Genomic DNA, 57,671 nt, shown 5'->3' with positions numbered 1-57,671 from the left:
CGTCGTCCACGAACTCGACCAGCTTGTTCAGCAGGTGATCGATGTTGTTGTGGAACAGCTTGCCGGGGAGGCGATGGACCCAGTGCGAGCCGTCGCCGAGGAGCGCCGCCCCGAACGGGCCAGAGAGGTTGTAGCCGAAGCAGCTCTCCACGTGGACGGGGGCGCCGAGCACGCCCTCGGCGATGAGCCGCCGCATCTCGATGGCCGGCGGATCGAACAGGTACTCCCAGCCGACGGTCATCTTCTTCCCGGCGGCGGTGCACAGATCGATGAGGCGCCGCACGTCCGCGAGGTTCAGCGCAATCGGCTTCTCCACGTACACGTGGGCGCCGGCCTCGATCGCGCGCCGCGCGAGGAAGAGGTGCGACTGCGGAGGCGTGGTGATGTGGACGACGTCGGGCTTCTCGGCGTCGAGCATCCGGTCGAAGGCGTCGTAGTGGCTCGGGACGCCGTAGCGGACCGCGATCTGCTCGGCCATCAGGAGCTCCTGGTCGCACACGGAGACGACCCGGGCCCGCTCCGGCATCTTCTGGATCTCTTCGATGTGGCCGTCGGCGATCTTGCCGCAGCCGACGATCGCGATTTTGAGGGTCATGGGGCGGCGGAGCGTAACCCAACGGGGCAGCCGAGAGCTAGGCTCTCCGGTCGGGCCGGGGCCTGAGCGCCGCCGCGCGGGGAGAGACGAGCGTGGTGACGGTGGTGACCGCCTCGGGTAGGCTGCTCCGCGCGTCGTCAGCAAAGGAAGGGTGGTGGGCCGTGCGCGTGCTTCATGTTCTCCATACGTCGCTGCCGGTGATTGCGGGGTACACGATCCGCAGCGACTACATCGTCAGGCACCAGGCCGAGCACGGGATGCGTCCGGCGGTGGTGACCTCGGCGCAGCAGGGCTCCGGCGATGCGCTGCGCGACGAGATCGGCGGCATCCCCGTCTGGCGGACGCGCGAGCCTTCGGGGAAGAGGCTGCCGGTCGTCCGGGAGCTCTCGCTCATGCGGGCGCTCGAGGCGCGCGTCGAGGACGCGATCCGGGAGTTTCAACCCGATCTCGTGCACGCCCACTCGCCGATGCTGGTCGGGCTGCCGGCGCTCGCGGCGGCGCGCCGCTTCGGGCTGCCGCTCGTCTACGAGGTGCGCGACCTCTGGGAGAACGCCTCCGTCGATCGCGGCAAGTTCGCCGAGGACTCGGTGCCCTACAAGATCGCGGCCGGCCTCGAGACCGTGGTGTACCGGTACGCCGACGCGACGGTGACGATCTGCGAGAGCCTGAAGAACGCGGTCGCGCCGCGGGTGCGCAGCGCGGACGCGCTCTACGTCGTGGGCAACGGCGTCGACTCGGACAAGTTCGCGCCGCGCGAGGCCCCGCCCGGCGCCTGGGAGCGCTTCGGCCTCGCCGGAAAGCGGGTCATCGGGTACGTCGGCACGTTCCAGCCGTACGAGGGGCTCCAGACGCTCATCGCGGCGATCGGCGACATCGCCCGGGAGATCCCGGACGCGCACGTGGTGATCACCGGGGCCGGCGGCCAGGAGATGGAGCTCAAGGCGTTCGCCCGGGAGAGAGGGGTGGAGTCGAAGGTGACGTTCACCGGGCGGGTGCCGCACGACGAGGTGTTCAACATCTACGCGATGGCGAGCCTGCTCGTCTATCCGCGCATCCGGACCCGGACGACCGCGCTCACGACGCCGCTCAAGCCGCTCGAGGCGATGGCCATGGCCCGGCCCGTGATGGTGAGCGACGTGCCGGCGATGGGGGAGCTCGTGCGGTACGGCGAGACGGGGTTCGTCTTCAAGGCCGGTGACAGCGCCGACCTCACGAGGCGGTGCGTGGAGGCCCTGAAGGACCCGGAGCGCCTCGAGCAGGTGGGCAAGAACGCGCGGGCGTGGATCCTGGAGGAGCGGCAATGGCCCACGCTGCTCTCGCGGTACGCGACCATCTACGAGAGGGCGATCGCCGCGCGGCGCGGACAGGGCAAGTCGCTCGACGAGGTCCGGGCGGCGTGAGCGGCCGCGACGGACGCGAGGCCCGCGCCCGAGGGGCGCGCGGCGCGGAGCGCTCCCGGGCCGCGTGAGCCGCGGGGGAGCGGGCGTCGCGGTCGTCGCATTTCCAGGAAATACGCCGTGCGCGCCGCGCCCGAGCGCGCGCCGCCACCTTCGGACGCCGGCATCGCCGCGGCCCGGGCGGCGCGATGCCGACGGTCGCCTCGCGCGATCCGGAGTATGATGAGGCCGTCCCATCCAGCCCCTTCGGGAACTGGCAGGAGGTCTCTCAACGTGTTCGAGATCAAGGTCGACCGGATCCACGCCATGGTGGATTTCGTTCTCGATGGGCGGGTTCGCCTCGAAGAGATGGAGCACTTCGTCAGCGAGCTGCGGAAGGCGTGCGAGAGCCTCCAGGGCCGGGAGATCAAGATCAAGGCCGACGTGCGGGGCTTCCGCCCGATGGCGCCCGAGGTGGCGGAGAAGATCCGCTCGGTCCAGGAGTTCGGCCTGGAGCTCGGCGTGATGCGCGTCGCCGAGATCATCGAGAGCGACATCGTGGCGCTCCAGCTCAACCGCGTGGCGCGCGAGAGCGGCACGGACAAGGTCCTCCGGCGCTTCTGGGACGAGGACGCGGCGCACGAGTGGCTCCTCCACGGCGACCCCGAGTGAGCGAGCGGCGGGCGCCCGCTTCGGATACGGGCCCACCTCGGCGTTTTCGGTGCTCAGCGCACTGGAGTACGCTTCCGCGCCGAAAACGCCGATCTGGGCCCGTCTCCTGTGCGGGCGACCGCCGCTCGGCGGCGCATGTGGGCGGGGCGGGGCGGGAGGAGCGCGCGGCGCTAGAGGGACGGGGGGGGGTCGGCGGGGTGGGGGGGGCGGTAGCGGCGGAGGAACTCGGCCACGGCGTCGAGGGGGAGCGCGGGGGCGTGATGGCCGCTGTGGCCCGTCATGTCGACGCCCGCGACGATCGCGTTGAGGATCGCCTCCTCCACCACGTCGACGGTGGCCTCGTAGAGCTCGTCGAGCTCCGTGTCCAGGACGAGCTCGGCCATGTGCCGGCCCGGCGCGAGAGGGTGCGCGCTGAGCGAGCGGCTGGACGAGGGGGCGGTCCGCTCGCCCGCGCCGAGGCGAGGAACCCGGTTCGCGGTGCTCCACGAGAGGATGATCTCGCCCGAGTTGTTCGCCGCATACCCGCCCGCCCGGCCGATCGCGAGCGCGGCGCGCCGCGACAGGCGCGCGAGCTGGCGATGGATGAGCGGGGCGTCGGTGGCGACGAGCACGATGATGGAGCCCGCAGGGCCCCGCCGCGGGACGTGGTTGAAGCGATCGCTGATGAGCCGGCCCACCGGGACCCCATCCACCCGGAGCAGCTCGCGGTCGCCGAAGTTCGAGAGCACGAGCGCCCCGACCATCGCGTCCACCCCGCCGACCGGGACGCGCCGGCTCGACGTGCCGATCCCGCCCGCGAAATGGAAGGTCTGCATGCCGGTGCCGGCGCCGACACACCCCTCCTCCACGGGGCCACCCCGGACGTTATCGATCGCCTCCTCGACGTCCGCCTGCGTCACGTGGCGCCCCACGGCGTCGTTGAGGAAGCTGTCGTCGCACTCGGCGACGACCGGGATGACGACGTCGTACTCCTTGCCGATCTTCGGGTGAAGCCGCGAGAGCCACGCGACGGTCGCGTCGAGGACGCGACCCACGCAGAGCGTGCTGCAGAGCAGGATCGGGGTCTCGCAGAGGCCCCACTCGTCGATCTGCGCGAGGCCGGTCACCTCGCCGGCGCCGTTCAGCACGTAACTCGCGGTGAACACCCGGTCGAGGAAGATGTCGCCCTCGGCGGGCATGACCGCGGTCACGCCCGTGCGCACCGGGCCGATGCCGGGGACGAGCTCGCCCTCGCCCTCGATCTTGGTCACGTGATGGACCCGCACCCCGGCGACGTCCGTGATCGCGTTCTCGCGACCCGTCGCGAAGCGGCCGATCGCGACGCCAAGGTCGCGCAGCCGAGGGCGCTCGATCCGGGAGGCGGACGCGCTCACGGGCCGTTCACCTCCTCGCCGACGATGGAGCGGGGAGCGCGCTCCGCCGCGGACCCGGCCGCCGCAACCTGGGTCGGGCCGGTGGCAACCTGGGTCGGGCTGGCGGCAACCTGGGTCGGGCTGGCGGCAACCTGGGTCGGGCCGGTGGCAACCTGGGTCGGGCTGGCGGCAACCTGGGTCGGGCTGGCGGCAACCTGGGTCGGGCTGGCGGCAACCTGGGTCGGGCTGGCGGCAACCTGGCTGGCGGCAACCTGGGTCGGGCTGGCGGCGGCAACCTGGGTCGGGCTGGCGGCAACCTGGGTCGGGCTGGCGGCAACCTGGGTCGGGCTGGCGGCAACCTGGGTCGGGCTGGCGGCAACCTGGGTCGGGCCGGCGGCAACCTGGGTCGGGCCGGCGGCAACCTGGGTCGGGCCGGCGGCAACCTGGGTCGGGGCGGCGCCGGCCCCGCGCGCCGCGGCGAGGGCGCCCTGGGGCGCCGTCGCGCGGGCCTCGCGGTGGCGCTTGAGGCACCCGGCCAGGATCTCGCCGATCAGCGACCGGTAATCCATCCCCGCCACCTTGGCGATCTGGCAGAGATCGCTGAAGTCGGGCGTCAGGCCCGGCAGCGGGTTGATCTCGATCACGTACACCCGCCCGTCCTTCGCCATGCGCAGGTCGACCCGGGCCACGTCGCGGCAGGCGAGGGCCGCGAACGTGTCGCGCGCGACCTTCTCGATGCGGCGGAGCTCGGACGTCGCGAGCTGCGCCGGGCACTCGAACCGCACCCGCGGCGTGTCCGACTGCTTCTCCTCGTACCCGTAGACCGGGTACGCCGGCGGATCGACGAAGACCACCTCCATCGGCGGCAGCACCTTCGGCCGCCGCTCGCCGAGCAGCCCCACGGTGAACTCGCGCCCGGCGATGTACTCCTCGATGAGCGCCGGCTGGTGGTAGCGCTCGACCAGGAGCTTCGCCGCCGCGCGCGCCCCCGCCTCGTCCTTGACCACCGACGCGGACGTGATCCCCTTCGAGGTCCCCTCGGCGTTCGGCTTCACGATCACCGGGTAGCGGAACGCCTTCAGCTTCTCGCGCCCCGTCGTCACCACCTGCCACTCGGCCGTGTCGATGCCCGCGGCCCGCAGGATCTGCTTCGTCAGGCCCTTGTCGAGCGCCAGGGAGAGCGTGGTCGCGTCCGAGCCGCTGTACGGGATGCCGAGCAGCTCGCACAGCGCCGGCACCTGCGCCTCCCGCCCGCGGCCGCGGAGCCCCTCGGCGATGTTGAAGACCACGTCGACCCCGGCCGCGGTCAGCGCGCGCGGCAGGTCCGGCGTCGCCTCGAGCGGGACCACGGTGTGGCCGTAGCTCTCGATGGCGCTCGCGATCGCCTGGATGGTGCGCGGCGAGTCGAACTCGGCCTCCGAGTCGTGCGCCCCGGCCGCGCCCGCCTTGCCGGGCGAGCCCCCCTCGGCCGCGGCCGGCTCGCCCCGCTTCATGTTGAACGTGAAGCCGACCCGGAGCGAGCCCCGCTTCGCCCGGCGCGGCTGGCTGCCCTCCAGCAGCGGCAACAGCCCCCGCCGCTTGCAGGCGCTCCGCACGATGGCCCGGATCACGCCGTCGAAATCGACGCCCCGCTGCGCCGCCGCCACGAAGACGCTGGCGCCCGGCTTGAGCGTCGGCAACCCGTCGACCTCGAGGAAGTGCACGTCGTGGCCCTGGTTGCGCGTCGACGGCGTGACCCGGAACTCGCAGCGGGCGTGATCCCGCAGGCCCAGGGCGCGCACGACGCGCGCGGTGAGCGAGCGGATGCGCTCGAGCGTGGGCGCGGGGAGCTGCGCGGGCCGGAGCGTCACGTACTCGGGCCTCGCGTGCTTCAGGTTGAAGTCGTAGACGTTGTAGCTGCCCGGCACCCGCGGATCGATGACGAACTCGACGGGATCGAGGACCCCCTCGGGGACGCCCCCGCCGCCCTCGCGCCCGCCGCCCCCGACCCGGAGCCCGTCGACGAAGGCGCACGCGACGTCGACGCCGGCGATGTAGTGCTCGACGAGCAGCCCCGCCTCGAACCGCGCGAGCTGCCGCTCGACCACCGCGGCGAGCTCGTACGCGTCCTCGCAGACGCTCCACTCGCGCGAGATCCCCTTCGACGAGCCCTCGAAGTTCGGCTTGACGATGACCGGGAAGCTCACGTCGTCGAGCGCGCCGCTCTCCAGGGTCGTCCGGTTGACGAAGCGGGCGCGCGGCGTGGCGACGCCGTAGCTCGCGAGCAGGCGCTTCGTGAGCGACTTGTCGAGCGCGACGTTCAGCGCGTACGCGTCGGAGCCGGTGTACGGGATCCCGAGCTCGTCGAAGAGCGACGGATAGAACGCCTCGCGCGTCTTGCCCTTGTGGCCCTCGGCCGTGTTGAAGATGAGATCCGGCTGGAGCGCCTCGAGCCGCGCGAGCACCCGCGACGCGGGCCCGCTGACCTCGATCCGCTCCACCTCGTGCCCGGCCCGCTCGAGCGCGCCGGCGAGGGCGTCGATCGTCTCGGGGCTATCGAACTCTGCTTCCTCGGCCGACCCCGTGATCTTCAGGTTATGCGTGAGCGCGATGCGCATGATCTCTCCATGTGCGGCTCGTCCGGACCGCATCTCCAAGATGCGCTGTCGGAGGCGCACACGGAGCGGAGATTACGGCCAGCCCACCGCGTTTGCCGGGAAAAAAGCTGGGAGTTCCGCCGCCGTCCCGGGCAAGCCGGGCTCCCGCTCGCGCGGAGGTCGTGCTAGCGACCCCCGTGTGGATCCCCTCGCCGCACCCGACCCCTACGCCTTTCCGCCGCCCGAGCCCGACCTCCCCTACGAGGAGCTGAACGAGCCGCAGGCGCGCGCCGCCCGCCACGCCGACGGGCCGCTCCTCATCTTCGCGGGCGCGGGGAGCGGCAAGACGCGCGTCATCGTTTACCGGATCGCGAACCTCATCGTCACGCACCGTGTCCCGCCCTACCGGATCCTGGCGGTGACGTTCACGAACAAGGCGGCGTCCGAGATGAAGCGCCGGCTGGAGGGGCTCATCGGGCCCGACATCGTGAAGGACCTCTGGGTCGGCACATTCCATGCGGTGTGCGCGCGCCTCCTGCGCCGGCACCACGAAGCGGCCGGACTCGAGAAGAACTTCGTCATTTACGACGACGACGATCAGCGCGCGCTCATGAACCGCATCCTCCGGGAGCTCAACCTCGACGATCGGCGCTATCCGCCCCGCCAGGTGCTCTCGCGCATCCACGCCGAGAAGCAGGAGGGGCGCGGGCCTGGCGAGTTCGAGCGGAAAGGCTACTTCGACGACGCCATCGCGCGGTGCTTCGAGGCGTACGAGCGGCACCTCAAGTCGGCGAACGCGGTGGATTTCGACGATCTCCTGCTCTCCGTGCTCCGCCTCGCGGAGGACCCGCAGAGCCTCGCCGGCGAGGACCTCCGGGGGCGCTTCCGCCACGTGCTCGTCGACGAGTTCCAGGACGTGAACCAGGTCCAGTACCGCCTGGTCCGGGCGTTCTGCAAGGCCCACGACAACCTCTGCGTGGTCGGCGACGACGACCAGAGCATCTACCGCTGGCGCGGCGCGGACGTCCGGATCGTCCGCGGGTTCCGGCGCGACTTCCCGCACGCGACGGTGGTGAAGCTGGAGCAGAACTACCGCTCGGCCGGGCACATCGTGCGCGGCGCGCTCGGCGTGATCCGCCACGCGGCGGACCGCGAGCCGAAGGAGCTCTGGACGGCGAACCAGGACGGCGACCCGATCGACGTGGTCGGCGCCGACAGCGAGCACGACGAGGCCGCGTGGGTGGTCGAGTGCATCCGCGAGCTCATCGGCCGCGGCGTCTCGCCGAACGAGATCGCGGTGTTCTACCGGATCCACGCCCAGTCGCGCGTGCTCGAGGAGCAGCTCCGCGAGGCGCGCATCCCGTACCAGATCATCGGCGGCACGCGCTTCTTCGAGCGGGCGGAGGTGAAGAACCTGCTCTCGTACCTGCGCGTCGTGGCCAACCCGCGCAGCGACGTGGATCTGAACCGCATCATCAACGTGCCGGCCCGCAAGATCGGCCAGAGCACGGTCGACAAGCTCATCCAGGCGGCGGACGCGCTCGGCGTCTCGCTCTACGAGGCGATCGAGCCGCTCGTCGGGGGCGCGGTGCCGCCGTCGGCGATGCCGGGGGCCCGGCTCGAGCCGCTCGCTTCTGCGGCGAAGCGCAGCCTGCTCGGCTTCCGCGATCTCATGGACGGGCTCATGAAGGAGGCGCGGACCGCGTCGCCGAGCGCGCTGGCGGAGGAGGTGCTGGCGCGATCGGGCTACGCGAGGATGCTCGAGCAGGACGACAGCGTCGAGTCGGAGGCGCGGCTCCAGAACCTGCGGGAGCTCGTGCAGTCGATCGTGGACTACGAGCAGGAGGCGTTCGCCGCCGGCGACGAGGCGACGCTCGGCGGCTACCTCGAGCGGGTGAGCCTCGTGTCGGACGTCGACGCGCTCGTGGACATGCCCAAGGTGGCGATGATGACCATCCACGCCGCGAAGGGGCTGGAGTTTCACGCCGTGTTCCTGACCGGCATGGAAGAGGACCTGTTCCCGTTCCGGAGCCAGGATCCGAACCGCAGGGGCGATATCGAGGAGGAGCGCCGCCTGGCGTACGTCGCGATCACGCGGGCGCGGGCGCGGCTCTGGATCACGCACGCGGCGCGGCGGGCGATCTTCGGCCAGACGCGGTACGGCCTGCCGAGCCGCTTCCTCGCCGATCTGCCGCCCGCGTCGGTGCGCGCGCTGGCGACGCCCGCCAGCATGATGGCGCAGCGGCGGGTGGACGGCGGCGGGTTCTCGTCGTTCGGATCGAGGCCGGGCGGCGCGGGAGAGGGGCGGGGCTTCTGGGAGGGCCGGGAGCGGCGGCCCGCGGCGCAGGCCGAGGAGCGGCTCGCGTGGTCGCGGTTCGCGCGCGAGGGCGAGCCGGGGAGGGCGCAGGCGGCGCGCGACGTCGAGCGGGCGCCAGGGGAGCGGTACGTGGAGCGGGACGCGGCCGACGCCGGGGGCGACGCGGGCGCCGAGGGCTTCGCGCTGCGGCGCGGGATGCGGGTGTTCCACGAGCGGTTCGGGCCGGGCGTGGTGGAGAGCGTGGATCCGGGGGCGGATCCGATCGTGACGGTGAAGTTCTCGGGGTGGGGGAAGAAGCGGATCAAGGCGGCGTTCCTGCGCGCCGGCTCGTGACGGGGGCGCGGGACGGCGGGGGCCAGGCCGTGGGACGATGAGTTCCGGGCCGGATGACGATGGCGGCGTGCCGGATGACGACGGGTTCCCGCCGGATGACGATGGGTTCCCTGTCGGATGACGATGGGTTCCCTGCCGGATGACGATGGGTTCCCTGCCGGATGACGATGGGTTCCCTGGTGGATGACGATGGGTTCCCTGCCGGATGACGATGGCGGCCTGCCGCGGGATGACGGCCTCAGCCCGCAGGACGACGGGCTCCGGCCTGGATGACGATGACGTTCGCCGCGATGCCGTCGCGACCACGGCCCGCGCGGGGTCGCGAGGAATTGATTGAATCGAATGCCCGGGGCCTGGCGCCCACCGAAATGGCGTCGATCCGGAGGGCCTACGGGCCGCCTCGCGAAGGCTGCTCAGGAAACTCGAATTGAGGCATGTCTTCGGGGCCAGGCCAATCGTCCCAGCCTTCGGGTGGCTCGGGGATCTCGTCGGCCGCGAGCCAGGCGCGCGCGACCTGCACGATCGGTTCGGGGACGTCGAGGTTGAACTCCCACGTCTCCAGCAGGGCGCGCATCTGGCGCGTCGGCTCGATGGTGCGCAGGATCGGCGCATCGGCTGCTATATTGACTGTAGTCATCGCCACAAGATACCTGTCGAGGAGATCCAGGAGCTTGTCTCGCGTCGGTGCTTTCTGCACATATTTCGCTCGGAAGCGTCGCGCGGCCAGGACGCCCATGGTGAGCTGGACGGTCGCCACGAGCGTCGCGAATTTGATGGCTTCGTCGATCCCGGCTTTGGCGCGCGGAGTCGCGTAGGCGGGATCCTGGGCCTTGAAGCTCTCGTAGATCGCATCCGCCAACTCCTGGATGCACTCCTCGTCACGCTTGCACATGGCAGGCCTCACGGAGGGAGACAGATGACTCAGGAGAACTTCTCGCCGAAGTAGGTGATGAAGCCGATGCCAATGGCGACCACCGGGGGTGGGGAGATCCCGGTTTGTACGCAGACGTATGAACACCAGGACTTGAAGACGAGGCGCGATGCGATCCCGCTGAACACCTCAGGGCACGGGCGGCACTTCGCATCATCGCAGTCGGTCACGAAGCAGGCATGGCTCACGGGCGGCGGGTTGACACCGCCGTCAAAGCGCCCCCGGTCGGTGTGCAGGTCAAGGCTGGCGGGGGTCGGACCCCCTCGCGAGCACCACCCACGCCTGGGGGATCGAACCCTCCTTCGATCGGGTGCAAGGCCACCTCTCGCGGGGGGCGACCGCCGCTCCACCCCTGCAGGACCGGTTCCGGTGGGGGTCGAACCCCGTCCGTGCGCCGCCTGAGCTTTCACGGCCGCCATCCTTCTGGTACGTGTCCCTCCGCGTGCCCTGGCTGGCGGCCGCCCCGCGGCGCCCGCGCGAGCCCGCGCCAGGGGCGAGGAGGGCCATTCCCATGCACAGGAACATCCGTCGTGCCGTCGCGTCGGCGCTGGCCGCCGCGCTCCTTTCGACCTCGGCCGGCGCCGTGGCCGAGCGCCCGTCGGACGCCCGGGACCGGCTCGTATCGCAGGCGCACGCGGCGGTCGACGAGGGGCGGCTCGCCGAGGCGCGCGAGCTGTGGATGGCGGTGTGGCGGTTCGAGGGCTCCCAGGTGGCGGCCTGCAACGTCGGGGCGCTGTCGTTCCGGATCGGCGAGATGCCGGCCGCCGTGCGCTGGCTGTCGCTCTGCAAGGAGATCATGCGCCCGCCCGCGACCCCGGACGAGCGCGCGCTCCACGCGTCGCGGCTCGTCGATCTCGCCCGCGCGCGCCAGCTTGTCGGCGAGCTCCGCGTCACCGCGCCCCCGGGCGCGCGGGTCACCCTCGACGGCGCGCCGGTCGAGACCGCGCGCGGCGAGCCCGTCCCCGTCGAGCCCGGGCGTCGCACCGTGCGCGCCGCGCTGGACGGCAGGACGGCGATCGTCGAGGTCGATGTCCCGCGCGGCGAGACGCGGGACGTGCACCTCACCTTCCCCCCGCCGCCGAGCCCCGCGCCGCCTCCGCCCGCGCCCTCGAGGCCGAACCGCACCCTCATCACCGGCGGCCTCGGGCTGTCCGCCACCTTCGCGGCGCTCGGCGGCGTGCTGCTCCTCGGCGCGGAGCGCCGCGAGGAGGCGATCTACGCCGCCGCCCGCGCCGCAGGGCCGAACGGCTGCTTCCGGCTGCGCTGGCCGATGTGCCAGCAAGCCGCCTCGGCCCGCGACGACATGCGCGCCTTCCGCGACGTGGGCGTCGCCGGCCTGATCGCGGGGGGGGCGGTGCTGGCCGCCACGCTGGGGTACACGTTCTACCCGCGCGGCCAGGCCGAGGTCCGGGTGACGGCGGATGGCATTACGGTGAGGGGCGTCTTCTGACCAAAAAAAGCGCCATCTGACCACGAAATCGACATCGCCCCTGGCCTGACCGCACCCCGGCGCCCGCGCGCCGCTTGCTGGCGAAAACTTGCGTGACGGCGGCGGGCGGAGCGCGGCATAGTGCGCCGAGTCAGGAAACAGGCCAACGGCACGCGGGCGGATTGGGGCCGCCTGCGCGCCGGCGACCCAGCCTTGTGCCGGAGGACTGGACGCACCATGCGCGCTCTCTCAACCTGCGTTGTCGTTCTCGTGTTGCTCACGGGGGCAGCGCTCCCTTTCGCCTGCGGTGGCGAGCCTTACGTCGGCGGCGACTGCGCGACGACGGACGACTGTCTGTCCGGCACCCAGGTGGTGCCGGGCACGATCTGCGTGGACGAGCACTGCGAGTGCGCGGAGCCGGGGAAGGAGATCTGCTGCGCGCGCGGTGAGCGGGAGCCAGATTGCTACCAGATGTGCCGGTACTGCGACGAGTGCGCGGAGGGGACGCCGGAGTGCTCGGGCGTGATCGACCCGTCGGAGCGCTGCGAGCGCGACGCGGAGTGCCCCGGCCCGCCGGATCCGCGGTGCGGGGCGGGGCGGTGCGTGGAGGGGAGATGCGAGGTCGAGATCAGGCCCGGTCGCCTGGGCTCGCAGATCCGCGGCGACTGCAAGCAGGACGAGTGCACGGAGGAGGGCGTCGTGGTCAGCGTGCCGGCCTACGACGTCTACAACGACGGCAACGAGTGCACGAACGATCTCTGCGACTACGACCGGCCGCTCAACGCGTTGTTCGACGGCGTGCTCTGCCCCATCTCGGGAGGCGGCCGGTGCCACAAGGGGCGCTGCGTCGAGTGTCTCGACGACGATCCCACCCTGCGCTGCGGAGCGGGGTTCGTCTGTGACGGGGTGTTCTGCGTTCCTCCCCACTGCGTCAACATGATGTTCGATCCCGGCCGCGGGGAGACCGCCCAGGACTGCGGCGGCGACTGCGCGCCGTGCCGGGACGGGGATCCGTGCGAGTCCGGAGAGGACTGCCAGTCGGGCGTGTGCGCGATGGGGCATTGCAAGGCGCACACGTGCGACGACGGCGTGAGGAACGGCGACGAGGCCGGCGTGGACTGCAGCGGGTCGTGCCCTCGCCGCTGCCCGGACGGCGGCGGCTGCGCGTCCGGCGAGGACTGCGAGAGCGCGGTCTGCTGGGCGGGCAGGTGCGAGGCGCCCACGTGCAAGGACGGCGTGGAGAACGGCGACGAGCGCGGCGTCGACTGTGGCGGCGAGGGCTGCGAGGCGGCGTGTCCGGATTGAGCGAGCGCGAGCTCCGGGGCGCCAGGTTCGACCTGGCCGAAGGACGCGCGGCTGGGAGAGGGCGCGCGACGCTGTCACGACATCAGGCCGAGCGCGGAGAGCGCGTCGACCCAGAGCGGCCAGCGCGAGCGGGCTCGTCCTGAGCTCGGTGTCCGTGCCCGCGTGCTCTTCACCCGCATTCATGCGGACCCTAGGCTCTGCTCCGCCGCCACTCCACGCACTGCCGGGCGCCGCCGCCGGGTGACGCGCGGCGGCGTGAGGTGCCGCTCAACGGAGGCTTCCATGCGGTTCTCGCCACAGGAGTTCGCCGACCTCGATCTCGAGGCGCACCAGGTCCTTCGCGGCGTTCCGCTGAACGACGTGTCCGTGGTCGACCTGCCGTGCGGCGACGCGGCGCGGACGATCGAGGACGTCCGCGCGCTCATGCCGTCCCCGGGGAGCGGCTCCTCGAGCGCGCTCGTGCGCGCGCTGTTCTGGCTCCGCCATGCGCTCGGCAGGCTCTTTGGCTGGGATCCCGTCGAGGAGGGCCTGCCCGCCGAGTCCTACGTGCACCGGCTTCCGCCCGAGCTGGCGAGCCGGTCGTCCGTGCAGCCCGGCACGCGCGAGGGGCCGTTCCGCGTGCTGTACGTGCTCCCGGGCGAGTCCGTGAGCGAGATCCGCAATGCGACCGTCCACGCGTTCTCCTGCATGGCGATCAGGCCAACGGCCGAGGGGCAGCGCCTCTACTGGGCTGTTTACGTCAAGCCGGTGTCGCGGTGGACTTCTGCGTACATGGCGCTGATCGAGCCGTTCCGCCGCTTCATCGTGTATCCGAGGATCCTCCGGCAGCTCCGCGATGCGTGGCGGACCGCGTACGCCGAGCCGGGCGCGGCCACGGAGCACGGCTGAACCACCACTAGATCCAGACCTCGCCGAGCAGCGGCAGGACACCGAGCTTCACGTCGCGTGACGCCCGGGCCAGGCGCTCGGCCAGGCGGGCCCCCTGCATGGCGGGGAGCGCGACGGCCGGGCGCTCCAGGGGCAGAAAGAAGTTGTCCCAGTGCGAGAAGAGCACCGCCCGCGGCGACAGCGCGCGCGCGACGCGCTCGGGGAAATCGCGCGAGGCGGTCCAGCCGGCCACGCAGAGCAGCAGCAGGTCGGGCTCCGCCCGGGCGAGGTTCGCCTCGACGAGCTCCGCGCTGCCCAGGTGGACGAGGAGGCGGCCCGCGACCCGGATCTCCACCGCGAAGACCGCGCCGCAGCGGTAGCGCCCGGCCCGGAGCGGGATCTGGTCGCAATCGGAGATGTCGCCGGGGAAGGGGACCCGGCCGAGCAGCAGGCGGGAGTGGGCGCTCGGGACGAAGCGCAGGTGAAACGGGCCGACCTCGGCGACGACGGGCTCTCCGCCCGGCGCGGGCTCGACGTCGCGCACCCGCGCCAGAGGGACGCCGGAGGCGCGGCAGAGCGCCGCCGCGGAGCGGGAGCCGAGCACGGTGGCCCCGGTGCGGAGCGCGATCGCGGGGATGTCGAGCGCGTGGTCGAAATGGGTGTGGCCGGCGATGATCGCGTCCGCGCGCGGCGCGTGGCGCGCAATGGCCACGGCGTCGGGGGCGAGCCGATCGAGGAGGCAACGGCGGAGCGAGGCGCGCGTGAGGTAAGGATCGATGAGCACGACCGTGCCGGCGTGCTCGATCGCGAAGCCCGCGGTGCCCAGCCATTGCACCCGGACGACGCCGCCCGGCGCGAGCGACCGTGGAGAGAAGGGCTCGGCGATCATCGACCCCCGGCGTGCGCCCGTGCGACCCGCGGAAGAGTGAGCCCGTGAGGCCTGTTCGTCGGCATCGAGGCGTCAGTCTCCGCGAGCCGGGCGACCGGAGTCCATCGGCACGGTCACGATCCTCGCACGGCGTCGCCCGAGGACGAGCTCGAGGCGGCGGACCGTCGCGATCCGTCGGTTCCCCGGCGCCCTTCGACGCGGGCGGAGAGCGCCCGTGGGCGCGCGCCAGGGCCGCGGGCGGAGAGCGCCCGTCGGCGCGCGCCAGGGCCGCGGGTGGATCACCCGTAGACCGCGCGCCTGTAGCGCTCGAACTGCAGGCGAGCCGCGGGCTCGTCCGAGAACGGATAGGGCGCCCCGAGGCGATCGGCCGCCGCGAGGCCCGACACGATCGCGTTCTCGTGGTTGTTGAACATGAGGTAGGCCCCGGCAAAGGAGGTGCGGCGGCGCCCCTGGATGCGCCGCAGGAGCGGGAGCACGCGCAGGAAATACCCCGCGGTGGTCCTGTTGTGCCGCGTCCTTCGCGTGAAGAGGACCCTGTCGGCGCGGATCGTGTCGAGCGGATCGAAGGTCTGAAACACGGAGAGCCCTGCGCCTTCCGGCAGCCACGGCTGGCAGCTGCCGAGGTTGATCGAGATCTCGAGCCGCGTCATGTCGCGGGGAGCGTTGCGCACGTAGTATTGCGTGCCGTTGCCCGGATCGTCGCCGTAATGGTGACGGATGTAGTCGGCGTCGGTGTGCGTCACGAGCGTCACGTCCTGGTACGTGACGCCGCGGAGCGCGAGGCGCTCGAGCGGCGACGCGTCGGCGAGGAGAGGGAGGGCCCGCTCGGCGCTGCACGCGATGAGGATGGCGTCGAGCTCCTCGTGGGCGCCGCCCCGGCGCTCGATCCGCACCCCCCGGGCGCTCCGGACGACCGAGAGGACCTCCGCGTCCGTGTGGACGCGCGCGTTCAGCGCGGCGGCGACGCGCGCGTACACCTCGGCGAGGTCGGGGAAGAACGTGATCGGCGTGGACGGCGCGAGGAAGGTCTCGGCGTCGAGGTCGAAGAGCCTGCTGTCCTCGTCCAGGAAGAGCCCGGCGACGACCGCGGCAGGGACGCGCGCGGAGTCCACGCCCGAGGCGAAGAAGAGCGACATGAGCGGGTACAGGACGCGGTGGCGGAAATCCGCGGAGAAGCGACCGGCGCGCAGCACGGCGTCGATCGGTATCGCGAGGAAGAGCGGCATCGGCGCGCGCCGGACGAGCTCCAGCGCCCGCCGGAAGCGCCGGATCTCCGGCCGCATCCGCGCGATGATCGGAGTCGCCCGCGCGGTGCTCCAGCGCGCGTCGCCCGTCCCCATCGCCACCTGGAGCCGGGTCGGAGACAGGGAGAACCCGAACTCCTCGAAGAAGCGCGCCGTGTTCCTGTACGACGGCGTGCCGAGCAGCACCTGGTCGTTCACCCGCACGGCGCCTCCTCCGGGCAGCGAGACGCCGCGCGTGGTCGCCACGCCGCCCACGTGCGCGGCGGCCTCGTAGACCGAGACGTCGAAGCTGCCCGAGCGGCCCAGGCTCCACGCGGCGGCCAGGCCGGCGGCGCCGGCGCCCACGATGCCTATCCGCTGTTTCTCGGAATTTCCCATGGTGATATCGTGGTTTGTGCTTCTTCGATCGCGCGCCGGCAAGGTCGCTGCCCTCTCCGTGCTGTACCTCGCGCAGGGCTTGCCGTTCGGCTTTCAAGCGACGGCGCTCCCCGTCTTCTTGCGGGCGAGCGGCGTCTCGCTGACCGCGGTGGGGTTCGCGGGGGCGCTCGCGCTGCCGTGGGCGGCGAAGGCGCTCTGGGCGCCGCTCGTCGACCGCTTCGGCTGGGAACGGTTCGGCCGGCGCCGCTCGTGGATCGTGCCGCTCGGCGCGTTGCTCGCGCTCACGTGCATGGCGGCGGCGTTCGTCCCGCCATCACGCCATCTCGGCGGGTTGCTCGCGCTGGTCTTCCTGATGAACTTGCTGGCTGCCACGCAGGACATCGCGGTGGATGGTCTTGCGATCGACGTGCTCGGGCGGGACGAGCTCGGCCTGGCGAACGCCGGGCAGGTGGTCGGCTACAAGGTCGGCATGCTCACGGCCGGCGGGCTGCTCGTCTGGGCGAGCGCCTGGATTGGCTGGCACGGACAGCTCAGCGTGATGGCGGCGCTCGTCCTGCTCTCGGTCCTGGCGGTGTTCGCGCTGCGCGAGCCGCCGGCGAGCGAGGACGAGGCGCGCGAGCGCCGCTCGGTCCGCGAGGTGCTCGCGACGGCCCTCGCCGCGCTGCGGGCGCCGGGGGCGCGGTGGCTCATGGCGTTCCTTGGCACCTACAAGCTCGGCGAGGCGATGGTGGACGCCATGTTCAAGCCGTTCCTCGTCGACGCGGGGTTTCCTCCGCACCGGATCGGCCTCTGGGTGGGAACGTACGGCATGGTCGCGTCGATCGCCGGGTCGCTCGCGGGGGGCTGGTTCGCGCAGAGGCTCTCGTTGCTCGCGGCGGTGGGGGTGACCTCGGTGCTGCGGTCGTTCGCGATGGCGGGCGAGTGGGTCCTCGCCGTGGGGGGCTCACCTGAGGAGGGAGCGGTCATCGCCGTGACGCTGGCGGAGCACCTGTTTGGAGGAGCGCTGACGACGGCGGTGTTTGCCTTCATGATGTCGCGCGCCCGGCGGTCGATCGGCGCGACGCACTACACGGTGCTGGCGAGCGTCGAGGTGCTCGGGAAATCGCCGGCGGTGTGGCTCTCGGGGACGCTCGCCGAGAGATGGGGATATTCCGGCCTGTTTGCGGCGGGGACGGGGCTCTCGGTGGCGTTTCTCGCGCTGCTCATCCCCGTGCGCAGGGAGCGAGAGGGGAGACGGAAGACGTAAGGACGCATGCCGCCCTCCGGCACCCCCGCGAAGCGGGAAGGAGAGACTCCTCCCCCCTCCCTTTGCCAAGAACATGACTCCTCCCCCTCCTCTCTGCTAGCACCCCTCTCCGAGGTGCTCTCTCGCCGTAAGCTCATCCTCGCCCTCACCGCCGCCGCCGGCGTCGCCGCCCTGTCGCGGGAGCTCCTCTCCCGCCCCCCTCGCCACGCCCCCGCGCGACGGGCCCTCAAGCTCCCTCTCGCGCCGAGCGGCTGGCCATTCCCGTACGCCCGCGTCGTGGCCCCGGTCGCGGTGTTCCCTCCCGGCTTCGGGGTTCGCAGGATCTACCTCGACGCGGGCCATGGCGCCCCCGGCAATACCGGCAATCTCTCCTGCTTCTGCGTCGAGGAACAGGCCTTCACGCTCGCCGCGGCGCACGCGCTCGCCGCCCGGCTCAACGCGACGGGCCGCTTCGAGGCGCGCGTGGGCAGGTCCGGCGACCGGCCGCTGCCGTACCCGGAGCGCGTCGAGGACGCCGCCCGCTGGGGCGCCGAGGCCTTCATCAGCCTGCACTCGGACGTGCGCGGCAAGATCGAGACGTGGGCGCCCGCGCCCGAGCTCACGTGCCCCCTCAGCCTCGCTTCCCCGGGGTTCGCCGTGCTCTGGTCCGACGAGGGAGCCCCCTCCCTCAGCGACCGGCGGCTCGCCCTCGCGCGCGCCTTCGCCCGGCGCATGGAGGAAGCTGGCCTCCTCCCCTACCGCGGCGCCGCCTACACCGGCCTCTACGAGGCCGACGCCGCACAGGAGGGCGTCTTCGTCGACCGGCGCCCCCCGGGGCAGCGCATCTACGTGCTGCGCCGCCCGACCATGCCCTCGATCCTCATCGAGACGCACCATGCGCTCGACGCCCGCGAGGCCGCGCGCTGGACCGAGCCCGCCACGCTCGACGCCTTCGCCGCCGCCGCCGCCGCCGCGCTCGCCGACACGCTCGGCAGCGCCGACGCGCTCGTCGACGCGCCCTCCTCGCCGCCGCCCACGTGACGCGCCGCGCCCCGGGCCCCCCGCCGCGCGGCCCCGCCTCAGGACGCCCGCGCGTGCGGTATCGCCGCCTCCGGCTCGTCGCGCCGGGTCGCGCGGAGCCGGAGGCACAGCGCGAGCGCCTCGTCGAGCGTGTCCACCAGGTAGAACTCCAGCGAGCGCCTCACCTCCGCCGGCAAATCGTCCAGATCCGCCTCATTGTCCGCCGGGATCAGGATCTCGAAGATCCCCGCCCGGTGAGCCCCCAGCACCTTCTCCTTGAGCCCCCCGATCGGCAGCACCGTGCCGCGCAGCGTGATCTCCCCGGTCATCGCGATGTCGCTCCGCACCGGCCGGCCCGACAGGGCGCTCACCAGCGCCACCGCCATCGTCACGCCCGCGCTCGGCCCGTCCTTGGGCACCGCGCCCGCCGGAACGTGGATGTGAACGTCCCGCCGCTGCAGCCGGTCGATCGGAACGCCGAGCTCCGCCGCGTGCGCGCGCGCGTAGCTCAGCGCCGCCCGGCCGCTCTCCTTCATGATGTCGCCGAGCTGCCCCGTCAGGACGAAATCGCCCTTGCCAGGCATCACGCTCACCTCGACGTGCATGATGTCGCCGCCCGTCTCCGTGTAATACATGCCGGTCGCGACGCCCGGCTGGTCGTGCTGGAGCCTTCGCTCGGGGCGCATCCTCGGGCGACCGAGCAATTCCTTCACGTGCTCTCCCGTGCTCACCACGGCCCGCTCGATCTCGCCGCTGGCGATCTTGCGCGCAGCCTTTCTCGCCAGGGCGCCCACGGTCCGTTCGAGCTGCCGTACGCCCGCCTCGCGCGTGTAGCCGGTGATCATCTGCACGAGCGCGGCGCTCGAGATCCGCAGCTGATCCTCGCGGAGCCCGCACTCCTCGCGCTGCCGCGGCAAGAGGTACCTCCGGGCGATCTCGTGCTTCTCCTGCTCGGTGTACCCGGCGAACACCGCGGTTTCCATCCGATCGAAGAGCGGCGAGGGGATCGTCTCCCGGAAGTTCGCCGTGCAGATGAACAGCACCTCGGACAGGTCGAACGGCAGCCCGAGGTAGTGATCGACGAAGCCGTCGTTCTGCGCAGGGTCGAGCACCTCGAGCAGCGCCGCGCCCGGATCGCCCTGGAAGGAGACGCCGAGCTTGTCCACCTCGTCGAGGACGATCACCGGGTTCTTCGAGCCCACCCGCTTGATGCCCTGGAGGATGCGGCCCGGCATCGCGCCCACGTACGTGCGACGGTGACCGCGGATGTCCGCCTCGTCGCGCGCCCCGCCCAGCGAGACCCGGACGTACTTGCGCCCGAGCGCCCGCGCGATCGACTCCGCGATGGACGTCTTGCCGGTCCCGGGCGGGCCGAGGAAGAGCAGGATCGGCCCGCGCGAGATCGCGCGGCTCCGCTCGCCGCCGTCCGTCGCCTGCTCCACGCGCAGCTTGCGGACGGCCAGGAACTCGAGCATCCGGTCCTTCACGTCGCCGAGGCCGTGGTGATCCTCGTCGAGGATCGCCCGCGCCCGATCCAGATCGACGTGATCCTCGGTGCGCTGGTTCCACGGCAGCTCCGCCACCCACTCGAGCCAGCTCAAGAGCACCTGCGCCTCGGGCGATGTCTCCCGTCCCATGCGCCGGAGGCGCGCGAGATCCCGCCGGGCCTCCTGCAGGACCTCCGCCGGGAGGCAGGCCCGCTGCAGCTTGTGCTCCAGGCGCGCCGCCGTGTTCTCGTCGTCCTCCTCGCCGAGCTCCTTCTGGATCGCGCGCAGCTGCTCGCGCAGGTAGAGCTCCCGCTGCCGCTCCCCGAGCTCCTCCTCGACGGTCGTCCGGATCTTCTCCTGGGTCTCCACGATGCCGATCTGCCGGTAGAGGTGCAGGGCGAGGGCGCGCATCCGCTCCTCGGTCGAGAGGGTCTCGAGCAACGCCTGCTTCTCGGGGGTCGGGAGATCGAGATAGAAGGCGATGTGGTTCACGAGCTCGCCGGGGCCGTAGATGCTCCCGACGAACTGCTTGAGCACCTCCTCCGGCGCGCCGCGGTGGCGGCCGTACTCGACGGCCCGCTCGCGGACCTCGCGGGCCAGCGCCTCCAGCGCGCTGTCCTCGCCCGGACGGAGGGGGAGATCCGCGAGCTCGATCACCGCGGCGCGGATCACGCCATCGACCTCGGTGTACCGGGGCGCGGCCGCCCGCCGCTCGCAGTAGAGCACGAGCTGGAGGCCCGCCCCGAACCGCTGCACCTGGGTGATGCGGGCGATCACGCCGATCGAGAACAGCCCGCTCGTGGTCGGCTCCTCGGCGGCGTCGCGCTGGGCGACCGCGAAGATGCGCTTGTCCTCTCCCTCCACCCGGAGGGCGGCCTCCACCGCGCGCAACGTCTTCAGCCGCCCGACCGTGATGGGCGTCGCGATGCCAGGGAAGAGCACGGTGTCGCGCAACGACAGCACGGGCAACGATCGGCGCTCGGGCATGGCCGCACCGTCGTGCGAAGCCCATGCCACGGAGGACCGTACCGAAAAGTCCTTTCGGCACGGAAGCTTCGAGAATCATGGTCAGTCGCGCGCGGAGCGATGGTAGGGTCCGCTCCCGATGCCGGCGGACACGTTCACGTTTCAGGCGGATGACGGTCGGGAGCTCTTCGTCTACCGCTGGCTCCCGGGTGAGGCGGCGTGCGGCATCTTCCACATCGCACACGGCATGTCCGAGCACGCGGGCCGCTATGCGCGCCTCGCGGAGGAGCTCAACGCGGCGGGGTGGGCCGTCTATGCGAATGACCACCGCGGCCACGGGAGGACGGCGCGCGACGACGGCGAGCTCGGCTTCTTCGCGAGCCAGGGCGGCTTTCAGCGGGTCGCGCGCGATCTCGCGCAGCTCCTCGATCACGAGAAGCAGGAGCACCCGGGCCTGCCGGTCGTGCTCTTCGGCCACAGCATGGGCTCCACGCTGGCGCAGGAGGTCCTGGTCGAGCATGGCGCCTCGCTCCAGGGCGCGGTGCTCTCGGGCCCCACGGGCACGCCGTACCCGCTCGTGAACGCGGGCCGGCTCCTCGCCCGGGCGGAGCGGCGGCGGCTCGGCGCGCGCGGCCGGAGCCAGCTGCTCCACGCCATGAGCTTCGACGGCTTCAACAAGGCGTTCGCGCCGACGCGCACCGCGTGCGACTGGCTCTCTCGGGACATCTCCGAGGTCGACCGGTACCTCGCCGATCCCCGCTGCGGCTTCCCGGTGACGACCTCGCTCTGGGTCGACCTGCTCGACGGGATGGTGGAGATCGCGAGGCCCGAGCGGCACGCGCGGATCCCGAAGGATCTCCCCATCTACCTCTTTGCCGGCTCCCGCGATCCGGCGGGCGGGCCGCTCCGGGGCGTCACCCGCCTGGTCGAGGCCTATCGCGCGGCCGGCCTCCGCCGCGTGACGCACCGGCTCTACCCCGGCGGGCGCCACGAGATGCTGAACGAGATCAACCGCGAGGAGGTCACGCGCGATCTGCTCGCGTGGCTCGCCGCCGAGGTGAAGGCCGGGGCGGGCGCGCCGGCGAGGCCCGCGGCGGCGGGCGCCGGCGCGGCGTCCGGCTGACGGCGGAGGGGGCCGGCATGGGCAGCAAGGGGCGACCGTACCGCACGCTCGATCTGGGCGGCTTCGAGGTGCTCGTCGGGCGAGGCGACGAGGACAACGACACGCTCACCTTCGACGTCGCCGAGCCGCACGATCTCTGGCTGCACGTGGCCGGCGGCACGCCGGGCAGCCACGTGATCGTGCGCAACCCCGGCCGGGGGGAGGTCCCGCGCGAGGTGGTGGAGCGCGCCGCCGCGGCCGCGGCGTGGTACTCGAAGGCGAGGGGCGCCGCCCGGGTGGAAGTCCACGTGTGCCGGGCCGCGGACGTGAGCAAGCCGCGCGGCGCGCCGCCCGGGCTCGTGCAGCTCGCGCGGTGGAAGAGCGTGCGTGTCCGGCCGGAGATCCCGGGGAAGGGCGCGGGCCTCAAGCTCGATTGACAATGGCCCGGCGGCTCCCGCATCCTGGCCCTCCTCTGACGCGAAGGGCCCGAGGGGCCGCAGGGAGATGCCATGAGCACCGTTCTTCACCGTCTGGACCGGTGGGCCAGCGAGACCCCCGACGCGCCGGCGCAGCGCTACAAGCTCCACGGCGAATGGAAGACCCTGACGGCGCGCGAATACCGCGACCGGGTCTACCACCTCGCGCTGTTCCTCGAGTCGAGGGGGTTCGACTCGAGCCAGATCGGGGCCATTCTCTCGTACAACTGCCCGCAGTGGGTGCACGTGGATCTCGCGGCGCTGCTCCTCGGGGGCAAGTCGGCGGGCCTCTACCCGAACTCCACCGCGAAGGACATCCAGTACATCCTGAGCCACACCGAGGCGACGTTGCTGTCGGTGCAGAACAGGGAGTATTTCCAGAAGATCACGGGGGAGAAGGGCGAGCACGCCATCCCCGAGAGCGTGCGGTGGATCCTCGTCTTCGACGGCGACACGTCGATCCACCCGAAGGCGATCGCGTACGAGCAGGCGCTGGCCGAGGGGCGCGCGCTCTCGAAGCAGGCGGGCGCGAGGACGTTCGCCGAGCGCCTGGCGAAGATCGACCCGAAGGCCGGCGCATTCCTGATTTACACCTCGGGCACGACGGGCAACCCCAAGGGGGCGATGCTCTCGCACGACAACCTGGCCTTCACGTCCGACGTGGTCGTGAAGTACTGGGGCCTGCCGTTCGCGCGGGGCTCGATGTTCTCGTTCCTCCCGCTCTGCCATATCGCCGAGAAGCTGCAGAACGTGGGTGTCGGCATCACGCAGCGCGCGACCGTCAGCTTCTGCTCGAAGTTCGAGAACGTCGCGACCGAGCTGCCCGAGGTGGAGCCCACGCTGCTGCTCTGCGTGCCGCGCCTCTGGGAGAAGATGATGGATGGCGTGCTGGCGAAGGTGCGCGGCGGCAAGGGCGCCAAGAAGAAGCTCGCCGAGTGGGCGCTCTCCGTCGGCGCCCGCGTCGCCGAGGCGAAGTACGCGGGGCGGGCGCCGAGCCCGCTCGACGTGGTGCAGCTCAAGGTGGCCGACCGGCTCGTGCTGGGGAAGGTGCGGGCGGCGCTCGGCCTCGGCAAGGCCGAGCTGCTCGCCTCGGGCGCGGCGGCGCTCGCGCCGCACATCTCGAGGTGGTTCCGCGCGCTCGGCCTCGAGATCCTGGAGGACTTCGGCCAGACCGAGTCGACCGGCGTCATCTGCATGACGGAGCCCGGCGTCGAGAGCGCGGGGACCGTGGGCAAGCCCGTCCCGGGCCTCGAGTTCAAGCTGGCCGAGGACGGCGAGATCCTGACGCGCGGCCGGCACGTGTTCGTGGGCTACTACAAGGACCAGGCGGCGACGGAGGCCGCGCTCGACGAGGGCGGGTGGCTGCGCACGGGCGACCTCGGCGAGTGGAACGAGCGCGGGCAGCTCAAGATCCGGGGCCGCAAGAAGGAGGTCCTCAAGACCTCGGGCGGCAAGATGATCGCGCCGCTCCCGATCGAGGAGAGGCTCAAGGCGGCGGAGATCATCAGCCAGGTGTGCATGGTGGGCGACGGCCGCAAGTACCTCTCCGCGCTCATCACCCTGACCGAGATCAAGCTCGCGGAGCTCCAGGATCGGGGCGCCCTGCGCGGCGACACGGTGATCACGAGCGTCGAGGTGGTGGGCCAGGTGAAGGCGCACGTCGACGCGCTCAACGCGGAGCTCGCCAGCTTCGAGCAGATCAAGAAGTTCACGGTCCTGGGCCGCGAGTTCTCGATCCAGGACGGCGAGATGACGCCGACCCTGAAGATGAAGCGCAGCGTGATCGAGCAGCGCTTCCGCGACGTGATCGATCAGATGTACGCGAGCGCCGGCGAGTGAGGGCGGGGGAGGGCCCCGCCCGCTCTAGTCGCCGGGTCAGGTCCTCGCGAGGTACGCCTCGAGATCGTCGGCGCCGCCGATGTGCTGCCCGTCGATGAAGACCTGCGGCGTCGATGATTTCCCGCTCACGGCCCTGAGCCGGCGCGGCGAGGCGGCGACCTCTTCATAGGGCAGCTTCCGCTCCTCCAGGAGGCGCTTCGCCTTCGCGCAGTAGCTGCACCCCGGCTTCGTGAACATCAGCACGTCCTGCGGCGGCTTCGACTCCGGATCGAGGTGCTTCAGCATCGTGTCCGCGTCCGACGTCTCGTAGGGATCTCCCTCCACCTCGGGCTCGATGAACATCTTCTTGATCACGCCGTCCTCGACCAGCATCGAGTAGCGCCACGAGCGCTTGCCGAACCCGAGCTCCGTCTTGTCGACGAGCATGCCCATCTTGTCCGTGAACTCCCCGTTTCCGTCGGGCAAAAACAGGATGTTGTCGGCGTGCTGGGCCTTGCACCACTCGTCCATCACGAACGCGTCGTTGACGGACACGCACGCGATCGTGTCCACCCCGCGCCGCTGGAACTCGTGGGCGAGCTCGTTGTAGCGCGGCACGTGGCTGCTCGAGCAGGTCGGCGTGAACGCGCCCGGCAGCGCGAACACCACCACCTTCTTGCCCGAGAACACCTCCTTGGAGGTCACGTCCTTCCACTGACCATCGACGCGCGTGCGAAAGGTGACATCCGGGACGCGCTGCCCTTCGAGGTTCTTCAGCATGACTGTCCTGCTCCTCCAGTGGTCTTGTCGTTGCGGTCAGGGACGAGAGCCGTTGTCCCACGTCGCGCGGCGCCCGGCGCGGGCCAGCCGCGGCTCGTCGGAACTTACCCCCGCGCCCCCGGACGGGCCAGCCGTCCCGCGTCGTTCTTGGCCGCGACGAGCGCGCCCGGCGCGGCCGGCTCATCAGGCCGCTGTGGCATTCATGTCACTCCCCGGCGCGTCGTTGGCCGGGCGCGAGGCAGGCTCGACAGGCGCTCTGCGACGCGCAAGGGCCGTATCCCGAGCGCGCCGCCGAGCGCGTCCGGAGGGCCGGAGACCGTGCAGGACCATGCCGGGAGGCTTCAGAGCGGGCGGATCTCGATGCGGTAATTGCCCGGTCCGCCATGGACCAGGATGTCCACGGGGCGATCGCCTGGCCGCAGGCACCGGAAGCGTCGGATCTCGCGCTCGCCGGGCTGCGCGGCGGCGTGCACGGGGAGGCCGATGCTGAGCGGCGCCTGGGCCATGACGGGGGCCACCACCTCGAGAGCCCGCACGAGCTGGTCCGTGGACAGGAGATCGGCCCTGGTGTGCGCACGGTAGCCAGGCACGTTGACCTCCTCGATGTGTGCCGTGCGATCATGCCAGATGCGCGCGAACCGATCCCATGCGGGACTGAACGCCGGCACCTCGAGCGCCTGCGCGAGCGCGTCGCCAAGCGACCGGCCATGGATCGTCAACGAGCAGCGATATCCATCGTCGAGGCCGGCGGACATGCCCCACCACGGCTCGCGCTGAAAGGCGAACCTCTCGAACATGGTGGTATATGATGCATAGATGGGAGCGCAGAAGCCGGAGTCCTCTGGATCCCAGGGCGGGCTCTCGGGCCAGCCGCGATAGATGGTGCCCTCGCGGTCCATCCAGAACTCCAGCATCCCGGAGCCGTCGATGGGCAGGAGCAGCTCTTCCCCGCACACGAGCGCCTCCGAGCGACCGAAGTCGGGGTGGGCCGACAGGGCGCGGTATGTGGCGAGCGGCGTCTTGCCGCCGAGGGTGACACCTCCCGCGCGCGCCTCGAGCTCCAGCACGGGCTCGTGGACCGGCAATCCGCGCTCGGTCAGCATGCGGGCGAGCTCGCGCGGAGGACAGGTCCCGGCCGGGTCGCGCCGGACGTCGAGTCGATCGAGCGCGGTGATGGCGTGCTCGCTCAGCACATCGTGCAGAGACAGGCTCGCCCTCGGCTGCTCGGAGGGAGTTGCGCTGCGTTCGGTCATTCAGTGCCTCACGGGTAGCCTGTACCGTACCCGGAGTGCGGGGGATATGCAGGCCCTGTGGGCGCCGGCACGGCGCTCGGCACGCGGCTGCCGTCCGGGGCGCGCGTGTGCGGGACCGGCGGCTGGGGGCCGCTCCGCCCGCGTCCGGCTGCGATGGCGGCCTGCTGGGCGCGGACCCAGTCCATGCTGGGCGGGCTGAAGTTGGTGCAGTCCGTTCCGTCCCGCGACGTCGCCCCAGGCTGGATGACGGAGGGGTTGGGCCGGCCGTATTGCTGGTGCAGGTTCGCCAGGAGCTGGCTACAGTTGGGGCATGGCGCCCGGGTGCCGACCGTGCCGTCGCTCCGAGGTTGGGTCGAGCTGATGCCGGTGATGGATTGCAGGCAGCGCTGGATGTCTGCGTGGTCGCTCGGGTCCGACGGATCGAGCGGCCGTACCTGTCCGGTCGTGGGATCCCTGCGGTGCTGACCCTCCCATGCCTCGATATATCTGCTCAGCGCGCGTGGCTCGCCGCACGCCGTGGGCGATTGCCCGGGGGGGAGACCGCCGCGGTGTCCCGGATAGATGCCGTCGTTGTCCGGCGCGCGTGGAGGGAACGCCGCCTCCACGACCGGGTGTATCCTGCCCGGCGCGCCGCCGCTCTGCTGGCTGAAGCTGCCGGCGCTGCCGCTCACCTCGGTCGTGACGGGCGGCGCGAGGCCCAGCGGGTCGTGGAACCGGAAAGGTTGCTGGTAGCAGTAAGCGAACGGATCGAGCCCGCCGAGCAGGCCGACCGGATCGGGGCTTATGTACCGGCCGATCCGTGGATCGTAGAAGCGATAGCGGTTGTAGCAGAGCCCGGTCTCCTCATCGAAGTACTGCCCAGGGTACCGGAGCGGCGTATCGGCACGAGCGTTCATCGATGGGTCGATGTACCCCCAGACCGTTGGGCGGAGGTCTGCCAGGATCTCTCCGCTGCCCGAGATGAGCAGCGCCGGGTGCTCACCGGGCCCCTGGACATAGTGGACCCATGCAGCTTCCCGCCGATGGCCCCCGACGATCGTGGTGTCCCGGTGAGCGAGCGGGTGAGGCCCTTCCGTCCGATGGATGTATGTTCGATACCAGAGCACCGGATCCGGGCCATCCGACTCCTTCACCTCGTGGACGAGGACGTCTCGGTCCCATACAAACCGGATCACCGTGACCCTGCCGTCTCGCGTCCGGACCCGCTTTGCGATCCTCCGGGCAAAGGCGTCGTAGACGTTCTCCATCCGCGTCCCATCCGCCAGAACGACCGCGGCGAGCAGGCCGCGAGCGTTCCATTCGTATCGCATGATCGTACCTGCGGACGCCTCTCGTTTCTCGATGCACCGCGTGTTCCTGTCGTACAGGTACTCCGTGGTCCCATGGCGCGCGAGCACGCCGCCCGCTGCGTACGAGCGGGCCGGTGCGCCGGTCGAGGTCTCGTACACTGCGCCAGCGTGGTCATAGACATAGGTTTCCGCACGTCCGTTCGCCGTGAGGCTCGCCAGAATGCGCCCCATCGGATCGTACGTGAGCTCGCGCCGGCCGATGTCGGCCCGGTGCTCCGCGATCAGGTCCCCGCCCAGAGAGTAGGCATAGCTGGCGGAGAACGTGGTGCGTGGCGGTAGGCGACCGACCCATTGTGGCTCGCCCGGGGCGACCGGTCGCGCGCCGGGGGCAATCACATGACGCTCGGCCAAGAAGCCCATCGCATCGAAGCGGCTCCGCAGTATCCCACCCTCGGGGAGGGTGCGGGCCGTCTCGGAGTCGAGCGCATCCCATTCGAACGCCACCTCGACATCTCCCCCGAGGAGCACCCGCGCCGGGAGCCCCATGGCGTTTGGCTCGAACCTCGCTGCGAGGCAGAGAGAGGTGCGCAGCGCCGTGCGTCGTCCAGCCAGCGAATACTCTCCCTCGACCGCGTACGCCCTGCCGCCGAACGTTTGCGTCTCCTTCAGGAGTCGGCCGCGCGCGTCGTAGGTAAACTCGCAACAAACCTCTTCCGTCTCGGCGAGGACGAGGCGGCCCAGCGGGTCGTATTCGAACCTGTCGGCGGTCTCGTCCGCGTACTTGCGCTCAATGACGCGTCCACATGGATCCCGCGTGAGCTCGACGGTCATGCCGTCATCGCTTCGAATGCCCACGATATTCCCCGCGTTATCAAGGCGATAGTCGTGTCTTCTGCCGTCGAACGTACACTCCCCGACGACCCTTCCGGCCACGTCGCGCATGATCCGGTGCACCTCGCCGCGCTCGTTGATGACCTGCACGAGATTGCACTCGCGATCATAACGAAAGCGGACGGATTCGCCCGTGGGCTTGCGGACCTCATGCACGACGCCGTAGCCTCCCCACGAGAGTTGGTACACACCGCCGTCCGCGCCAGCGATCCGGACAGGGCGACCGTCCGCATCGTGCTCGACGCGCTGGATGCCGCCGTTGGGCATCCGGACCGCGGTGAGCAGCCCCCGACCGTCGTAGAAGAACTCGGTGGCGTGTCCCTCCTCGTTCACGAAGGACACGACGCGACCCACCTCATCGTAACGCAGGCTGCGCGGCTTGCCGTGCGGCTCGATGAGCTCGACAAGGTTGCCGTGCGTGTCGTACCGGAACACCGTCTCGGCGCCATCCGGCGTCGTGGCACGGATGCGCTGGCCTCGGTTGTCGTACTGGAAGCGGATGACGCTGCCGTACTCGTCGAGCGTCTCGATGAGCCGTGAATACGTATCATAGCAATAGCGAGCCGATTGACCGAGGGCGTCGATGACCTCCTCGAGGTTGCCACGCTGATTGTATGTGAAGCTGGTCGTCGCTCCCGCTGGATCTGTCATGCCGGTGAGGCGGCCCCCCGCGTCCCGGCGGTAGATGGTGGACGCCGCGTTCTCGTCGGCGTACTCCGTCAGGTGTCCGTGCTCGTCGTACGCGACCGTCGCCACGCCTCGCCCGTTCGTCGCCTTGGTCGCCTTTCCGAGCGTGTTGAACTCGTACCGGCGCACCTGAAGAGAATTGACGACCTCGGTATAACCATCTGCGTACTCGAATCTGCAATGCAGCACGCCCTTGGCCGGGGTCCTTCCGTCGGCGAGGTACTTCGGCACATTGTCTGCCAGCGCCGGGTCGGTGCCGTCTGGATAATCACACCATGGTTCTTGTGCGGCCGGGCGTCCAGCAACGCTCGCGCAGGAGGGGGGCCGCGGCGCGCGGCGTCAGCCGTCCCCGCGCGGCTTATGGCCCCTGATCACCGCGATGGGCAGGGGCCCCACGTCGTGCTGGTCGACCTCGGCCACCTCGGAGAGCCCCGCGCCGGCGAGCAGCGCGGGGAGCCTGCCCGCGAGGTGATCCTCGAACCGCGAGGCCCGGAAGAGCGCCCGCGCGAGGGCGCGGCCCGGCGCGCTGCGCGGCGACCCGAGGTCGGCGAGGACCAGCGCGCCGCCCGGACGGAGCACGCGGACGATCTCCCGCGCCGTCCGCTGCTTGTCGTCCGCGGTGAGGTGGTGGAACATCAGGGTGGACACCACGCGGTCGAACGTGCCGTCCGGGTACGGCAGCGCCCAGGCGAGGGCGCGCTCGAAGCGCACGCCCGCGCCGGCGCGCTCGTCCTTCTCGCGGGCGAGGGCGAGGACCTTGTCGTCGCCGTCGACGCCGCGGACCTCCACGCCGGGGTGGCGCTGCTTCGCGAGCAGGGCCAGGGTGCCCGTGCCGCACCCCACGTCGAGCAGCCGCTGGCCGGGGGCGAGCTCTGCGTGCGTGAGGACCCGGCTCCGGAAGGCGTCCTCGCGCATCACCCAGCGCACCACCGGGTCGTAGAAGCGTGTCAGGGCGGCCGGGCCGAGGGCGTGAATGTATCGAGCGGTCGTGTTCATGGCGTCTCCTCCGTGGAACGTCTCCCCGGGGGACGCACGGCGCGCGCGCTCATTACACCCCGATCGTGGCGATCCCGGTCCCGGAGGTGCTCCAGCCCCGGGGGGCCCGCCGCGGCGCCGCGCGATCGCCCGGGCGCCGAGGGCCGCGCTCTCCCGACAGCCCGCTCCCCGCGACCGCGCTCCCCCCGCGCTCGGCGCCAGGTCCAGGCGTCGATGCGGCGCTCGGCGTCGTGCCTTCCGGCATCGAAGATGGATGTCTCGCGCCGGCGCTCTCAAACAATCTTCGAGAAGGAGGATCCATCCTCCACAATGCCCAAACCCGCATCGAGGCCGGGATCGTGGTGCAGTTCGGACTGGCCATCGCTCCCGCGGGCCTGGTATGAACGTGCTGGCGGTGCGAGTAGTAGTGGACGGGCTATCGCAGGTAAGTCGCCGGGCGGTCTGTCACGAAAACGCCCCCCTCGGGCCGAGCGCGTCTCTCGGCCCGAGCGCTTTTGTAACCCGGCGAAGGGCGCTCCGCGCGCCCTCCGGTCGAGCGCTCGCCGTCACGAGCGCGGCCCGGGCCGGCAGGCCCGCCGCCGGTCAGGCGGAGAGCGCCCCGCCCGCCGGCGCTCACTCGCGCTGACAGGTCTTGTACTCTTCGAAGACCTCGATGCACGGGGCCGCGAAGTCGGTCCTGCAGGGAATCGCGGTGTCCATGCACGCGAAGAGCGGCTCGAGCCAGTCCGAGACCCACGCGCAGGGCGTGTCGTCGGGGATGTAGATGCCCGTCATGCACTCGAAGTACTCCCCGGCCTGGGCGCTGCACTCACGCGGTCCGGAGAGCAGCGATGCGCACTGCGCTCGACACGCGTTGTCGGGGCACGCCGGGTCGAAGAGCGCGCAGAAGGCGTGGCACGACTCCATCGGGGAGGGGCCCGGCGCCGTGGCGCCCGTGCCGGCGCCGCTCGTCCCGACCGCGCCGGTCCCCCCGGAGCCGGTGGGCTCCCCGTCGACGACCACGTTGCCGCCGCAGCCGCTCGCCCCCGCGAGCGCCACGAGCGAAGCCAAGAATGTCGAGATCAGCGCCGTTCGCATGCCGGCATCCTACACCGGGGCGCGCTCGCCGCGTCGATCACTCCACCGACTGCGCCTGCTCGATGGCGTCCTCGCGGCGCTCGCGGCGGTTGCACGCGAGCACCTTCTTGCGGACGCGCACCGCGTCGGGCGTGACCTCGACGAGCTCGTCGCCGTCGATCCACTCCATCGCCGTCTCGATCGTGAGCAGCCGCGGGCTGGCGAGCAGGACGTTCTCGTCCTTGCCGTGGTTGCGCACGTTCGACAGCTTCTTCTCCTTGATCACGTTGACGTCGGTGTCGTTCGGCCGGTTGTGCTCGCCGATGATCATCCCCTCGTAGACCTCGACGCCGGGGACGATGAAGAACGTGCCGCGCGGCTGCAGGTGGTGCAGCGCGTACGGGGTCGCCACGCCGGTGCGGTCGGCGACGATGGCCCCGGTCGGGCGGCGCATCATGGGGCCGCCCCAGGGGGCCCAGCCGTCGAACATCGTGTTGAGCAGGCCCGTCCCGCGCGTCGCCGTCAGGAACTCGCCCCGGAAGCCGATGAGCCCGCGCGACGGCACGCGGAACTCCAGGCGCGCGCGCCCGAAGCCGGGGTTCGTCATCTTCACCATCCGGCCGCGCCGCGTGCCCAGGCGCTCGGTCACGACGCCCACGTAGGTGTCCGGCACGTCCACGACCACGAGCTCGACCGGCTCCATGACCTCGCCGTCGATCTCGCGCGTGACCACCTCGGGGTTCGAGAGCTGCATCTCGTAGCCCTCGCGCCGCATCGTCTCGACCAGGATCGCGAGCTGGAGCTCGCCGCGGCCGAGCACGACGAACGTGTCCGGCACCTCGGTCGGCTCCACCCGGATCGCGAGGTTCTTCATCGCCTCGCGCTCGAGCCGCTCCTTCAGGTGACGGCTCGTGAGGAACTTCGACTGCTTGCTCTTGCCGGCGAACGTCGACGTGTTCACGCCGATCTTCATCTTGATCGTCGGCTCCTCGACGACGATCCGGGGCAGCGCCTCGGGGGTCGACGGATCGGTGATCGTGTCGCCGATCGTGACCGACTCGAGCCCCGCGATCGCCACCACCTCGCCCGCGGCGGCGCTCTCGACCGGGACGCGCTTGAGCCCCTCGTAGGCGTAGAGCACCTTCACGTAGCCGCGCGACGGCCCCGCCTCGCCGAGGAGCGTGACGTCGGCGCCGGAGCGGGCGGTGCCCCGCATCACGCGGCCGACCGCGATCCGCCCCACGTACTCGTCGTGCGTCGTGTTGCAGACGATGACCTGGAGCGGCCCCTCGGGGTCGCCGGACGGCCCGGGGATCCGCTCGAGGATGGTCTCGAAGAGCGGCTCGAGGTCCTTGGCCTCGTGCTCGAGCTCGCGCTTGGCCTGGCCGAGCTTCCCGATCGCGTAGAGCGTCGCGAAGTCCATCTGCGCGTCGCTCGCCTCGAGGTCGCAGAAGAGGTCGAACACCTCGGAGAGCACCTCGTGGGCGCGCGCGTCGCTGCGGTCGATCTTGTTGATGACGACGATGACCGGGAAGCCGCGCTGGAGGCACTTCGACAGCACGAACCGGGTCTGCGGCAGCGGGCCCTCGGCGGCGTCGACGAGGAGCAGCGCCCCGTCGGCCATCATCAGCGTGCGCTCGACCTCCCCGCCGAAGTCGGAGTGGCCGGGCGTGTCGACGACGTTGATCTTGATCCCGCGGTACCGGACGCTGGTGTTCTTCGCGAGGATGGTGATGCCGCGCTCCCGCTCGAGGTCGTTCGAGTCCATGACCCGCTCGGCCACGACCTCGTTCTCTCGGAAGGCGCCCGACTGGCGCAGCATGTGATCGACGAGCGTGGTCTTCCCGTGGTCGACGTGGGCGACGATGGCGATGTTGCGAAGGTCTTTACGCGGCATATACGGCGGCGGCCGTGTAGCACGCGGCACACGGAGGAGCGAGCCCATCCTGCACGAGCTCGATCGTCCGGCCGGGGATGCGGCTTGGACGCGCGCCGGGCGCGGCGGTAAAATCCCTCGCGATGTTGCCCACGGGAAAGCTTGCCCCGCCGAGCGAGACGCGGCGGCATCGCCGCCGCCCGTCGCCGATCCATTTCCCTGACGAGGCGGAAGTGCCCGAGACCAAGCGCCACCTCGAGCTGAGAACGCTGCTCTACCTGGTGCTCAAGCGCTTCGCGGACCGCCACAGCATCGGGAGCGACCAGTTCGTGTACTGGCACGCGTCCGATCCGTCGCGCTGCGTGGCGCCGGACGCGTTCGTGCGCCTCGGGACGCCGGACACGCCGTTCCGGTCGTGGAAGACGTGGGAGCGCGGCGCCCCGGAGCTCGCCGTGGAGATCGTCAGCGACAGCGACGCGGAGCCGGCGCCGTGGGCGGAGAAGCTCGCGCGGTACCACGAGCTCGGCGTCGTCGAGCTCGTGCGCTTCGATCCGGCGGCGGAGGAAGGGGAGCGGCTGCGGGTCTGGGATCGGGTCGACGGCGACCTGGTCGAGCGTGACGTGGAGGGAGATCGCGCGGCGTGCGACGCGCTGGGCCTGTACTGGGTCGTGGCGCCCGCGGAGGGCCAGCCCGTCGCCCTGCGCCTGGCCCGCGACGCGGCCGGCCGCGAGCTGCTGCCGACGCCGAGCGAGAGCGCCAGGGCGGAGGCCGAGGCGCGCCGGGCGGAGGCCGAGGCGCGCAGGGCGGCCGAGCGCCGCATCGCCGAGCTGGAGGCCGAGCTGCGCCGGCGAGGCGGAGGCTGACGCGGCGCGGGCCGCCGGGGATCCTGAAGAGTAGCCCTTCGCCGAGAGCCCTTCGCCAACGGGGCCAGCGGACGACCGGCGCCGAGCTCCGCCAGCGGACGACCGGCGCCGAGCTCCGCCAGCGGACGACCGGCGCCGAGCTCCCACGAGGCGGTTGACAGACGAGCGAGCGCCGCCCTAGGGTGCGCGCCGTGCTGGTGCCTGGGCGCTCGCCCAGGCTGACTAGGGAACCCGGTGAGATTCCGGGGCTGCCCCGCAGCGGTAAGCGAGAACGACCTCCACGACACGCACTGGCCCGTCGAGGGCTGGGAAGCGGTGGACAGTAGGAAGCCGGCCAGGCCGGAGCGCTCGCAAGCCCGAAGACCTGCCAGCATCCGGCGGCAGGAGACATCTGGCGCCGGTTCGACCTGGGAGCCTCGAGGGAGGCGGTCCGGTCCGAGCCGCCGCAGCTCCCCTGCGCACGTCCCGGATTCCGTCCTGCCCCCCGCGTTGCCTCTCGGTCGCCCGCGGGGGCGAGAGGTCGGTCCGGCGCATGGCGCCGTAGCCAGCTTTTCCTCCTCGCGAGCGCGATGCGAGCGGTCCAGCGCCGCTCCGGACGATGGCAGCGAAGGAGGACACGCGTGCTGCGCGAGACGATCACGAGAGGCCCTGGGCGCCGGATTCCGCTCCCCGGGCTCGCCGTTCTATCCACCGTGCTGGCCATCGCGCGCCTCGCGCGCGCCGAGGCGCCCGCGGGCGGCGCGGCGGCCACGGACGACGGCGGCGCGCTCGAGGTCACCGTCCGCGCGGAGAGGCCAGGCGGCGAGGCTGCGTCGCGCGTCTCCGTCGGACACCGCGAGCTCGAGCTCAGGCCGAGGCTCCGGCCAGGCGACATCGTCGAGGCGGTGCCAGGGCTCTTCGCCGTGCAGCACGCGGGTGGCGGCAAGGCGAACCAGTATTTTCTCCGCGGCTTCGACGCGGATCACGGGACGGACGTCGCGTTCTTCGTCGACGGCGTCCCCGTCAACCTGGTCAGCCACGGCCATGGACACGGGTTCACCGATCTCTATTTCCTGATCCCGGAGCTCGTGACCGGGATCGACGGGTACAAGGGCCCTTATTACGCGGGAATCGGCGATTTTGGCACGGCGGGCGCCGTCAATTTTCGGTTCGCGGAGAAGCTCGAGGAGAGCCATGCGCAGCTCAGCCTGGGCCAGCACGGGATCCTGCGCGGCCTCGTGATCGAGTCGCCGGAGCTCGGCGACGACCTCCGCGCGGTGGCCGCGGCGGAGCTCTACCGGAACGACGGGCCCTTCCTCAGCCCGGAGCGGCTCGGGCGCTTCAACGTGTTCCTCCGGGCGACGCACGACGTCGGCCGCGCCGGCAAGATCCAGGCGACCTGGATGTCCTATGGATCGACCTGGTACGGCTCCGGCCAGATCCCGGCGCGCGCCGTGTGCGGCGAGGGCGAGCAGGACAGCGGGAACCCTCCGCCGTCGACCTATGGGCAGCCGTGCATCGATCGCTTCGGCTCCATCGATCCGACCGAGGGCGGGGCGACCGAGCGGCACATGGCGTCCGTGGCGTACACGACGGCGTGGGGCGGGACCGATTTCCATGCGATGGCCTACGGCGCTCGCTATCGCTTCACGCTGTACTCCAACTTCACCTTCTTCAGCGAGGACCCGGTCCACGGCGACCAGATCGAGCAGAACGACGATCGCGTCGTCGGCGGCGCCGAGCTCCGGTTCCGCAGGCATTACGAGCACGGCGGGGCGAAGTTCACCACGTCGGTCGGCGCGCAGGTCCGCGCCGACGAGATCGACAAGTCGCTCCACCATGACGTGGCGCGCGAGCGGCTGGAGGAGCGGGACAGGGCCCACATCGACGAGAGCCAGATCGGCGTTTATGTCGAGCAGGACGCGCGGCTCCTGCGCTGGCTCCGCCTCGTGCTCGGGGCGCGCGGGCAGTGGATCGGCGTCCACGTCGATGATCCGCGCGAGGATCTCGGGCGGACCGGGGACAGGTCGAGCGGTTTCCGGGGCGAGATGCAGATCTTGCCGAAGCTCATGGCGATCGTCTCGCCCGTCGAGGCGCTCGACCTGTTCGCGGACTTCGGGCGGGGCTTTCACTCGAACGACGCGCGGGGCGCGGTGCGGGGCGAGGGCGCGGCGACGCTCATCACCCCCGCGACGGGCTACGAGGTGGGCGCGAGGGTCACCCCCTTTCGCGGCCTGACGCTGAGCGCCGCGGGGTTCCTCCTCGATCTGGACTCGGAGCTGGTCTGGAGCGGCGACGCCGGGGTGACCGAGGCGTCGGGGCAGACGCGGCGCTACGGGATCGAGGTGAGCGGGCGTTACCGGCTCGGGAGCTGGCTCTTCGCCGACGCCGACGCGACCTTCACCCGGGCGCGGTTCCGCGCGAACGCCGGCAACGGCAATGCGGTCGCCCTCGCCCCGACCCGGACGTTGACCGCGGGGATCGGCGTGCGCCCGACGATCGGGGCGTTCACCCCGTTCGGGGCGCTGCGGGTCAAGGCGATCGCCGCGCGGCCCGCGACCGAGGACGAGGCGCTGACCGCCGAGGGGTTCACGGTCGTGGACGCCAGCGCGGGGCTCCGGTGGAGGAACGTCGAGGCGGCCGTGGACGTCCAGAACCTGTTCGACGCGACGTGGCGCGAGGTGCAGTTCGCGAGCGAGTCGAGGCTGCCGTACGAGCCGGCCGCGGTCACCGGGATCCATTACTCTCCGGGGTGGCCGTTCACGGCGATCGGGCGGGCGACGCTGTACTGGGAGTGAGCGCGGCGGCGGTGCTCGAGGCGGCGGAGGTGGGCGCGATCGCGGCGGGCGTTTTCCGTCTCCCGCGTCCCGTCTTCCGTCTTCCGTCTTCCGTCTCTCGTCTCTCGTCTCTCGTCTCTCGTCTCTCGTCTCTCGTCTCTCGTCTCTCGTCTCTCGTCTCTCGTCTCTCGTCTCTCGTCTCTCGTCTTCCGTCTCTCGTCTTCCGTCTTCCGTCTTCCGTCTTCCGCGTCCCCTCCCCGTCCTCGTGCGCGTGCGCGTGCGCGTGCGCGTGCGCGACTGTGCCGCCATACGCTCACCCGCGACACATTCTCGTGAGCATGGCGACAATTCGAGCCAGCAAGGTCTTCGCGTCTTCCGCATCAGCAGACGGCATAAAGCCTGCCACACGGCAGACGTCTAACAGTGAGCCGCATTCCATCGCAGAGCCACGGGCGATTGCGTAGAAGCGTGCTCGATCTGCGATCGCCGGTTTTCCCGAGCCTTCTGCGATGTTGAGTGGAACTGACATGGCTGCGCGTTTGAGTTGATCGCGAAGCTCCCGCTCTCCCCGAGGAAGACGCGCGACCAGACGAAGCGCAAGAGTAAGGAACTCAATAGAGCAGTGATAGACGTCCAGGTTTTCATGGTCGAGGAGAGCCATGCTTTTGAAGTCGTCGCAGGAGCGGGCTCAATTGCGTAGAAGGGGATGACTCCGGGCTGAAAGGGGTCGAACCGGAGCGCGAACGCGCACGCGCACGCGCACGAGGACGGGGAGGGGACGCGGAAGACGGAAGACGGGAGACGGGAGACGGGAGACGGGAGAGATGAAGACCACCGACGTGGCGTCAGTTTGAGAGATGCACCCCAAAGCGCATGCACGCCTGCGCCGAGATGGCGCGCGTCGTGCGCCCAGGCGGTCCGCTCCTCCTCGCCTTCCACGTGTCCGCGCCGGAGTTCCTCGCGGGCAGCACGCGGCACCTGGACGAAAGGTGGGACCATCGCGTGTCGCTGGCCGGTCACTTCCTCCGATCCCGACGAGGTCGGCGCCGAGCTCGCGCGCGCGGGCTTCGACACCACCGCGCGCCTCGATCGTGGACCCAGCACGCCGCGGGAGCTCCCGAGCCGGCGCTGTTACCTGCTCGCGGTGCGCCACCATGGCGTAGCCCCGTGAATCATCCAGGAGACGCTGGCCGCATCGAGCACGATCTGTGCCGCCATCGCCACGATCTGTGCCACAGCAGGGGGGTCGGACACTGGCTCAACCGCAATGCATTGCGACACACCGGGGTCCGGAACCCCCTGAGACGCTCCGTGGAGCGTCCTTTGTGGGTTAAATTGTGCTAAAATCCGCTCCTCATCTCGGATTTTTGTGCCACTGACCCCCCGAACGCGTTGCACGTTGTGCCAGATGGGGGGTCGAGACCCCTTCCGAGCGCAACGCAGAGCGCCCGCTGGGGGTCGAGACCCCCTCCCGAGCGCGACGCAGAGCGCCGGGTGGGGGTCGAGACCTCTCCCGAGCGCAACGCAGAGCGCCCGGCGTGGCTCGCGGCCAGACCCGGCGGCGAGGTCCGCTACCAGGGCAGGGTGCTCTCGGCCGGCGAGGACTGCCTGCGGGCGCACCTCCTCGTCGACGCCGACTCCCTCCTCGAGGAGGTCGTCGAGGGCCGGAAGGCCCTCGCCGGCGTGCGCCTCGACGGCCGGCGATACGTCACGGCGCGCGCAGGTGGTGCTTGACCGCCTCCGTGAGCCAGTCCCACTCCGGCGCTCGCCCCGAAGAGGCGGGCTCTCCGTTCATGATCGCGACGAGCTCCCAGTAGCGCGACGCGCGCGGATCGTGCCTGTTGAACCGATCGCGCAGCGACGCGCGGAACGCCCCGTCGGCCGGCTTGCCGGACGCCGCGGCGAACCCCGAGACGAAGCCCTCGACGATCCGCGCGGCCTCGGCCGACGACGGCGCGACGCCGCGAGCCCGGGCGTCGCGCGCGGCGCGGGCCGCCTCGTCGCTCGCGCGCTTGTAGGCCGCGACATCGAAGCCGCCGCCCCACGTGTCCGCCGCGTCCGCGCGCATGTTCTCGAGGAACGTCGGGTCCGAAAGGATCCCGGCGAGCTCGATCCACGCGTCGAGCTGCGCGGGCGTGGGCTCGTCCGGCAGCCTCGGCGTGCTCGCCTCGATCATCCCGCGCAGCCACTGCGCGTCGATGGGGATCCCCTCGGAGACGCGCTCGAAGAAGCGCTCGATGGTGGCTCTCCTCTCCTCGTTCGATAGCCTGGTCACGGTGCATAACCTCCTGATGTCCTGCTCGGTGGGCTCCGAGCGCAGCGCGGCGCGGAGCGCGGCGGCCACCTGGTGCAACGCGGTGATCTGCGCCTCCACCGCGGTGAGCCGCAGCCGGAGCGCGTCGCTGAGCGACATGTCGCGGCCGAGCACCGCCCGGATCGTCTGCAGCCCCAGCCCTGCCTCGCGCAGGGTGCGGATCAGATCGAGCCGGACGACGTCCCGCTCGGCGTAGAGCCGGTAGCCGCTCCGCGATCGCCCCGACGGGGGCAGGAGCCCCTCGTCGGAGTAGAAGCGGAGCGTCTTGACCGGAACTCCCGTCCGTCGCGACAGCGCGCCGATGGTGAGCCGCTCCTTTGCCACGCCGACACCCTGAGGTCTCCAGCAGCTGGAGAGTCAAACGCCGCCGCGCAGGATAGTCCGCCGGCGCCGCCCTGGGGCGCGCTGCCGCCGCCCGGCGCGCTGCCGCCCGGCGCGCTGCCGCCGCCCGGCGCGCTGCCGCCGCGGCGCGCTGCCGCCGCCCGGCGCTGCCGCCGCCCGGCGCGCTGCCGCCGTTCCGCTGCCGTGGCCGCCCGGCGCGCCGCTGCGCGCCGTTGCGATGGGGCGCGCCCTGGGCTTCCATGCCGCCCGGTCCCGTGACGACGCCACTCCTCCAGCTGCTCCGCGCCCCGCGTGTCCGCGCGGAGCTCGTCGCGAGCGGCTGGGAGCTGTTCTCGGCGCTCCTGTTCCTCTCCGCGGTCGTCCCCGCGGCCCTGGCCACGCCGTGGCCGGCCGCCATCCTGCTCGCCTCGATGGCGCTCTCGACCTCGCTCTCGGGCGTGCTCGCCCGGCGCGGCGATCGCGGCTTCGCCATCGCCGCGGCGATCCGCACCCTCTCCTGGCCGCTCGCGGTCTCGCCCCTCGCCGCGCGCGGCGCCGCCGCCGCCGCGATCCCGTCGTGGCCGGGCGCGCTCGGGATCCCCAAGGCGCACGAGAGCCCGTCGTGGCTCGGGCTCCTGGTCGCCGCCGTCGCCTTCGGCGTCATGGCCGGCGGTATGCGCCGCGCCATCTACCGCGGCCTGCTCGGCCAGGACGCCGCCGAGGGCGGCGCCCCCTCCGCCGCCTCGGCGCGCGCGCTCGCCGCGACGCTCAGATCGCGGCTCGCCGAGTCGGCCACCGCCGCCGGCATCGTCGGCGGTCACGTCATGCTGCTCTTCAGCGTCGCGTTCCTCCGCACGCAGAGCCACATCGTGTTCCAGGCGTGGTTCAAGGTCGTGCCGCTCCTCGCGCTCGCCGGCACCCTCGGCTTCACCCTCGCGGTGCGCCCCGCCACGCGCGCCATCGTCGCCGCGCTCCTCGCCGGCCCCTCCGGCGACCCCGCGCTGCTCGCCCGCGGCCTCGCGCGCGCCGAGCGCCTCCCCGGCGTCCTCGCCTCCCTCAACTTCGCGCTGTGGCTCGGGTGCACCGCGATCGGCATCGCCTACGTGCGCCCCGGGCCCCACGCGCACGCCGCGGCCTCCTTCAGCGTCGCCGACGCGATCATGCAGCTCGGCTTCGGCGCGCTCTTCGCCTTCGGCGTCTCGTTCTACCAGCGCGCGTGGCACAAGGACTCGGTCGCCCGCGTCATCGACCTCCTGCGCGCGTGGACCGGGGCGCCCGCCCGCGGCGGCGCGCCCCCGACGCCCCTCCGGCGCCGCATGCTCCGCGACTTCGGGCTGCCGCTCCTCTTCACGGGGCTCCTCTCGCTCTTCTCCGCCATCGCCCTCTACCGCGCGCTCGCGACCGGCTCGTCCCTCAACGAGGACTTCAACGCCATCACCGCGCTGTTCGCCTCGTTCTCCCTCCTCGTGCTCGCCGCGCTCGGCGTGGTCGCGCGGGCGGCGCGCGAGCTGTCGCGCCCCATGGCCCAGCTCGCGCGCGCCGCCGACGAGGTCGCCCGCGGCAAGCTCGACGCCGTGGTGCCGCGGCTGTCCGGGCCGACCGAGGTCGTGGGGCTCGGCGAGAGCGTCGAGCGCATGCGGCAGGCGCTGTCCCGGACCATCGCCGAGCTCGAGCGCGAGCGCGCCGGCCTCGAGGAGAACGTGACCGCGCGCACCGCGGAGCTCACCGGCGCGCTCTCCGAGCTCCGGCGCACCCAGGCCGCGCTCATCCAGGGCGAGCGGCTCGCCTCGATCGGCGTGCTCGTCGCCGGCGTGGCGCACGAGATCTACAACCCCCTGAACGCCATCGCCGGCGCGGCCCAGCCGATCGAGGAGCTCGCCGCGGAGCTGCGCGCCGTCCTCGACGCGTACCGGGCGGCCGAGCGCGAGCTGCCGGAGGAGCGCCGCCGCGCGCTCGAGGCGCTCCGCGAGCGGCTCCAGACCGAGGCGGCGCTCGAGGACCTGGTCGGCATCTCGACCGTCGTCCACCGCGCGGTCGCGCGCAGCGTGCGCATCGTCACCAACCTGAAGAGCTTCTCGCGCGCCCCGGGCGAGCCGCTGCCCGTCGATCTGCACGCGGGGCTCGAGGAGACGCTGGTCCTGCTCGGCCCGCGGCTCCGGCAGGCGGACATCGAGGTGGTCAAGCGCTACGGCGAGCTGCCGCCCATCACGTGCCAGGGCGGCGAGATCAACCAGGTGTTCATGAACCTCCTCGTCAACGCGATCCAGGCGCTGGAGGAGATGCGCGCCGCCGCGGCCCGGAGCGGCGCGGGCGGCGACGGGGAGGGGGCCGCGGGGGAGGGGATCGCGGGGGAGGGGATCGCGGCGGGCGGCGCCGCGGTCGAGGGGGCACCCGCGGCGCGGGCGATCCGCATCGAGACCTGGGTCGAGGAGGACATGGCGGCCGTCGCCATCGCCGACAGCGGCCCGGGCGTGCCGGCCGATCTCGCGCAGCGCATCTTCGACCCGTTCTTCACGACGAAGCCGCGCGGGCAGGGCACCGGCCTCGGGCTCTCGATCTCGACGGACATCGTCCGGCGGCACGGCGGCTCGCTCACCCTCGCCCCCGCGGCCCAGGGATCGCCCCGCCGCGCGCCGGCCGGCGCGCGCTTCGTGTGCCGCTTGCCCCTCGATCCTCGCCCGAGGAGCTCCCGCCCGCAAGCCGATGCGCCGGCGCCGGCGCGGCCGGCCGGCGCCTGAGCGGGCGCGCGATCGGCGCCGGTCTCCCACCCCGCCCCCACGCGGAGCGCGTCGCACATTCCTCGTCGAGCCGATCGCGGCCCCGTAGACCGGCTGTATCAAAACGGATACCTTCGGCTGGCGATCCGACTCACCGCACAGCGCAATAAGGCCCTTTGAGACAAGCGAAACGCTCTTTCGGGGAGCGCTGAGGAGAAACGAAGGCACCATGGAGCGCGCGATTCAGCGACCGGCAGGTCCCAAGGCTTCGAGCGCCGATCCGTTGATCGGCAAGGTCGTGGCCGGCCGGTACCGGCTCGAGGCACGGCTTGGCGAAGGCGGCATGGGCGTCGTGTACCGCGCCCGTCACGTGCTGATCGACCGCGTCGTCGCCCTGAAGCTCATCCGGCCCGATCTCCGCGGAGAGACCCACCTCCGCGCGTGGATGCTGCGCGAGGCACGCGCCGCGAACCGCGTTGATCACGCCCACATCATCGATATCCACGACATCGGCGAGACCGAGGAGGGCGAGCTGTACCTCGTCATGGAGTACCTCGTGGGCACGCCGCTCTCGGCGGAGCTCGCGCGCGGCCCCATGCCGATCGCGCGCTCGGTCGACATCCTCGAGCAGATGTGCGCCGCGCTCGCCCGCGCCCACGACCTCGGCGTCGTGCACCGCGACCTGAAGAGCGACAACATCCTGCTCACCCAGCGCGGCGGCCGGAAGGACTTCGTGAAGATCCTCGACTTCGGCCTCGCCGCCATCGCGCGCGACCCGCGGCTCGCCCCGAAGGGCGCCGTCTTCGGGACGCCCGAGTACATGTCGCCCGAGCAGGCCCGCGGCGAGGAGGCCACCGCGCAGTCCGATCTCTACGCGCTCGGCGTGCTCTTCTTCGAGATGCTCACCGGGCAGCTCCCCTTCCGCGCCAACGATCGCGACACCCTCCTCGAGATGCAGCGGACCCACGCGCCGCCGCGCCCCCGCGCGATCCGCCCCGACGCGCACGCGCAGGGCGAGGCGATCGTGCTGCGCCTGCTCGAGAAGGACATCCGCAAGCGCTACCGCGACGCCCACCACCTCCAGGAGGAGCTGAAGGCGCTCCAGCGCGGGCTCCCGGCCCACGCGTGGGAGACCGAGACGGGCGACGGCGTGCCCCTGCCGCCGCCGCCGCCGCCGCCGCAGAGCGCGGGCGTCATCGAGTGGGCGAGCCGCGCGGCGCTCTTCTCGCGCATGGTCTCGCGCGCCTACCCGTCCGGGCAGGTGCCGCAGGAGCTCCAGAACGGCCTCGCGCAGGCCTGGGATCTCGCCGCGCGCGCCAACCGGCTCGAGGGCGAGGTCGCGAGCCTCACCCGCAAGCTCGAGGCGCTCGAGCGCCGCGGCCGCGCGCTGCGCGCCGAGATCGGCCGCAAGGTCGAGGAGCTCGCGCACGAGGAGTCGCGCGTGATGCGCGAGGCGATGGCCGACGGCGAGGACGTCGAGAAGGTCCGCGTCGAGCTCACCGCCGCCGAGAAGCTCGCCCTGGCCGCGCGCCAGCTCGCCGACGCCGCCGCCCGCCAGGGCAGCCACGATCCGCTCGTCTACGAGCGCGCGGGCGCGGCCGCCGCGACCGCGCAGGCGAAGCGCGAGCAGCTCGGCCGCTACGAGCACAAGAAGAACGCGCGCGAGGCGAACGCGCGCGATCTGCGCCGCCAGATCGACGAGCTGCGCGCCCAGCTCGCCCGCTACGCCGAGGCCCTGGAGGAGGACCTCGCGCAGGGCCGCGAGCGGGTCGCGGCGCGCACGCGCGAGGGGCTCGCCTACGAGAAGTCGTTCAGCGAGGCGTCGAACCTCCTGCTCAGCCACCTGCGCAACAAGCCGGAGTGCCGGGATCTCGTGGCGGAGCTGCTCACCTCCCACGCCAGCCCCAACAACGCCGAGTCGGGCTCGGATCAGCGGCTGTCCGGTCAGGATCGGCGCATGAACGCGACCGAACGCAACTGAAACGCAACCGAGATCAGCGCAGCGCGACAAACCGCGTAAACGCGCGATATCACGCGTCCCGCCATCGCATCCTGCGAAATCTCCCTAAGCATTCTCCTGACAGCATGGGTGCTGACAGCGGCAGATGTCGTGTGGGCGTCTCACACCCTCTCGACGACGATTGTCATGCATGGTAGCTAGCGAACGCCACGGCGATCCCAGCGGGGGGGGCTCGCCCGGCAGCGCCGGGCTATTCCCGACACCCAACGGGCGTCGTGGGACGAGGCTGTGCTGAAGCGTCGGCGTTAGAGCAAGAATCCATCCGGCAGCGCGCCGGTTCCCTTCCCCTTTACGCAGGCGGCCAACCCCTCGGAACCACGAAGCCGCGGGCGGCGACGGCGCCACCCGCTGCCTCGGATCTTGCGATGGAGGCACACCGTCATGAACCTCATCCGGTCCCAAAGGGCCTGGCTCGCACCGCTGCTGGCCGGGCTCGCTGCGCTCGCCCTGCTGCTCAGCGGCGGGATCGCCAGCGCCAGTGAATCCGATCTCGTCCTCCCCGATCTCGGGAGCCAGTCCTTCGGCGGCGTCGACGGCCGCACGCTGCTCTTCGGCGGCATCGTCGTCTGCGCGCTCGGTCTCGCGTTCGGGGTCATCATCTTCTCGCAGCTGAACAAGCTCCCGGTCCACCGCGCGATGCGGGACATCTCGGAGCTCATCTACGAGACCTGCAAGACGTACCTGGCCACGCAGCTCAAGTTCATCCTGGTCCTGGAGGTCCTGATCGGCGCGGTCATGGTCCTCTACTTCGGGGTGCTGCGGCACATGGAGGCCACGAAGGTCCTGGTCATCCTGCTGAGCAGCCTGGTCGGCATCGCGGGCAGCTGCGGCGTCGCGTGGTTCGGCATGCGCATCAACACGTTCGCGAACTCGCGCGCCGCGTTCGCGAGCCTCAAGGGCAAGCCGTTCCCGACGTACGCCATCCCGCTCAAGGCCGGGATGAGCATCGGCGCCGTGCTCATCAGCACCGAGCTCATGCTCATGCTGATGATCCTGCTCTTCATCCCCGGCGACTACGCCGGCCCCTGCTTCATCGGCTTCGCCATCGGCGAGTCGCTCGGCGCCTCGGCGCTCCGCATCGCGGGCGGCATCTTCACGAAGATCGCGGACATCGGCTCCGATCTCATGAAGATCGTCTTCAACATCAAGGAGGACGACGCGCGCAACCCGGGCGTCATCGCCGACTGTACGGGCGACAACGCCGGCGACTCGGTCGGCCCGAGCGCCGACGGCTTCGAGACGTACGGCGTCACCGGCGTCGCGCTGATCGCCTTCATCCTCCTCGCCGTCCCCGACCCGGCCGTCCAGGTCCAGCTCCTCGTCTGGATCTTCGTGATGCGCATCGTGATGGTGCTCGCGAGCATCGGCTCGTACCTCCTCAACGAGGCGATCGCGAAGGCGTCCTACGGCGACGCCGACAAGATGAACTTCGAGACCCCGCTGACGCGCCTCGTCTGGCTGACCTCGATCGTGTCGGTCGCGCTCACGTACGCCGTCTCGGCGCTCATGATCCCGAACCTCGGGGGCGACTCGACGCTCTGGTGGAAGCTGTCGTCGATCATCACCTGCGGCACGCTGGCGGGCGCCATCATCCCGGAGGTGATCAAGGTCTTCACCTCGACCGAGTCGCGCCACGTGCGCGAGGTCGTCACCGCGTCGCGCGAGGGCGGCGCCTCGCTGAACGTGCTCTCGGGCCTGACCGCCGGCAACTTCAGCGCGTACTGGATGGGCATCGTCCTCGTCGTGCTGATGGGCACCTCGTACCTCATCGCGGCCCAGGGCCTCGAGGGGCTGATGATGGCCGAGAGCGTCTTCGCGTTCGGCCTCGTGGCGTTCGGCTTCCTCGGCATGGGCCCGGTGACCATCGCGGTCGACTCCTACGGCCCGGTGACGGACAACGCGCAGTCGGTCTACGAGCTGTCGCTCATCGAGAACGTGCCCGACGTCGAGGCCGAGCTGAAGAAGGACTTCGGCTTCACGCCGAACTTCGACAAGGCCAAGCACTTCCTCGAGGAGAACGACGGGGCGGGCAACACCTTCAAGGCCACGGCCAAGCCGGTGCTCATCGGCACGGCCGTCGTCGGCGCGACGACGCTCATCTTCTCGATCATCGTCGTGCTCACGGCCAGGCTGACGGCGAACGTGGACAAGCTGTCGCTGCTCCACCCGCCGTTCCTGCTCGGCCTGGTGACGGGCGGCGCGGTCATCTACTGGTTCACCGGCGCGTCCACCCAGGCGGTCTCGACGGGCGCCTACCGCGCGGTCGAGTTCATCCGGGCCAACATCCGGCTCGAGGGCGTGGAGAAGGCCTCGATCGCCGACAGCAAGAAGGTGGTCGAGATCTGTACGCAGTACGCGCAGCGGGGGATGTTCAACATCTTCCTCGGGGTCTTCTTCTCGACCCTGGCCTTCGCGTGCCTCGAGCCGTTCTTCTTCATCGGCTACCTCATCAGCATCGCGCTCTTCGGGCTCTACCAGGCGATCTTCATGGCGAACGCCGGCGGCGCCTGGGACAACGCGAAGAAGCTCGTCGAGGTCGAGCTGAAGGAGAAGGGCACGCCGCTCCACGCGGCGACGGTCGTCGGCGACACCGTGGGCGACCCCTTCAAGGACACCTCGTCCGTGGCGATGAACCCGATCATCAAGTTCACGACCCTGTTCGGCCTCCTCGCGGTCGAGCTGGCGATCGAGATCGACCGCACGACGAGCGTGACGCTCGCGGCCATCTTCTTCGTGCTCTCGACGGTGTTCGTGTACCGCTCGTTCTACGGGATGCGCATCACGTCGAACGAGAAGCGCGAGGCCCCGGTGGGCGTGAAGGCCCCGGCCTGAGCCGTGGCGGCTCGCCCCGTCCGCGCGGAGCCCGCGCGGACGGGGGCGGGAGGCCTTGCGCCCCGCGCGCTTGCACTATAGTGAGCCCTCATGCGAGCGCTCTGCCCTGCCTGCGGCTTCCACCACGAGGTGGTCCGGGTCCTCGACGACGGACGCGGCGACCAGCGGAAGGACGTGTATCAGGTCGCGCCGCTCGTCAGCTGCGATCGCACCTGGATCTCCGACGCGGAGCTGCTCGAGGCGCAGGCGCGCTTCGGCCAGGAGGCCGTCCTGCCCGACGAGGACGAGTAGCGCGCCGCGCGGCCTCGTGGTCGTGCCCACGCGCTCGTCGTGATCGCGTAACAAGGGCGCGGCGCGCTCGGGATCCGCGCGCTCCTGTCAACAACTCGTCGCGCTCGTCGCATCGGGCCGCCATCGTCACGGGGCATCGTCCCCGGCCATCACCCCCGCGGAGAGGATGGCAGTGATGATGAATCGAACCTTGCGAACGGCGTTTCTTCTGGTGCTTGCGGGCGGCCTCGCCGCGATGGGGAGCGGCTGCGGCGAGGACGGCGCCCCGGGAACGCCGGGCAACGATGGCGCCCCGGGCGAGGACGGGGCGCCCGGCAAGGACGGGGCGCCCGGCAAGGACGGGGCGCCCGGCAAGGACGGCGAGGATGGCGCCCCTGGCGAGGACGGCGAGGACGGCGCCCCCGGCAAGGACGGCGAGGACGGCGCGCCCGGCGAGGTCGGCGCGCAGGGGCCGAAGGGCGATCCCGGCGATCCCGGCGAGGACGCGCCGGTGTGGACCCACGCGGCGAACCTCGCGGACTACGTGAAGGAGCGGGTCGAGATGTTCGCGGCCGGCGCCCTGCCCGCGGGCGAGCAGTTCCCGCTCCGCGCGGCCGCGACCGACACCATCCGGACGCTCGCGGGCGTGAGCTCCGACGTGCTGGTGAGCTGGCTCGATCCGCTGACCTTCGACACCGGGAAGGACGCGCCCCGCTTCGGCGCCAACAACGATTACATCGCCTACTTCGGCGAAGGCTGGGACGCCGAGGAGGGCAATCCGCCGCTGTGGAACGGCTCGGGCACCGCGGGCTGGCTCTGGGTCAATCACGAGTACGTCTCCGGGGGCAGCCCGCGGCTCACGGCCGCGCCGACCGGGCAGCACCTCACGCTGGCGCGCCACCTGCGCGCGATCGGCGTGCTCACGAACGACGTCGAGTCGAACGTCTGGTCGCAGGAGGACATCGACACCTACATTCGCTGGGAGAAGCGGCAGGTCGGCGGCTCGTGGCTCCGGGCCGTGCAGGACCCGGCGACCGGCGCGTGGGCCATCGATCGGAGCGCGCGCGCCGTCCGCTACGACGCGACGAGCCGCACGCGGGTCCGGGTCGCGGGGCAGGGGCTCTCCGGCCCGGCGAGGGATGACGCGACCGGCGAGGCGCTCCCGGAGGGGGTCGTGGCCGGCATCATGGGCGACTGCGCCGGCGGGCAGACGCCGTGGGGGACGGTGATCAGCGCCGAGGAGAACGTGCAGGACTACTACGGCGACCTGGAGGCGAGCTGGTCGAGCGACCAGAAGTTCCTCACCGGCCGGGGCTTCGATCCGGGCGCGCCGGTGAGCCCGGTCGTCGAGGCGAGCACCTCGGCGGAGTTCGGGCGCATCTCCGACGTGAACGGCCGGCAGCCCCGCGACCACTACGGGTACCTCACCGAGCTCGACCCCGGCCAGCCCGCGGGCGAGTTCGAGGGCGCGACGGCGGCGGGCACGGGCCACCTGAAGCTCGGCTTCATGGGCCGCGCGCGCTGGGAGGCGGCGACGTTCGCGGTCGATGGCGACTGGAAGCTCCTGCCGGACCAGCCGATCGTGATCTACGGCTCCGACGACCGCCGCGGCGGGCGCATCTACAAGTTCGTGACGGCCGGCGCGTACAAGGCCGGCATGACGCGGGCGGAGATCCGCGGGCTGCTCGACGCCGGCAAGCTCTACGCGGCGCACTTCGCCGGCCTCGACAACGCGACCGGCGACACCCTGGTCGCGACCGGGGCGGCGCCGACCGAGGCGGCTCCCGGCGCGGGCCAGTGGATCGAGCTCTCGGTGGACAGCGCCGCCGTGGCGCCGAACGCCGCGGCGCTCGGCGACGCGACCCGGACCGTCGGCGAGGCGCTGCGCGACCCGAGCTGGAACGGGATCGGCGGCTTCCCCTCGGACGACGACGTGCGCCGCGCGCTGTTCACGGCGAGCAACAAGGTCGGCGTCATGGAGCTGAACCGGCCCGAGGACATCGAGTGGAACCCGCGCGATCCGAGCGGGACGCCGCGCATCTACGTGACGTTCACGAACCACACGCGGCAGACGGCGCTCGATCAGGGCGGCGTGCTCTTCGATCCGGCGAGCCACGCGACGGCCTCGCCGCGGCGCGCGGACCAGGTGGGCTCGATCTTCGCCATGGAGGAGGCGGATCCCGAGCGGCCCGGGGCGTCGACCGAGTTCCGGTTCTTCGAGGTGTGGCACGGCTCGAAGGGCAGCGGCGACTTCGACGCGGCCTGCCCGGACAACCTGCTGCTCGATCGCGACGGCGGGGTGTGGTTCGGGACCGACGGCAATCTCGGGACGAACCCGCACGCCGACGCGTTCTACTACCTCGATCTCGACCCTGCCCACCGCGCGGGGGCGCCGGGCGTGACGCAGCCGAGCTTCGGGAAGGCGTTCCGCGTGGTGGCGATGCCGAGCGACGCGGAGGCGACCGGCCCGCAGTTCACCTCGGACATGGGCACGATCTTCATGGCCGTGCAGCACCCCGGGGAGGACGTGTACAGCACCTGGCCACGCCGCGACGGCGCGCTGTCGAGCGTGATCGCGCTCACCTTCCTGCCCGAGTGAGCCACGTGCGCGATCGAGGCTTTCGAGGTGGGCGCGGGCGCCGCGCGGGGCTGGGCTTCGCGGCGGCGGCGGCCGCCGCGCTGGCCGCGGGGTGCGGCGGGGAGGGGTACGATCCGCTCGCGACCGCGGCGGCGCGCGCGGGGCGGATGGGCAACCCGGAGGCCTCCATCCCGCCGATGTGTTACGCGACCACGGCGGGGGGCGCGAACGGCTGCTGGACGTGTCACACGACGGGGCGCGGCCCGAATGCGCTCGCGGATCACGAGCTCCAGCGCGCGTACAGCTTCTCGGACGCTGCGCGGAAGAACCCCTGGACCAACCTGCTCGAGGACCTCTCGGCGGCGGCGGCGCGGACGAGCGACGCCGAGATCCTCGAGTACATCCGGGAGGACAACTACGCTCCGTTGCGGAAGGCGCTCTCGGCGCGGCCGGGGTACCCGGGCTATGTGCCCGATCTCGATCTCGACGCCGGCTTCGACGAGGAGGGGTTTGCCCGCGACGGGAGCGGCTACCGGGCGGTGCGGTACAAGCCGTTCCCGGGGAGCTTCTGGCCCACGAACGGCAGCGCCGGCGACGTGTTCATCCGGTTGCCGGTCGCGTTCCGCGTCGGCGCGGACGGGGCGCCTTCGCGCGAGGTGTACAAGCTGAACCTCGCGCTGCTCGAGGCGGCGATCGCGTCCCCGTCGCCGCTGCCCAGGCAGGGGGAGGGGCCGGGCGCGGGGCTCTCGCTCGAGGGGGGGGCGGGGCGGGAGGTCGAGCCGGTGAGCGAGATCCTGGCCGGGGCCGATCTCGACGGCGACGGCGCGATCTCGGCCGCGGTGACGCGCATCCGTCGCTTGCCTGCGCGGTATGCGGGCGGGGCGGCGGGGGTCGTCGTGCGCTCGTGGGTTTACCCGCGGGGGACGGAGCTCTTGCACTCGGTGCGTTACCTCGACCCGGATCGCCCGTCGCTGCTCGCCGCGCGGATGAAGGAGCTGCGGTATGCGCGCAAGGTCGAGGAGCTGGACGACTGGGCGATCGCGCGCGCGCACGAGCTCGAGGCCGAGGAGAAGGACGAGGGCCAGCCGCCGGTCTACGCCGGCGCGCCCGAGGTCGGGTTGCGCAATGCGTTCGGGTGGCAGCTCCAGGCGTTCATCGAGGACGAGCGGGGTCGGCTCCGGCTGCAGACCGCGGAGGAGCATCGCGCCTGCATGGGTTGCCACAGCGCGGTGGGGGTCACGGTGGATCACACCTTCTCGCTGGCGCGCAAGGTGCCCGGCGCAGCCGGCTGGCGGCACCAGGACCTGCGCGGCATGCCGGACGTGCCGCAGGCCGGGCACGCCGAGCCGGAGGTCCTGACCTACCTTCGCCGCGCCCACGGGGGCGACGATTACCGCGCGAACGCGGAGATGCTCGCCCGGTTCTTCCCGGGAGGGGTGCTCGACGAGGAGGAGGTCCGGCGGGGCGCGCCCGGCGGCGACCGTGATCTCGCGTACCTCGTGGCGCCGTCGCGCGAGAGGGCGCTCCTGCTCGACAAGGCGTATCGCGCCCTGGTCCGGGCGCAGCGGTTCGAGGAGGGGAGGGAGTTCTCGCTCGGGCCGGCGAAGGGGATCCTGCGGGTCGTGGAGGAGGAGTCGACGGGGCTGGGGGAGGGGGAGAGAGTGTATCTCGATGGGAGGGTTCATCTCGCCTGGTGAAAGGGGGGGAGCTTTCCGGCTGCCGGCTTTCGTCGCCCGTCGCCCGTCTTCCCTCTCCCGTCTTTCCTCTCCCGTCTTCCCTCTCCCGTCTTCCCTCTCCCGTCTTCCCTCTCCCGTCTTTCCTCTCCCGTCTTCCGTCCTCGTCTGGCGTCCGCGTGCGCGTGCGCGTGCGCGTGCGCGTGTTCCGTCATCCTCTTCTTCATCCGTCCTCGTATTCGTGATCGTGTCGAGCACGCGGACGCGCACGGAATGAGCGCGCACGCGCACGCGCACGCGCACGAGGAGGAAGAGGGAAGAGGGAAGACGGGAGACGGGAGAGGGAAGACGGGAGACGGGAGAGGGAAGACGGGAGACGGGAGAGGGAAGACGGGAGACGGGAGAGGGAAGACGGGAGACGGGAGAGGGAAGACGGAAAGCGGACCACAGATACCGATGACGCAGGATGGAAGACGGTATGCCCCCGATGTCCCGCCCGCGCCTTGCAGCCTCATCACGACTCTCTCCCCCTCGCCCCCTCCTGCATCGATTTTCCGTAACCCCGGATGAGCCTTGCCCTCCCCCTCCCGCGAGCGCGCTCCCCCCCGCGCGCTATCGTGGCGCCCCTTCCCCGCCTCCCGATGCCCCCCTCGTCCCCCTCGCGCCCGCTCCCCCTTCACGACAGCGCCCCATCCGAGCTCCGCACGCTCGCGCGCCTCGCGCTGCCCATCGCCCTCGCGCAGGCGGGGCTCGTCGCGCTCTCGCTCGTCGACGTGGCGATCGTCGGTCGCGTCTCCGTCAACGAGCTCGCCTCCTGCGCCATGGGAAGAACGATCGTCCACACCTCCAATGCGCTGGGGGTGGGCATCGCGGCCGCGCTCGATCCGCTCGCGTCCCAGGCGATTGGCGCGGGCCGCCCAGGACAGGCGTGGGCGGCGCTGCGCTCGACCCTGAAGGCGGGCGTGCTCGTCAGCGTCGTCGCGTTCACGGCCGCGCTCGCGGCGACGGCCGCGCTCGCGCCCATGGGCGTCGATCCCGCGCTGGTCCCCGGCGTGCGCCGGTACATCCTCGGCCACGCGCTCTGGATCTTCCTGTGGCCAGCCTTTCTCGCCGGGAAGAGCTTTCTTCAAGCCCACGGCGCGACGCGCCCCGCGCTCCTCGCCGTGATCGCGGCCAACGCCGTCAACCTCGTCGCCTGCAACCTCCTGGTCCGCGGCGATGAGGCGCTCCGCTGGGTGGGCCTCCCGCCGCTCGGGCTGCCGCAGCTCGGCGCGCTCGGGGCCGGGCTCGCCGCGAGCGTGGCCAGCGTGGTGCTGTCGTCGAGCGTGCTCTGGTCCGCGCGACGCCGGCGCGCGGCCGCCCCGGAAGACCCGGTGCCGCTCGCGGCGGTTTACCGGCTCGGCGTCCCGATCGGGCTGCAGCTCCTCGCCGAGGTGGGCGTGTTCGGGCTGGCGGCGCTGCTCGCCGGCCGGCTCGGCGCGCCCGTGATCTCGGCGCACCAGATCGCGATCGGGCTCGCCGCGTTCACGTTCATGGGCGCGCTCGGCGTCGGCGGCGCCACCGCCGTCCGCGTGGGACACGCCGTCGGCGCAGGCCGGGCCCCCCTGCGCGCCGGCGTGCTCGGCCTCCTGCTCGGCGCCGCCCTCATGGGCGTGAGCGCCTCGGTGTACGCCTCGTTCCCCCGCCCCCTGCTCGGCGCCTTCACCCCGGACGCGGAGGTCATCGCCATCGGCGTCCCGCTGCTCCGCATCGCCGCCCTCTTCCAGCTCTTCGACGGCGTCCAGGCCGTCGCCGCCGGGGCGCTGCGCGGGGCGGGCGACGTGCGCTTCCCGTTCTGGGCCAACCTCGGGGCCCACTGGGCGTTCGGCCTGCCGCTCTCGATCGGCCTCGCGTTCGGGCTCGACCTCGGCGTCCGTGGCCTCTGGTTCGGCCTCACGGCGGGGCTCGTCGCCGTCGCGGTGGTGCTCACGACGCGCTTCGTCCGGCTGGCCCGCGCGCCGATCGCGCGGACGCTGCCGCGCAGCGGGTGACGCGCCCCCCGCGCGGCGCTCGGCGCGCCGAAGGAGGCCGGACCGAGCCAGGCAGCGCGCGGCTGCCTGGCCACGGGAGGCCTCGAGAGGCGCTCTCAGTCGAGGAACAGGCGCTGCCGGAGGACCCTGCCGCCCGAGAGGCGGACCGCGCCCTCGTCGGGCAGCGCCTCGCCCCGGAGCGGCCGCGATCCGGGCTGGCCGATCACGACCACGATCTCCCATGCGCCCGCCGCGACGCCCTGGAAGAGCGCCTCGCGCGTCCCGGAGATGCGCGCGCCGCCGTGGCCATCCAGATCGACCGCCACGGGCCAGGGGCGCGCGTTCCCGTCCCGCAGGAGGTAGGCCTTCACCTCCACCGGCGCGGGCACGCGGCCCTCGGGCGTCAGCGCGATCGTGAGCCGGGCGCCCCGGCCGACGCGGGGCTCGGTGGCCGACGCGGCGCCCGGCGCCCGCGGCGCGGGGCCGTCGCCGACCTGCATCGCGAGCGTGTAGCCGGGGAGCGGGGCGGCGCCCGGCGCGAACGGCGCAGGCCGCAGCGCGAGCAGCGACACGAGCGCGACCCCCACGACCCAGCCGGCCGCGGCGGCGATCGTCCCGGCCCGCACCCGCAGAGGGGGCCGCCGCGGGGCCAGCTCAGGGCACGACAGGCCCTCGCGCGCCGCCGCGGCGCCGGTCGGCCTCGCCGCCGCGGCGCCGGTCGGCCTCGCCGCCGCGGCGCCGGTCGGCCTCGCCGCCGCGGCGCCGGTCGGCCTCGCCGCGGTGGCGCCGGCCGCTGCCACGGCGTCCGGCGCTCGCTCGACGGGGCGCCCGGGCGCCTCGTCGGGGCGCGTGTCGCGAGGCGGCTCCGGGGCAGGGGGCGGCTCCGAGCCGTCGCCGATCGAGCGGCACACCGGCGCTTCCGTGTCGAGCGGCACGACGCTCGTCCCGTAGAGCGAGCCGGCGTCGGCGGCCGGCCGCCCGCCGTGGGCGATGGCCGGCTCCTCCGCGTCGATCTCCCATGCAGGGCGGCTCCGGACGCGGATCCCCGACCTCCGATCTTGCACAGGGCGCACCAGCGACGACGGCGGCGGCGCGTCCGCGCGCGCGTCGCGGAGCTGGGACGCGAGCCTCTCGGCGAGCCGGGCGCGGGTCTCGTCGTCGAGGGGCACCCTGGCCTCGCGCGGCTCCCGGACGGCGCGCGGGCGCGTCGCGAGGCCGTCACGCCCGCCCGGCTCGCTGTCCGGGAGCGCCTCGTCCGCGAGCTTCCGCCGGCGCGGATCGCCCGGCGGATCCTGCTGCGCGATGCGCCTCAGGACGCGCAACAGCTCGTCATCGTCCATCCGCCGCCCCCCGTGCCGAGCCGCGCCTCGCAGCGATCGACCTTCCGGCAGCGGCGCAGCGTCGCGCGGGCGACGCGAGGGGGCGACAGGGGAGGGAGCGCTCACCGAGCTTCCGGACATGCTGCCGTCCGCCTCGATTCGCTTCCTGGATCAGCGCGAGCGGGAGCTCAGGCATCTGATTCCCTTTCCCCGTGGATCGAAAGGCCCCAGTTTGCCATCGACGTTAGCCGGTCCGCGCGGCGGTCGTCAACGGAGCAGGCGCCAGGGCGCGGCTCACTTCTTCACGTTGGCGCTGCCCGCGTTGTCCGCGTTCGCAGCGTTGCTCGCGCCGTTCGCGCCGTTCGGGGTCCTTGTCAGAATTTGCACCTTGTCGCCGGCGATCTCCAGCACCGCGGGTTTTCCACCGTAATGAGACGCCATGCCGACGTCGATCCGCCAGACCTTCTCGCCGCAGGCCGAGGTGATTCCGTTCCTCTGGACCGTGTGGCCCACGACCATGCGCTTCGCCGACATCGCCGAAAGCACCTGGTCCAGCGCCCCGCAGGCGCTCGATCCCGGGCTCGGCGGCGGATCGCCCGAGTAGAGACGCGCCCATACCGGGCTGTCCTCGGCCGCGATCACGGTCGGCGGCGAGGAGGTCTTCCCTTCCATCCACGCGCGCACCTCGCGGTTGATCCGCGCCACGCCGTAGCGGACGTGCGACGGGAGGAGGCCGCCGTGCACGAAGACGGTGTCGCCGACCGTGATGATCACGTCGCGCTCCGCGAGCTTTCTGGCATACAGCCCGCCGGGCAAGAACGCGGCGGCGCGCGCCCGGGCGCGGGGCGGCACCGGCGAGGCGCGCAAGGCCGAGGTGTCGAGCCCGGGGGCGTCCTCGAAATCCCTGAATCCGCCCTCGGTGACGTAGCGGAAATCGAGCTGCACGTTCATGATCTCGTGGTTGCCGTTCAGCGCGTACACCGCGCCGCCGGCCGCGCGCGCCTCGACCGCGAGGCGGTCGAACAGGTCCACGATCGCCTGCTCGTCGTCGCCGCGATCGATCTCGTCGCCCGTCTGGACGAGCACGAGCTTGCCGCCGATCCAGCGATCCGCGTCGTCGATCACGCCCGCGATCCGCAGGGCCGCGCGCGTGGCCGCGAGGTCGCCGTGCACGTCGCCGATCGCCACCACGCGGTCGGCGGCGGGGCGGGCGTAGGACCGGTCCGTGTCGGGCGGCAGCGCGGCCGAGGCGGCGGTCGCCCTCGGGGGCGGCGCGGCGGTGGCAGGGGCGGGCGCCGAGCGGGGCGCCGTCGACGCGGGGCGGTCGGCGTCGCAGCCCGCGAGGAGCAGGGCTGCGAGCAGCGTGGAGCGGAGAGGTGCAGCGGACATCGGACGCGGGCCTCCGAGGGGAGGAGGGGGTGGCAAGGCGCGCGCCGTGGGCTCGGGCCGCGCGCCGCGGGATCAGGCCGGGAGCTTGGTCGACAGGAAGGACTTCAGCTTGATGAGGTTCTTCGCGTCCCGGCTGAACGCCGGGGCGGTATAGCTCGAGGCCCAGCCCGTGATCTCGTGCATGAACGACGCGCGGACCTGCTCGTCGCCCAGGATGTCGTCCACGGTGCGGCCGCGCGCGGCGCCCTTCTCCAGCGAGCGCACGTAGCTCTTGAGCCGCGCGTAGTCGCTGCCGAGCAGCTCCGCGATGAGCTCCGCGTCGCGCGCGAGCCGCGCCAGCGTGGGCGCCTGCTCGCGCAGCGCCGGGCTCTCGGCCGCCGCGAAGGCGGCGGCGACGCGCAGCACGAAGGCGTCGTCGAGGTAGCCGAGATCCTCGATGCCGTCCGGGATCAGATCGAGCGACTTGAACAGGTAATTGAGGCCGCCCGCGATCGCGCGGCGCGCGGCCTCGGGGCTGTCGGGCGAGGCGAGCAGCCCCGAGAGGTCGGAGGCGTCGGTGGCGAGGCTGCGCAGCCACTCGGGGAACGAATCGAGGCAGCGGTCGTCGAGCTGGGTCATGGGATCCTCCCGGCGGGAGAGGGAGGGTAGTCCGGGCGCCGCGGCGCCGTCCATGCAAACCGGGGCGCGCAGGGGCGGTGAGGGGATGCGCGGCCGCCCGGGGCGCTGCCGGTCGGATCCGTCGGAGAGCGCCGACCGTGGTTCGGGGGAGAGCCCGCACAGGAGCCCGCTCACTGCGTCTTTTTCATCTGCCTCGCGTGCTGCAAGCCGGGTGGCCTCCCGCGCAGGCAGCTCCAGATGGCCAGCTCGCCGATGCGCCGCTGCTCTGCCTCGTAGGCGTAGTCCACGTGGTATCGCGTCCGGGCCAGCAGCACGCGTCGCGCTCCATCCTTCGCCTTGGGGCGGTAGAGCTCCCCCCTTTCCGGCGCAGCCTTCAGCATGCGAAGCGCCGTGGCGAGCTCTTCCGCAAATCGCGGTGGCGCCGCCTCTCGGCTCTCGCGCCACCACGCATCGGCCGCCCGCGCCTGATCGGCCGAGCTCGCCAGGGACCGGATTGTCACCCACGCGCTCGCAGCTCAGCCATCGGCTCGTCCGCGTCGACGCCCCCGCCCGCGCTCGCAACCCCGCGGGCCCCTGGCTATCTCTGCGGCGGAGCCGCGCCCCCGGCCGCCGGCCGCCAGCCGAGGATGCGCAGCGCGTTCCTCGAGAAGATCTTCTCCACGTCCTCGCGCGCCATCCCGCGCCGCCGCAGGCGCGCGGCGAGCGCCGGCAGCGCCGACGCGTCCTCGAGCCCCTCCGGAGGGATGATGCCGCCGTCGAAATCCGAGCCGATCGCGACGTGATCGACGCCGGCCACCCGGACCAGG

Annotated in this window: 41 protein-coding genes and 1 riboswitch (2 of these 42 cut by a window edge); of the genes, 21 read left to right on the top strand and 20 right to left on the bottom strand. The window is 72.0% G+C overall.

The features are described from left to right. Nucleotides 1-595, bottom strand: the 5' portion of a protein-coding gene (locus tag WMF31_RS32015) for a Gfo/Idh/MocA family protein (protein WP_436605583.1). The gene continues 494 nt to the left of window position 1, outside the view; 595 of the gene's 1,089 nt are visible here — the first part of the coding sequence; the start codon lies at nucleotides 593-595; its stop codon lies off the left edge, out of view. A gap of 167 nt (nucleotides 596-762) precedes the next feature. Here WMF31_RS32015 and WMF31_RS32010 point away from each other — a divergent pair, with 167 nt between their 5' ends. Together WMF31_RS32010 and WMF31_RS32005 are read left to right on the top strand one after the other, a co-directional pair. Further along, nucleotides 763-1,995 carry a glycosyltransferase gene (locus WMF31_RS32010; protein ID WP_436605582.1) on the top strand — a complete coding sequence of 411 codons (1,233 nt, stop codon included), beginning with the start codon at nucleotides 763-765 and terminating at the stop codon, nucleotides 1,993-1,995. Between the two features lie 270 nt (nucleotides 1,996-2,265). Then, complete coding sequence (locus WMF31_RS32005) at nucleotides 2,266-2,643, top strand: STAS/SEC14 domain-containing protein (protein WP_165373027.1); 378 nt, start codon at nucleotides 2,266-2,268, stop codon at nucleotides 2,641-2,643. Nucleotides 2,644-2,813: 170 nt separating this feature from the next. Here the strand turns inward: WMF31_RS32005 and WMF31_RS32000 are convergent, their stop codons facing one another. Then, nucleotides 2,814-4,016: a P1 family peptidase gene (locus tag WMF31_RS32000; protein ID WP_436605581.1), complete on the bottom strand. Its 1,203-nt coding sequence runs from the start codon at nucleotides 4,014-4,016 to the stop codon at nucleotides 2,814-2,816. After that, the gene (locus tag WMF31_RS31995; RefSeq protein WP_436605580.1) at nucleotides 4,013-6,592 is read right to left on the bottom strand and encodes an ATP-grasp domain-containing protein; all 2,580 of its coding nucleotides are present in this window, start codon (nucleotides 6,590-6,592) and stop codon (nucleotides 4,013-4,015) included. The genes WMF31_RS32000 and WMF31_RS31995 overlap by 4 nt, the downstream gene beginning before the upstream one ends. Nucleotides 6,593-6,770: 178 nt before the next feature. Between WMF31_RS31995 and WMF31_RS31990 the strand changes: the two genes are divergently transcribed. Continuing rightward, on the top strand, nucleotides 6,771-9,221 hold the full coding sequence (locus tag WMF31_RS31990; protein ID WP_436605579.1) for an ATP-dependent helicase: 2,451 nt from the start codon (nucleotides 6,771-6,773) through the stop codon (nucleotides 9,219-9,221). Nucleotides 9,222-9,609: 388 nt separating this feature from the next. On the opposite strand, the gene WMF31_RS31985 is transcribed toward WMF31_RS31990, so the two are convergent. After that, the gene (locus WMF31_RS31985) at nucleotides 9,610-10,113 is read right to left on the bottom strand and encodes a hypothetical protein (protein WP_436605578.1); all 504 of its coding nucleotides are present in this window, start codon (nucleotides 10,111-10,113) and stop codon (nucleotides 9,610-9,612) included. A gap of 550 nt (nucleotides 10,114-10,663) precedes the next feature. Between WMF31_RS31985 and WMF31_RS31980 the strand changes: the two genes are divergently transcribed. From WMF31_RS31980 to WMF31_RS31970, 3 genes are all read left to right on the top strand, one after another. Continuing rightward, entirely contained in the window at nucleotides 10,664-11,602 is a 939-nt protein-coding gene (locus WMF31_RS31980) for a hypothetical protein (protein ID WP_436605577.1), read from the top strand. 216 nt (nucleotides 11,603-11,818) lie between these two features. After that, complete coding sequence (locus WMF31_RS31975) at nucleotides 11,819-12,886, top strand: hypothetical protein (RefSeq protein ID WP_436605576.1); 1,068 nt, start codon at nucleotides 11,819-11,821, stop codon at nucleotides 12,884-12,886. A 282-nt stretch (nucleotides 12,887-13,168) separates the two neighbouring features. Further along, complete coding sequence (locus WMF31_RS31970; protein ID WP_129345593.1) at nucleotides 13,169-13,774, top strand: DUF2867 domain-containing protein; 606 nt, start codon at nucleotides 13,169-13,171, stop codon at nucleotides 13,772-13,774. Between the two features lie 7 nt (nucleotides 13,775-13,781). Here the strand turns inward: WMF31_RS31970 and WMF31_RS31965 are convergent, their stop codons facing one another. Together WMF31_RS31965 and WMF31_RS31960 are read right to left on the bottom strand one after the other, a co-directional pair. After that, on the bottom strand, nucleotides 13,782-14,642 hold the full coding sequence (locus WMF31_RS31965; protein ID WP_436605575.1) for an MBL fold metallo-hydrolase: 861 nt from the start codon (nucleotides 14,640-14,642) through the stop codon (nucleotides 13,782-13,784). Nucleotides 14,643-14,920: 278 nt separating this feature from the next. After that, on the bottom strand, nucleotides 14,921-16,264 hold the full coding sequence (locus WMF31_RS31960) for an FAD-dependent oxidoreductase (RefSeq protein ID WP_436605574.1): 1,344 nt from the start codon (nucleotides 16,262-16,264) through the stop codon (nucleotides 14,921-14,923). Between the two features lie 16 nt (nucleotides 16,265-16,280). On the opposite strand from WMF31_RS31960, the gene WMF31_RS31955 reads away from it, so the two are divergent. Together WMF31_RS31955 and WMF31_RS31950 are read left to right on the top strand one after the other, a co-directional pair. Next, nucleotides 16,281-17,510, top strand: coding sequence for an MFS transporter (locus WMF31_RS31955; RefSeq protein WP_436605573.1), 1,230 nt, complete (start codon nucleotides 16,281-16,283; stop codon nucleotides 17,508-17,510). 114 nt (nucleotides 17,511-17,624) lie between these two features. Next, a complete protein-coding gene (locus WMF31_RS31950) occupies nucleotides 17,625-18,530 on the top strand; it encodes an N-acetylmuramoyl-L-alanine amidase family protein (RefSeq protein ID WP_436605572.1) in 906 nt (301 codons plus the stop codon). 38 nt (nucleotides 18,531-18,568) lie between these two features. Here WMF31_RS31950 and lon read toward each other — a convergent pair whose 3' ends face one another. Beyond that, nucleotides 18,569-20,983: an endopeptidase La gene (gene lon / locus WMF31_RS31945; RefSeq protein ID WP_436605571.1), complete on the bottom strand. Its 2,415-nt coding sequence runs from the start codon at nucleotides 20,981-20,983 to the stop codon at nucleotides 18,569-18,571. Between the two features lie 118 nt (nucleotides 20,984-21,101). On the opposite strand from lon, the gene WMF31_RS31940 reads away from it, so the two are divergent. From WMF31_RS31940 to WMF31_RS31930, 3 genes are all read left to right on the top strand, one after another. After that, nucleotides 21,102-22,085, top strand: coding sequence for a lysophospholipase (locus WMF31_RS31940; RefSeq protein WP_436605570.1), 984 nt, complete (start codon nucleotides 21,102-21,104; stop codon nucleotides 22,083-22,085). 17 nt (nucleotides 22,086-22,102) lie between these two features. Then, the gene (locus WMF31_RS31935) at nucleotides 22,103-22,501 is read left to right on the top strand and encodes an NFACT RNA binding domain-containing protein (RefSeq protein ID WP_436605569.1); all 399 of its coding nucleotides are present in this window, start codon (nucleotides 22,103-22,105) and stop codon (nucleotides 22,499-22,501) included. Nucleotides 22,502-22,573: 72 nt separating this feature from the next. Further along, complete coding sequence (locus tag WMF31_RS31930) at nucleotides 22,574-24,379, top strand: AMP-dependent synthetase/ligase (RefSeq protein ID WP_436605568.1); 1,806 nt, start codon at nucleotides 22,574-22,576, stop codon at nucleotides 24,377-24,379. Nucleotides 24,380-24,415: 36 nt separating this feature from the next. Here the strand turns inward: WMF31_RS31930 and WMF31_RS31925 are convergent, their stop codons facing one another. From WMF31_RS31925 to typA, 6 genes are all read right to left on the bottom strand, one after another. After that, on the bottom strand, nucleotides 24,416-25,138 hold the full coding sequence (locus WMF31_RS31925; RefSeq protein WP_436605567.1) for a glutathione peroxidase: 723 nt from the start codon (nucleotides 25,136-25,138) through the stop codon (nucleotides 24,416-24,418). A gap of 341 nt (nucleotides 25,139-25,479) precedes the next feature. Continuing rightward, nucleotides 25,480-26,391 carry a hypothetical protein gene (locus WMF31_RS31920; RefSeq protein ID WP_436605566.1) on the bottom strand — a complete coding sequence of 304 codons (912 nt, stop codon included), beginning with the start codon at nucleotides 26,389-26,391 and terminating at the stop codon, nucleotides 25,480-25,482. A gap of 8 nt (nucleotides 26,392-26,399) precedes the next feature. Continuing rightward, on the bottom strand, nucleotides 26,400-29,489 hold the full coding sequence (locus tag WMF31_RS31915) for an RHS repeat-associated core domain-containing protein (protein ID WP_436605565.1): 3,090 nt from the start codon (nucleotides 29,487-29,489) through the stop codon (nucleotides 26,400-26,402). A gap of 108 nt (nucleotides 29,490-29,597) precedes the next feature. Next, a complete protein-coding gene (locus WMF31_RS31910; RefSeq protein WP_436605564.1) occupies nucleotides 29,598-30,254 on the bottom strand; it encodes a class I SAM-dependent methyltransferase in 657 nt (218 codons plus the stop codon). Nucleotides 30,255-30,866: 612 nt separating this feature from the next. Then, complete coding sequence (locus tag WMF31_RS31905; protein ID WP_436605563.1) at nucleotides 30,867-31,331, bottom strand: hypothetical protein; 465 nt, start codon at nucleotides 31,329-31,331, stop codon at nucleotides 30,867-30,869. 37 nt (nucleotides 31,332-31,368) lie between these two features. After that, a complete protein-coding gene (gene typA / locus WMF31_RS31900) occupies nucleotides 31,369-33,255 on the bottom strand; it encodes a translational GTPase TypA (protein WP_436605562.1) in 1,887 nt (628 codons plus the stop codon). A 164-nt stretch (nucleotides 33,256-33,419) separates the two neighbouring features. On the opposite strand from typA, the gene WMF31_RS31895 reads away from it, so the two are divergent. Continuing rightward, nucleotides 33,420-34,049 (top strand): Uma2 family endonuclease, encoded by a 630-nt coding sequence (locus WMF31_RS31895; RefSeq protein ID WP_436605561.1) that lies wholly within the window; start codon nucleotides 33,420-33,422, stop codon nucleotides 34,047-34,049. Between the two features lie 178 nt (nucleotides 34,050-34,227). Continuing rightward, a riboswitch (cobalamin riboswitch) is annotated at nucleotides 34,228-34,435 on the top strand. Nucleotides 34,436-34,669: 234 nt separating this feature from the next. Beyond that, entirely contained in the window at nucleotides 34,670-36,826 is a 2,157-nt protein-coding gene (locus WMF31_RS31890) for a TonB-dependent receptor (protein ID WP_436605560.1), read from the top strand. 292 nt (nucleotides 36,827-37,118) lie between these two features. On the opposite strand, the gene WMF31_RS31885 is transcribed toward WMF31_RS31890, so the two are convergent. Beyond that, on the bottom strand, nucleotides 37,119-37,466 hold the full coding sequence (locus WMF31_RS31885) for a four helix bundle protein (protein ID WP_436605559.1): 348 nt from the start codon (nucleotides 37,464-37,466) through the stop codon (nucleotides 37,119-37,121). 833 nt (nucleotides 37,467-38,299) lie between these two features. On the opposite strand from WMF31_RS31885, the gene WMF31_RS31880 reads away from it, so the two are divergent. Beyond that, the gene (locus WMF31_RS31880) at nucleotides 38,300-38,539 is read left to right on the top strand and encodes a hypothetical protein (protein WP_436605558.1); all 240 of its coding nucleotides are present in this window, start codon (nucleotides 38,300-38,302) and stop codon (nucleotides 38,537-38,539) included. Here WMF31_RS31880 and WMF31_RS31875 read toward each other — a convergent pair. Beyond that, on the bottom strand, nucleotides 38,514-39,443 hold the full coding sequence (locus WMF31_RS31875) for a MerR family transcriptional regulator (protein ID WP_436605557.1): 930 nt from the start codon (nucleotides 39,441-39,443) through the stop codon (nucleotides 38,514-38,516). The two genes, WMF31_RS31880 and WMF31_RS31875, sit on opposite strands and share 26 nt — an antisense overlap. 272 nt (nucleotides 39,444-39,715) lie before the next feature. Between WMF31_RS31875 and WMF31_RS31870 the strand changes: the two genes are divergently transcribed. From WMF31_RS31870 to WMF31_RS31840, 7 genes are all read left to right on the top strand, one after another. Continuing rightward, nucleotides 39,716-42,178, top strand: a complete 2,463-nt coding sequence (locus tag WMF31_RS31870) for a sensor histidine kinase (RefSeq protein WP_436605556.1) — start codon at nucleotides 39,716-39,718, stop codon at nucleotides 42,176-42,178. Nucleotides 42,179-42,386: 208 nt separating this feature from the next. Then, on the top strand, nucleotides 42,387-44,138 hold the full coding sequence (locus tag WMF31_RS31865) for a protein kinase domain-containing protein (RefSeq protein ID WP_436605555.1): 1,752 nt from the start codon (nucleotides 42,387-42,389) through the stop codon (nucleotides 44,136-44,138). Nucleotides 44,139-44,558: 420 nt separating this feature from the next. After that, complete coding sequence (locus WMF31_RS31860; protein ID WP_436605554.1) at nucleotides 44,559-47,009, top strand: sodium-translocating pyrophosphatase; 2,451 nt, start codon at nucleotides 44,559-44,561, stop codon at nucleotides 47,007-47,009. Between the two features lie 90 nt (nucleotides 47,010-47,099). Further along, entirely contained in the window at nucleotides 47,100-47,300 is a 201-nt protein-coding gene (locus tag WMF31_RS31855) for a hypothetical protein (protein ID WP_436605553.1), read from the top strand. A 175-nt stretch (nucleotides 47,301-47,475) separates the two neighbouring features. Beyond that, nucleotides 47,476-49,878: an alkaline phosphatase PhoX gene (locus WMF31_RS31850; protein WP_436605552.1), complete on the top strand. Its 2,403-nt coding sequence runs from the start codon at nucleotides 47,476-47,478 to the stop codon at nucleotides 49,876-49,878. A 5-nt stretch (nucleotides 49,879-49,883) separates the two neighbouring features. Next, nucleotides 49,884-51,554 (top strand): hypothetical protein, encoded by a 1,671-nt coding sequence (locus tag WMF31_RS31845; protein WP_436605551.1) that lies wholly within the window; start codon nucleotides 49,884-49,886, stop codon nucleotides 51,552-51,554. A 617-nt stretch (nucleotides 51,555-52,171) separates the two neighbouring features. Further along, the gene (locus tag WMF31_RS31840; RefSeq protein WP_436605550.1) at nucleotides 52,172-53,560 is read left to right on the top strand and encodes an MATE family efflux transporter; all 1,389 of its coding nucleotides are present in this window, start codon (nucleotides 52,172-52,174) and stop codon (nucleotides 53,558-53,560) included. Nucleotides 53,561-53,655: 95 nt separating this feature from the next. Here the strand turns inward: WMF31_RS31840 and WMF31_RS31835 are convergent, their stop codons facing one another. The 5 genes from WMF31_RS31835 to WMF31_RS31815 all read right to left on the bottom strand — a co-directional run. Beyond that, entirely contained in the window at nucleotides 53,656-54,879 is a 1,224-nt protein-coding gene (locus WMF31_RS31835) for a hypothetical protein (RefSeq protein ID WP_436605549.1), read from the bottom strand. Nucleotides 54,880-55,152: 273 nt separating this feature from the next. Beyond that, entirely contained in the window at nucleotides 55,153-56,247 is a 1,095-nt protein-coding gene (locus tag WMF31_RS31830; protein ID WP_436605548.1) for a metallophosphoesterase, read from the bottom strand. Nucleotides 56,248-56,319: 72 nt separating this feature from the next. Continuing rightward, nucleotides 56,320-56,865, bottom strand: coding sequence for a DUF1232 domain-containing protein (locus WMF31_RS31825; RefSeq protein WP_436605547.1), 546 nt, complete (start codon nucleotides 56,863-56,865; stop codon nucleotides 56,320-56,322). Between the two features lie 170 nt (nucleotides 56,866-57,035). Next, on the bottom strand, nucleotides 57,036-57,245 hold the full coding sequence (locus tag WMF31_RS31820) for a hypothetical protein (RefSeq protein ID WP_436605546.1): 210 nt from the start codon (nucleotides 57,243-57,245) through the stop codon (nucleotides 57,036-57,038). 197 nt (nucleotides 57,246-57,442) lie between these two features. After that, nucleotides 57,443-57,671: the end of a dipeptidase gene (locus tag WMF31_RS31815; protein ID WP_436605545.1), read on the bottom strand. Its footprint extends 848 nt past the window's final position; only the last 229 of its 1,077 coding nucleotides appear in the window; its start codon lies off the right edge, out of view; it ends in the stop codon at nucleotides 57,443-57,445.

This window comes from Sorangium sp. So ce1036 (genome assembly GCF_051369805.1).
Classification (GTDB): Bacteria; Myxococcota_A; Polyangia; order Polyangiales; family Polyangiaceae; genus Sorangium; species Sorangium cellulosum_F.
This window is presented reverse-complemented; position numbering and strand designations above follow the sequence as displayed.

What these genes read in the sequence shown, in the direction of transcription:
- WMF31_RS31995 (WP_436605580.1), bottom strand. Translation starts at nt 6,592, where the DNA reads ATGCGCATCGCGCTCACGCATAACCTGAAGATCACGGGGTCGGCCGAG.
- WMF31_RS31985 (WP_436605578.1), bottom strand. Translation starts at nt 10,113, where the DNA reads ATGTGCAAGCGTGACGAGGAGTGCATCCAGGAGTTGGCGGATGCGATC.
- WMF31_RS31980 (WP_436605577.1), top strand. Translation starts at nt 10,664, where the DNA reads ATGCACAGGAACATCCGTCGTGCCGTCGCGTCGGCGCTGGCCGCCGCG.
- WMF31_RS31975 (WP_436605576.1), top strand. Translation starts at nt 11,819, where the DNA reads ATGCGCGCTCTCTCAACCTGCGTTGTCGTTCTCGTGTTGCTCACGGGG.
- WMF31_RS31970 (WP_129345593.1), top strand. Translation starts at nt 13,169, where the DNA reads ATGCGGTTCTCGCCACAGGAGTTCGCCGACCTCGATCTCGAGGCGCAC.
- WMF31_RS31965 (WP_436605575.1), bottom strand. Translation starts at nt 14,642, where the DNA reads ATGATCGCCGAGCCCTTCTCTCCACGGTCGCTCGCGCCGGGCGGCGTC.
- WMF31_RS31960 (WP_436605574.1), bottom strand. Translation starts at nt 16,264, where the DNA reads ATGGGAAATTCCGAGAAACAGCGGATAGGCATCGTGGGCGCCGGCGCC.
- lon (WP_436605571.1), bottom strand. Translation starts at nt 20,983, where the DNA reads ATGCCCGAGCGCCGATCGTTGCCCGTGCTGTCGTTGCGCGACACCGTG.
- WMF31_RS31940 (WP_436605570.1), top strand. Translation starts at nt 21,102, where the DNA reads ATGCCGGCGGACACGTTCACGTTTCAGGCGGATGACGGTCGGGAGCTC.
- WMF31_RS31935 (WP_436605569.1), top strand. Translation starts at nt 22,103, where the DNA reads ATGGGCAGCAAGGGGCGACCGTACCGCACGCTCGATCTGGGCGGCTTC.
- WMF31_RS31930 (WP_436605568.1), top strand. Translation starts at nt 22,574, where the DNA reads ATGAGCACCGTTCTTCACCGTCTGGACCGGTGGGCCAGCGAGACCCCC.
- WMF31_RS31925 (WP_436605567.1), bottom strand. Translation starts at nt 25,138, where the DNA reads ATGCTGAAGAACCTCGAAGGGCAGCGCGTCCCGGATGTCACCTTTCGC.
- WMF31_RS31920 (WP_436605566.1), bottom strand. Translation starts at nt 26,391, where the DNA reads ATGACCGAACGCAGCGCAACTCCCTCCGAGCAGCCGAGGGCGAGCCTG.
- WMF31_RS31910 (WP_436605564.1), bottom strand. Translation starts at nt 30,254, where the DNA reads ATGAACACGACCGCTCGATACATTCACGCCCTCGGCCCGGCCGCCCTG.
- WMF31_RS31905 (WP_436605563.1), bottom strand. Translation starts at nt 31,331, where the DNA reads ATGCGAACGGCGCTGATCTCGACATTCTTGGCTTCGCTCGTGGCGCTC.
- typA (WP_436605562.1), bottom strand. Translation starts at nt 33,255, where the DNA reads ATGGGCTCGCTCCTCCGTGTGCCGCGTGCTACACGGCCGCCGCCGTAT.
- WMF31_RS31885 (WP_436605559.1), bottom strand. Translation starts at nt 37,466, where the DNA reads ATGGCTCTCCTCGACCATGAAAACCTGGACGTCTATCACTGCTCTATT.
- WMF31_RS31865 (WP_436605555.1), top strand. Translation starts at nt 42,387, where the DNA reads ATGGAGCGCGCGATTCAGCGACCGGCAGGTCCCAAGGCTTCGAGCGCC.
- WMF31_RS31860 (WP_436605554.1), top strand. Translation starts at nt 44,559, where the DNA reads ATGAACCTCATCCGGTCCCAAAGGGCCTGGCTCGCACCGCTGCTGGCC.
- WMF31_RS31855 (WP_436605553.1), top strand. Translation starts at nt 47,100, where the DNA reads ATGCGAGCGCTCTGCCCTGCCTGCGGCTTCCACCACGAGGTGGTCCGG.
- WMF31_RS31850 (WP_436605552.1), top strand. Translation starts at nt 47,476, where the DNA reads ATGATGAATCGAACCTTGCGAACGGCGTTTCTTCTGGTGCTTGCGGGC.
- WMF31_RS31840 (WP_436605550.1), top strand. Translation starts at nt 52,172, where the DNA reads ATGCCCCCCTCGTCCCCCTCGCGCCCGCTCCCCCTTCACGACAGCGCC.
- WMF31_RS31835 (WP_436605549.1), bottom strand. Translation starts at nt 54,879, where the DNA reads ATGGACGATGACGAGCTGTTGCGCGTCCTGAGGCGCATCGCGCAGCAG.
- WMF31_RS31830 (WP_436605548.1), bottom strand. Translation starts at nt 56,247, where the DNA reads ATGTCCGCTGCACCTCTCCGCTCCACGCTGCTCGCAGCCCTGCTCCTC.
- WMF31_RS31825 (WP_436605547.1), bottom strand. Translation starts at nt 56,865, where the DNA reads ATGACCCAGCTCGACGACCGCTGCCTCGATTCGTTCCCCGAGTGGCTG.
- WMF31_RS31820 (WP_436605546.1), bottom strand. Translation starts at nt 57,245, where the DNA reads ATGCTGAAGGCTGCGCCGGAAAGGGGGGAGCTCTACCGCCCCAAGGCG.